Consider the following 56,627-nt stretch of genomic DNA (forward strand, 5'->3'; position numbering starts at 1 on the left):
GATGACGGGCCAGTACCTCTCGGGCGCACGCCGCATCGACTACCCGGACGAGCGCATCGAGCCCGGCGAGCGGCGTCTGCGCATCGTCGAAGCCTACGGCAACAACCTCAAGCACGTGACGCTCGACCTGCCGGTGGGCCTGCTCACCTGCGTGACGGGCGTTTCGGGCTCGGGCAAGTCCACGCTCATCAACGACACGCTGTATCACGCCGTGTCGCAGCATCTGTATGGATCGTCGGCGGAACCGGCTCCGTTCGAGGCGATCGAGGGCATGGAGCACTTCGACAAGGTCATCAACGTCGACCAGTCGCCGATCGGCCGCACGCCGCGCTCGAATCCGGCCACCTACACGGGTCTCTTCACGCCCATCCGCGAGCTGTTCGCGGGCGTGCCGGCGGCCAAGGAGCGCGGCTACGAGTCGGGCCGCTTCTCGTTCAACGTGAAGGGCGGGCGCTGCGAAAGCTGCCAGGGCGACGGCGTGCTCAAGGTGGAAATGCACTTCCTGCCCGATGTGTACGTGCCCTGCGACGTCTGCCACGGCAAGCGCTACAACCGCGAGACGCTGGAGATTCAATACAAGGGCCGGAACATCAGCGAAGTGCTCGACATGACGGTGGAATCCGCCTACGAGTTCTTCAAGGCGGTGCCGGTGGTGGCGCGCAAGCTCAAGACGCTGCTCGACGTGGGCCTGGGCTATATCCGCCTCGGCCAGTCGGCAACGACCTTGTCGGGCGGCGAGGCGCAGCGCGTGAAGCTCTCGCTCGAACTTTCCAAGCGAGACACGGGCCGCACGCTGTATATACTCGACGAGCCGACCACGGGCCTGCACTTCCACGACATCGCACTTTTGCTGGAAGTGATTCACCGGCTACGCGATCAGGGCAACACGGTGGTCATCATCGAGCATAATCTCGATGTCATCAAAACCGCCGACTGGATCGTGGACATGGGACCGGAAGGCGGCGCGGGCGGTGGGCAGATCGTGGCCCAGGGGACGCCCGAACAGGTGGCAAAGTCGAAGGCCAGCTTCACGGGCCGCTATCTCGCGCCGCTGCTCAAGCGCCAGATTGCCGCACTCGACACGGCTTCGGGAAAGTAAGCAGTAGAAATAGCTGCGGCAACAACGGGTTGGGGACGCTTGCGTCCCCGTGGTTTGGGGACGGAATACACCGAAAATGGTCAAGCGCAACGAAGCGACCGAAGATAAACAGGTGCGCGATCTGCGGCCAAGGCCGGTCAGGCTCACGAGCGACATGAGCCTGCCGAAGCTTTCGGCAGTGGAGATCGGCAGCTATATGGCCGCGCTCGCCGGTATGTGGGCGGTGCTGCACCTGAACCTGCTCGGCGCGCTGCTCGCAGGCATGCTCGTCTTCCAGCTGGTCCACACCATCTCGCCGCTCATCGAGCGGCGCATGTCGAGCAGCCGCGCGCGCTGGCTTTCGGTGGTGCTGGTCTCCATCGTGATCGTGGGCGTGCTCACGGGCCTCACGGTGGGCGTGATCGAGCAGTTCGAGAACGACGTGCCGAGCGTGCAGAAGGTCATGGCGCAGATGATGACCTTCGTCGACCAGGCGCGCAGTCGCATTCCTGAATCCATCGCCGCCTATCTGCCGGTGGATGTCGCCCAGATGAAGCTCAAGGCGCTCGCGCTCATGCACGAGCACGCCACCCAGCTTGGCCAGGGCGGCAAGAACGCCGCGCGCATTTTCGGGCATATCGTGATCGGCATGATCATCGGCGCGATCATCGCCATCGGCGCGCAGAAGAACGCCACGCGGCTACCGCTTTCCACGGCGTTCGTCGCGCGCGTCTCGCGTTTCGCCGACGCATTCCGCCGCATCGTGTTCGCCCAGGTGAAGATCTCGGCCATCAACACGGTGTTCACCGGCCTCTTCCTGCTGCTCGTGCTGCCGCTCTTTCACGCGCCGCTGCCGCTCGCGAAGATGCTGGTCGTGGTGACTTTCGTGGTGGGCCTGCTGCCCGTGATCGGCAACCTGATCTCGAACACGCTGATCGTCGCCATCGCGCTCACCGTGAGCCTGCCGGCCGCCGTCACAGCGCTCGCGTTCCTCATCGTCATCCACAAGCTCGAATACTTCCTGAACGCGCGCATCGTGGGCGGCCAGATCGAGGCGCGCACATGGGAGCTGCTCGTCGCGATGCTCGTGATGGAAGCCGCGTTCGGCATTCAGGGCGTGATCGCCGCGCCCATTTTCTACGCCTATATGAAGCGCGAGCTGATTTATCTGCGGCTCGTCTGAGCCGCCTTCCGCCTGCGCCCGGCTCGGGCGGGCGGCCTCAATTGCCGCCCCGCTCGCCCGTTGCGCCCGCCATGCCGTCCTGTCCCACCGCATAAATCGCCACCTGCACGCGGCTCGTGAGATTGAGCTTGCGCAGGATGTTGCGCACGTGGATCTTCACCGTGCTCTCGGCAAGGTCGAGCGTGCGCGCGATCTCCTTGTTGCTCGCGCCGCGCCCCAGCTCGCGCACGATGTCGCGCTCGCGCGCCGTGAGCGTCTCGGCGCTCGCGCGCACTCCACCAGCCGTGCCGGACGTGCCAGCCGCACCGGCTCCGCCCGGCGGCTGCGCGGGCTTGCGCATCTGCTCGACGAGCTTGGCCGTCATGTGCTCGGTGATGACGGGCTGGCCGCTCGCGGCCTTGCGGATCGCAGCCACCAGCGCGTCCGCGTCGATGCTCTTGAGCAGGAAGCCGCGCGCGCCCGCGCGCATGGCGGCGGTGAGTTCGTCGGCGTCCTCGGAAACGGTGAGCATCACGACCGCCGTGTCGGGCAGGTCCTCCACCAGCAGTTGCAGCGTTTCGAGGCCCGAGAGGCCCGGCATGTTCAGGTCGAGCAGGATGACGTCGGGCACATGCTGCTTCGCGCGCTTGACGCCCTCTACGCCGTCCGAGGCCTCGCCCACCACTTCGAGGTCGGGCTGGCGCTGCAAGAGCGCGCTCACGCCCGAGCGAAAGAGCGTGTGATCGTCGATGAGCAGAATGCGGATGGTCATGGGGATGGTTGGGTGTGGCGACGTTTTCTTATTCCGTTGTCGCTCAGGTTTCTGATTCTGATCGTGATGCCGGTGTCATGGTGCGCCGTGCCTGCTTCACGCGGCCAGGCGGCTCGCGGCGGGCAGCACGAGCGCCACGCGCGCCCCATTGCCGGGCGAGCTGTCGAGCGTGAGCGCGGCGCTCAGGCGGCGTGCGCGCTCGTGCATGATATGGAACCCCACATGCGACTCGCCGCGCGAAGCGATCTCGGCGGGATCGTAGCCCACGCCGTCGTCCGCCACGCTCAGGCTGAAGTCGCGCCCGTTCACGACGCTCACGTGCACATGCAGCGCCTCCGCATGCTTGCGCGTGTTCGAAAGCGCCTCCTGTAACACGAACAGCACCTGGAGCTGTTGATCGGGCGGCAGCGGCGGCCCGCCTTCGTCGCGATAGTCGAGTGTCAGCTCGGCGTCCGACTGGCGTCTGAAACGCGCCACCGTGTCCTCCACGGCGAGGCGCAGCTTGCCTGGCGCCAGCTTCGTGCGGAAGTTCAGCAGCAGCTCGCGCACGTCGTCGTAGCTCTCCTCCACGCCGCCCGCGAGCAGCGGCACGATCTCGCGAATCTCGTCGAGGTCGCCCCGGCCCGCCGCGCCGTCGAGCAGGTGCACCTGCATCTTCAGGAAGCTCAGTCCCTGCGCGATGCTGTCGTGCAGCCCCTGCGCGACCAGGTTGCGCTCCTCGGAGACGGCAAGCTGGCGCCCGAGCGCCACGAGCCGACGGTTCATCAGCGCGACGCCGAGATGGCGGCCGAGCGTTTGCAGCAACTGGATGCCGGATGCCGAGATCTCGCGCTCCTCGCGAAAATGGAGCGAAAACGTGCCGAGCGTCTCGTTCTGCGCGACGATGGCCGAAACCGCCACGCTCACGAAGCCCGCCTTCAGGCAGCGCTGCGCGAAGGCGGCGTTCGCCTCGCTCGCGCCGCCCGGCGCGAGCAGTCCGAACACGACCGGCGCCTCGGCCGAAGCGCCGCCGCACACGCAGTCCTGCGCCGGCATGCATTGCTCGGCGAGCGTGAGCGCTTCGGGCATGCCTTCGGACACGAGCAGATGCAGATTGCCGTCGTCGGGCGAGACGACGCGCACCGTGCCGCCCTCGGCGTCGAACTCGCGCATCACGCGCGTAAGGAAGTCGTGGCACACGCTTTCCGCCGGCCCCGGCGTGTTGAGGAACGCCGCCATTTCGTAGAGCGTGGCGAGTTCGCGGTTCTGCGCCGCGAGCTGTGCGGTCTTGGCGTCCACGCGCGCGGCCAGGTCCTGGTACAGCGCCTGCAATTCCGCGACCATGCGGTTGAAGCCCTGGGCGAGATGCCCGAACTCGTCCTCGGCGTCGACCGGCAAGCGTGTATGGAACTCCCGTGCCTCGACGCGTGCGAGCCCGTCCTGCAAGCGCTGCACGGGCGCGACGAACCACTGGTAGAGCAGATACACGATCGCCACCGTGCCCACGCACGAAAGCGCCGCCAGCGCGACCTGCGAGATGCGCAGCCACGCCGTCTTGCGCGCGTTCTCGCGCTCGATCAGGCTCACGAGGCCGTTCGCCTCGTCGACGAAACCGGACAGCAGCCCGATATAGGTGGAAGGCTCGCCCGCGCCGGCCGCGAGGTCGTGCAGCGCCGCGGGCTTGAGCGCGTCGCTCCAGGCCGAGGCGACACGCTCGAACTGCGCGTGGATATTCGCGTCGGCGGGCAGAAAGAGCGGCCGCGCCGGGTCGCCGTCGCGCAGTTCGCGCAGCGTTTCGTCGAGCTGGCGCATCTGGGCGTCGACCTGCGCGGGCTTGCCGGTGCGGGCCTCCCAGAGCGCGATCGCCACGGCGTTGGCGCGCATGCGCAGGCTACCCGCGTCGTTGATCGCGGCCCCCGCGCCTTCCAGTTGCCACGAGAGCCAGAGCGTGCCGCTGATCATCGCGAGCACGAGCGCGAGCGCGACCGTGGACAGCACCACGATGCGCGTGGAGAGCCGGTGCGGGAACGGCGCGGCGGCGCTTTCAGCGGAATCTGAGGTGGAACCGGTGGTGGAACCGATGGTGGAACCAGCGGTGGAATCGGGAGAGGATGTCATGGCCGGTAGCGGGAATCGGCGGCGCCGAAACGGCGGGGCGTACGCCGATCATTATCTGACGGTGAATGGCAGATGGCGCGAGATGTCGCGGGATCGATTACCGACTGCGACACTATGCGTCAGTGCGCTCGCCTGTTCAGGCGATTTCCATCGCACAGCCCTCATCATGCGCGCGTCGCGAAAAAAGGCGGGGAGTTCGAGCGCGGCTCGCTCCCCGCGAACGACGACCAATCCCCACGGTCGTCAGAGGCACCGTCGTTCCCGGCCGCAAGGACCGGGAAAACCACGCGTCAGCGGCTGCGCACGAGTTGCCACGCGCGCGAAAGATAGGTGATCGAGGCAAACCCGCTCCACACGTGCACGAGCCGCGTGAACGGGAAAATCACGAAGAGCGTCATGCCCATGAAGAGGTGCAGGCGGAAGATGAGCGGTGCACTCGCCACGTAGCTCGCGGCGTCGCCCTGGAACGTGACGATGTGCTGCGCCCAGGTCATGAGCCGCACCATCATCGCGCCGTCCATATGGCTTGCCGACTCGCCGATCGTCGTGAGCCCGAGCAGCAGCGTGACGAGCAGCCAGAGCAGCAGCACCTTGTCGCCCACGCGCGTCACGGCCGAGACGCGCGCGTTCGAAAGCCGCCGGTGCAGCAGGATCGCAAGGCCGACCAGGCACATCGATCCCATCACGCCGCCCGCCACCATCGCAACCAGTTGCTTGACCGCGTGCGGCACGCCGAGCCAGTCCCACACCGCCACGGGCGTGAGCAGTCCGAACAGATGGCCGAAGAAGAGGCCGAGAATGCCGACGTGAAAAAGGATGTTGCCAAGCCGCAGATGGCCGCGATAAAGCATCTGCGAGCTGTCCGCCTTCCACGTGTACTGCTCGCGCTCGAAGCGCGCGAGGCTGCCGAACAGGAAAATGGCGGCGGCAATGTAGGGATAGATGCCGAACAAAAACGGGTTGAACGTGTTCATGGCGATTCCTTTACGCAGGCGCTAGCAGCGGCGTGCGCCGTTCGCGGGTGGAAATGAACGACCTGCGGGGCGGTGCTCGCGGCGAACGAGCGCACGAGCGGCTCGACGCCGTCCGCGCCGGTGCCGAAGCGTTCGAGCGCCTCGTCCATGTCGCGCACGGGCGCGCCCACGAGCGGCAGCGGCTCGACTTCGCTCAGTTCGCACAGCACCGGGAAAATGCCCGCGTACGGGCTCTCATCCTTTTCGAGCTGATTGCCGAGCGCGGCGAGCACGTGGATCGCCTCGCCGAGCAGCGCGCTCGCGTCGTCCTCGTCGATCAGACCGAGCACTTCGAGAAAGAGCGGCACGTAGTCGGGCAACTCGTTGGTCGCCATGTCGAGGCCGTGGCTGCGATATTCGTCGAGCAGATCGACCATCGCCTGGCCGCGCGCGCGGCTTTCGCCGTGCACGTGCTCGAACAGATGCAGCGAGTGGCGCGGATTGCGGTCGAACGTGGCCACGTAGTTTTCCTGCGACTCGATGAGCGAGCGCTCGCGCAGCGCGGCGACGAGCGGCGCGAGTTCGCGCGTGGCGAACGCGCCGTGCGGGGAAGCCGCGAGCGTGGCCTCGATGTCGTCGAGCGCGTCGAGCAAGGGCTGCTCGGGGTAATCGAGCAGCGCGGAGAGAACCGGATAAATCGACATGATGGAGATCCTCCCGCTCACGCTTGTGATGGCGTCTTGCGACGCGACTTCGGCATGTCCGCGTAGGCCACGCTGCCTTCGGTCTTCGCACCGAACAGCGAACCTTCCGACACGCCGCCCGAGCAGCCGTTGCCGAACGAGAAGCCGCAACTGCCTTTCTCGTTGAACGAGTCCTCGACCATCTCCTTGTGCGACGACGGCACGACGAAGCGGTCCTCGTAGTTCGCGATCGCCATGGTGCGGTACATGTCTTCCACCTGCTCCGGCGTGAGGCCCGCGCGCTCGAGCAAGGCATGGTCGTTCACGCCGTCCACGGTCTGCGTGCGCTTGTAGGCGCGCATGGTCAGCATGCGGTTGAGCGCGGACACCACGGGCGTCTCGTCGCCTGCGGTGAGCAGGTTGGCGAGATAGCGCATGGGAATGCGCAGGCTCGCGACATCGGGAATCACGCCGTCCATGCCGATATGACCCGCATCGGCCGCCGACTGGATCGGCGAGAGCGGCGGCACGTACCAGACCATCGGCAGCGTGCGGTACTCGGGATGCAGCGGGAACGCGATCTTCCAGTCCACCGCCATGCGGTACACGGGCGAGCGCACGGCCGCGTCGAGCCAGCTTTGCGGCACGCCCTGGCGGCGCGCCTCGGTCTGGATCGCGGGATCGTGCGGATCGAGGAACACGTCGAGCTGCGACTGATACAGGTCCTGCGTCGATTCCACCGATGCCGCCGCGCCGATGCGGTCCGCGTCGTAGAGCATCACGCCCAGATAACGGATGCGGCCCACGCAGGTTTCCGAGCACACGGTAGGCTGCCCCGCCTCGATGCGCGGATAGCAGAAGATGCACTTCTCGGCCTTGCCGCTCTTCCAGTTGAAGTACATCTTCTTGTACGGGCAACCGGAGATGCACATGCGCCAGCCGCGGCACTTGTCCTGGTCGACGAGCACGATGCCATCGTCTTCGCGCTTGTACACCGAGCCCGATGGGCACGACGCCACGCACGCGGGGTTCAGGCAGTGCTCGCACAAACGCGGCAGATACATCATGAAGGTGTTCTCGAAGCTTGAGTACATCTCCTTCTGCACGTTCTCGAACAGCTTGTCGCGGCTGCGCGATTCAAACTCGCCGCCCAGGTCGTCTTCCCAGTTAGGACCCCAATGGATCTTGTCCATCTTCTTGCCGGTGATGACCGACACGGGGCGCGCGGTGGGCGGCGTCTGCGAAAGACGCGCGTTCTGTAAATGCTCGTAGTCGTAGGTGAACGGCTCGTAGTAGTCGTCGATGCCGGGCAGGTTCGGGTTGGCGAACAGGTTGGCCAGCACCTTGAGCTTCGGGCCCTGGCGCGGCGCGATCTTGCCGTTCGGGTTGCGCACCCAGCCGCCGTTCCACTTGTCCTGGTTCTCCCATTCCTTCGGATAGCCGATGCCGGGCTTCGTTTCGACGTTGTTGAACCACGCGTACTCGACGCCATCGCGCGACGTCCACACGTTCTTGCACGTAACGGAACACGTATGGCAGCCAATGCACTTGTCGAGGTTCAGGACCATCGCCACCTGGGCGCGGATTTTCATGATGCTGCTCCTTCCTTCATGGGGCCTTCGAGCCACTCGACCTTCTTCATCTTGCGCACGATCACGTACTCGTCGCGATTGCTGCCGACCGTGCCGTAGTAGTTGAAGCCATACGACAGTTGCGCATAGCCGCCGATCATGTGCGTGGGCTTGAGCACTGTGCGCGTGACCGAGTTGTGAATGCCGCCGCGCATGCCGCTCGTTTCCGCGCCCGGCACGTTGATGATCTTTTCCTGCGCGTGATACATGAGGCACATGCCGCGCGGCACGCGCTGGCTCACCACCACACGCGCGGTGAGCGTGCCGTTCACGTTGAACACTTCCACCCAGTCGTTATCGACGAGACCCGCTTCCTTCGCCTCGGCTTCCGACACCCACACGTGAGGGCCGCCGCGCGAGAGCGTGAGCATGCGCAGGTTGTCCGTATAGGTGGAGTGGATGCCCCACTTCTGGTGCGGCGTGATCCAGTTCAGCACGAGTTCGTGCTCGCCGTTGGGCTTCGCACCGAGCATCGGCGCAACGGTTTTCGTGTCGATCGCGGGCTTGTAGTTGCAGAAGCCTTCGCCGAAGTCGAGCATCCAGCGGTGATCCTGATAGAACTGCTGACGGCCCGTGAGTGTGCGCCAGGGAATCAGCTCGTGCACGTTCGTGTAGCCCGCGTTGTAGCTCACCTCTTCCGATTCGAGCCCCGACCATGTGGGCGCGGAAATGATCTTGCGTGGCTGCGCCTGCACGTCGCGAAACCGGATCTTGTCGTGCTCGCGGCCTTCGGCCAGATGCGTGTGGTCGCGGCCCGTGATCTTCGAGAGCGCGTCCCATGCCTTCACCGCCACGTGGCCGTTGGTTTCGGGCGCGAAGGTGAGGATCATCTCGGCGGCGTCGATGGCCGTCTCCAGACGCGGGCGGCCCGCCGCCGCGCCCTCGCCCTCGCCCTCGCCATGTTTGATGCCCGTGAGCTGCGCAAGCTCGCCCACCTCGTGCACCGTGTTCCAGTTGATGCCCTTGCCGCCGTTGCCGAGCTTCTCCAGCAGTGGCCCGACCGAGGTGAACTTGTTGTAGATCTCGCGATAGTCGCGCTCCACGACCGTCATCGCGGGCGCGGTCTTGCCCGGTACGAGATCGCATTCGCCAAGGCGCCAGTCCTTCGGCTCGAACGCCTGGCCCAGTTCGCCCGGCGTGTCGTGCATGAGCGGCGTGCACACGAGGTCCGTGCGCTTGCCCAGGTGCGCGCCGCCGATCTCCGAGAACTTCTTCGCGATGGTCTTGTAGATCTCCCAGTCGGTCTTGCTCTCCCAGAGCGGCTGCACCGCTTCCGAAAGCGGATGGATGAACGGGTGCATGTCCGACGTGTTGAGGTCGTCCTTCTCGTACCACGTGGCCGTGGGCAGCACGATGTCGCCGTACAGGCAGGTCGTACTCATGCGGAAGTCGAGCACCGTGAGCAGGTCGAGCTTGCCTTCGGCCGCCTCGCGCACCTTCACTTCGGCGGGCTTGATCGCGTCGGCTTCGTCGCCGAACAGCGCGTTCTGCGTGCCGAGCAGATACTTGAGGAAGTATTCGTGGCCCTTGCCCGAGCTGCCCAGAATGTTCGAGCGCCACACGAACATGTTGCGCGGGAAGTTCGCGGGATTGTCGGGGTCGTCGCAGGCGAAATCGAGCTTGCCGGACTTGAGCTGCTCGACGGCGTACTGCACCGGTGGCACGCCCGCGCGCTGCGCGGCGTCCACCACGTCGAGCGGGTTCGCGCCCAGTTGCGGCGCCGAAGGCAGCCAGCCGAGGCGCTCGGACTTCGCGTTGAGGTCGAGCATCGAGAGGCCCTTGTAGCGCGCGCGGTCGGCGCCCGGGCCCAGGATCTCGTCGACGCCCACCTTCTCGTGACGCCACTGGCTCGTGTGGTTGTAGAAGAACGACGTGCCGTTCATCTGGCGCGGCGGGCGCGACCAGTCGAGCGCGAACGCGAGCGGCGCCCAGCCGAACTGCGGACGCAGCTTTTCCTGGCCCACGTAATGCGCCCAGCCGCCGCCGCTCTGGCCGATACATCCGCACATCATCAGCAGGTTGATGATGCCGCGGTAGATCATGTCGTTGTGATACCAGTGATTGAGCGCCGCGCCCACGATCACCATGCTCTTGCCGCGCGTGCGGTCAGCGTTGTCGGCGAACTCGCGCGCCACCTGGATCACGAGCTTGCGCGGCACCGTGGTGTGCTTTTCCTGCCATGCCGGCGTGCAGGGCACATCGTCGTCATACGAGGACGCGACGTTCGGGCCGCCCAGTCCCTGATCGACGCCGTAGTTGGCCATCTGCAAGTCGTAGACGGTCGCCACCAGCGCGCGCGTGCCGTCGGCGAGCGTCACGCGCTTCGCGGGCACGCGGCGCGCGAGCAGCGCGCCCTGTTCGCCGCCGAAGTACGGGAAGCCCACTTCGACCACTTCGTCATGCTGATCGACGAGCGACAACCGCGGATCGATCTCGCGACCGCTGCCGCCGTCCTTCATTTCGAGGTTCCAGCGGCCCACCTTCTTGCCGCCGTCGTGCTCGCCCTCGCCCCAGCGAAAACCGATCGAGCCGTTGGGCGCGACGATGTCGCCCGTGGCCGAGTCGATGGCGAGCGTCTTCCATTGCGGGTTGTTCGCTTCGTCGAGATTCGCGGCCAGTTGCGAGGCACGCAGGAACTGGTCCGGCACGAGCGCGCCGTCGCGCTCGGCGAGGGTGACGAGCATCGGCATGTCGGTGTACTGCTTCACGTAGTCGCGGAAGTACGCCGACTTACCGCTGGCGTGGAATTCCTTGAGCACGACGTGGCCCATCGCGAGCGCGAGCGCCGCGTCGGTGCCCTGCTTCGGCGCGAGCCAGATGTCGCCGAACTTCACCATCTCGCCGAAGTCGGACGACACCGCCACCGTTTTCGTGCCCTTGTAGCGGACCTCGGTGTAGAAGTGGGCGTCGGGCGTGCGCGTTTGCGGCACGTTGGAGCCCCACACCATGAGATACGTGGAGTTGTACCAGTCGGCCGATTCGGGCACGTCGGTCTGCTCGCCCCACGTTTGCGGCGAGGCCGGCGGCAAGTCGCAATACCAGTCGTAGAACGACAGGCACGCCCCGCCGATCAGGCTCAGGTAACGCGCGCCCGCCGCGTACGAGACCATCGACATGGCCGGAATGGGCGAGAAGCCCACCACGCGGTCCGGGCCATACTTGCCGATGGTGTAGGCGTTGGCCGCCGCGATCATCTCGGTGGCCGTGTCCCAGTCGGCGCGCACGAAGCCGCCCTGACCGCGAGCGCGCTTGTAGCGCGCTGCCTTCTTCGGGTCCCCGACGATCGAGGCCCATGCCTTGACCGGGTCGAGCGTCTTGCGCGCCTCGCGCCACATTTCGATCAGGCGGCCGCGGATCATCGGATACTTCACGCGCTGTGCCGAATACACATACCAGCTATACGACGCGCCACGCGGGCAGCCGCGCGGTTCGTGATTGGGCAGGTCCGCACGCGTGCGCGGGTAGTCGGTTTGCTGCGTTTCCCACGTGATCAGGCCGTTCTTCACGTAGACCTTCCACGAGCACGAGCCCGTGCAGTTCACGCCATGGGTGGAGCGCACGATCTTGTCGTGCTGCCAGCGGCTGCGATAGCCGTCTTCCCACTTGCGGTCCTCGTTCACCACCGCGCCGTGACCGTTCGAGAAGGTCGATTTCACGCGCGACATGAACTTCAACCGGTCCAGAAAATAACTCATCAGGTTCTCCGGGACTGCTGCTGGATTCGATCGATCGCGCCCGTCGCCGCTTGCGTGTTCGTCACGCGTGGCGCCTGGCGCTCGTGTCGTTCCGAGTATGGCGAGCAGGCGCTGGCCTGCCCATTCACCGAGGGGAGTGTTCGCGCAGCGCAAAGGGATGAGTCCCGACGCGCCGCGCTACTCCCTAAGGACTAGTTCGCTCCACGCTCGCGCGTCAGCAAGGCATCGACGCGTCGCGGCGCGCGTAGAAGAACCACGTGACCAGCGCGCACACCACATAGAAGCCGATGAAGCACAGGAGCGCTGAAACCGGCGAGCCAGTCATATCGAGCGAGGTGCCGAAGCTCTTGGGGATGAAGAAGCCGCCGTACGCGCCCATCGCCCCCGCGAAGCCGAGCACGGCAGCCGATTCCTTGCCCGCTTCGGCAAGCGCGCCGTGCTGCGCCTGCGCGCCCGCGCCTTGCGCGGCGCGCTGATGCTGCGTGAGAAAGATCACGGGGATCATGCGAAAGGTCGAGCCGTTGCCGATGCCGGTGAGCGCGAACAGCACCACGAACATCGCGAGGAAGCCCGCGAAGCTGCCCTGCGCGCCACCGAACGTGCCGCCCGGCAGGAACACGATCACGCCCATCACCGCCACGATCATCGCCACGAAGGTCCAGAGCGTGACGCGCGCGCCGCCGAGCTTGTCCGAGATCCAGCCGCCAACGGGACGCGTGAGCGCACCGGCAAGCGGCCCGAGGAAGGCCCATGCGGTCGGGTTGATCGCGGGGAACTCGGCCTTCGTGAGCAGCGCGAGACCCGCGGAAAAGCCGATGAACGAGCCGAACGTGCCGACATAGAGGAAGCACATGATCCAGTTGTGCGCGCGGCGGAAAATCACGGCCTGTTCGCTGAACGAGGCCTTCGCGTCGGCAATGTCGTTCATGCCGAACCACGCGGCGAACGACGAAACGATGATGAGCGGCACCCACACGAAGCCCGCGTTCTGCAACCAGATGCTGTGCTCGACGCCGTTCTTCACGTATGTCTGGCCGTCGCCGAGCAGGCCCGCGAACACGGCAGTCGAGATCACGATGGGCGTGACGAACTGCACGACCGAAACACCGAGATTGCCGATGCCCGCATTGAGGCCCGTGGCGAACCCCTTGCGCGCCTTCGGGAAGAAGAAGCTGATGTTCGCCATCGACGAGCTGAAGTTCGCGCCGCCCAGGCCGCACAGCAGCGCGAGCACGAGCAGCGTGGAATACGACGTGGACGGATCGCGCAGCGCGAAGCCCATGCCGATGGCCGGGATCAGGAGGCTCGCCGTGGAGATCGCCGTGAAGCGGCGGCCGCCGAAAATCGGCACGAGAAACGAGTAGAAAATGCGCAGCGTGGCGCCGGAGAGCGCGGGCAGCGCCGTGAGCCAGAACAACTCGTTCTTCGTGAAGTGAAAGCCGCCCTTGTCGAGGTTGACCACCGTGACGCTCCACAGCGACCACACCACGAACGCCAGCATCAGCGCCGGAATCGAAATCCACAGGTTGCGGGTGGCGATCTGCTCGCCGGAAGCCTGCCAGAACTTCGCGTTCTCAGGCTCCCATTGGGTCAGGAGATATTTGGACATGATTGTGCTCGTACAGTTGGCGCCGCACATGCGGCGCGAGTTTGATCATTCGGAGTACGTTGTTTCTTTCAGCTCCGGCGCCACGCCGTGCCGGGTCTTGCTCGTGAGTTTCGCGAGCGCTTCGGGACGAAACGAGACGTGCATGAACAGCAGGCTCACCACCGTCGCGCCGAACATCAGCATGAAGCAGGTGGTGCGCACGCCCGTCAGGTCCACGAGGAAGCCGAACAGGATCGGCAGGATGAAGCCCGCGAGACCGCCCGCCAGCCCCACCACGCCGGAGACCGCGCCGATGTTGTCGGTGTAGTCGTCGCCGATGAACTTGAAGACGGAAGCCTTGCCCACCGCCATCGCAATGCCGACGATGAACATCAGCACCGTGTAGAACACCGGCCCCGTGCTGATATGCAGGCCGAGCGGGCCGTGCGCGCCGTGGATCGTGAAGTCGGTCGGCGGGTAGCTCAGCAGGAAGAAGCAGGCGAGCGCGACCCACATCACGGCCCACGTCGTGCGATACGCGCCGTAGCGGTCGGAGAGCCAGCCGCCGAGCGCGCGCAGCACGCCGCCGGGCAGCGAGAAGCACGCGGCGAGAAACGCGGCCTGCTCGATGCCGAAGCCGTACTGGTTCACGTAGTACTGCGGCATCCACAGCGAAAGGCCGACATAGCCGCCGAACACCACCGAGTAGTACTGCGCATAGCGCATCACGCGCGGGTCGGCGAGCACGCGCATCTGGGCCGCCACGCTCGTCGAGCCCGACACGCGGTGCGCGGGGTTGCTCGCGGAGAACACCCAGAACAGCAGCGCGGTGACGAGCATCGCGACCGCGTAGACCTTCGGCACGATGGTCCACGTGCCGGCCGCCACGATCAGCACCGGCGCCACGAACTTGTTGAGCGCGGCGCCCGAGTTGCCCGCGCCGAAAACGCCCATGGCGAAGCCCTGGCGCGACTTCGGGAACCAGCGCGCCACATAGGGCGTGCCCACCGAGAACGAGGCGCCTGCAAAGCCCACGAACAGGCCGAGCACGAGGAATTGCCACAGTTGCGTCGCGTATGAGACGAGCCAGATCGGCACGATCGTCGCGAGCATGGTGATGAAGAACACGATGCGCCCGCCGTAGCGGTCGGTCCAGATGCCGAGCGGCACGCGCGCAAGCGAACCGGTGAGCACCGGCATCGCGGCGATCAGGCCGAATTCCGTATCGGTGAGATGAAGCTGCTTCTTGAGGGGAATGCCGAGGATCGCGAACATCATCCAGACGGCAAAGCAGATCGTGAATGCAAATGTGCTCGAGGTGAGCACGCGCCACGCGCGGCTATCCGGCACGGGCTCCGCCTGTGGGGATGGGGCGGCTTTCATGGGGTTTCCTCTCGCTCGTCTTGTTGACGTGACAAGCGTAGGAAACGGGCAGGCTAAGGACTATTCTCCGCAGGGAGTGCGCGACGATGCGCCGCTAGGCCTTAAGGAGTAGTACGGGGGAACGAGGCGGTGCGCAAGGGAAAAACGCGGGTGCGCGAATGCGCAGGAGAGCAACAAGAATATTTCGAAAAGCCGTAGCGTGTCACACAACACGCTACGGCACGGTGTCGCACCTGATCAACGATAGATCAGCGCAAGACCAAAGCGAAATCAGCGGAACACCACCGTCTTGTGCCCGTTGAGCACGATGCGATGCTCCACATGCCACTTCACCGCGCGCGCGAGCGTCACGCACTCCACGTCGCGGCCGATGGCGGTGAGCTGGTCGGGCGTCATGTTGTGATCCACGCGCTCCACTTCCTGCTCGATGATCGGGCCTTCGTCGAGATCCGACGTCACGTAGTGCGCCGTTGCGCCAATCAGCTTCACGCCGCGGTCGAACGCCTGGTAGTACGGCTTCGCGCCCTTGAAGCTCGGCAGGAACGAGTGATGGATGTTGATCGCGCGGCCTTCGAGCGCGTCGCACAGTTGCGTCGAGAGGATCTGCATGTAGCGCGCGAGCACCACGAGGTCAGCGCCTTCGCGGTTCACCACTTCGAGCACGCGCGCTTCCTGCGCGGCTTTGTCGGCCGCCGTGCCGCCGAGCAGCGGGAAGTGATGGAACGGAACGTTGTAGCTCGCGGCGAGCTGATAGAAGTCTTTGTGGTTCGAGATGATCGCCGGAATCTCGATGGGCAACTGGCCGGTGCGATAGCGGAACAGCAGGTCGTTCAGGCAATGGCCGATCTTCGAGACCATGATGACGACGCGCGGCTTCACGTTCGCATCGTGCAGTTCCCAGCGCATGCCGAACTCCTGCGCGAGCGGCGCGAACGCGCTGCGCAAGCCTTCGAGACCCGGATCGCCGCCCACTTGCTGGAAGTGCACGCGCATGAAGAACTCGCCCGTGTGGCTGTCGCCGAACTGGGCCGAATCGAGAATGTTGCTGCCGCGCTCGAACAGAAAACCCGACACGGCATGCACGATGCCCGGCCGGTCGGCGCACGACAGTTTGAGGATGAAGCTGTGATCGGTCGACATGACCTTGGTAACTCCCGTCAATACTTTGGTGTTTCTAAAAGGGCTTTGGTTTGGGCTTTAAAAAACCGGCGCCCTTTCACAGCGTCGGCGGTTCGAAGATCGCGGCAATGCCCTCGCACGCGTCTTCGTCAATCCATTGGCGGCGCAGCAGGCAGTCGAGCGTCGCGAGGCTCGCGTCCACCGTCATGGCGCCTTCCTCGATCCAGCGCGCGGTTTCGTCGATGCGCGCGAGGCGATGCTCGCCGACTTCGCCGTCCTGGTTGTGAGGCACGAAATCGGCTGGCAGCGCGAGATCGTAGACGAAAATCTGCTCGGCCTGGGTGCCTTCCGGCAGCGACTGAAGCACGTGCACCGTGCGGCCCGCGCGCGCCTCGCGCGCCAGATCGGCGGCAATGCCCGCCTCTTCCCAGCACTCCTTCACGAGCGTGGCCTCGATGCCGAAGCCCCAGCCGATGCCGCCCGCCACGACGTTATCCAGCATGCCGGGGTCGGTGGCCTTGGTGTCGCTGCGCCGCGCGATCCACAACTGCGGCGCGCGTTCCGCATATTCTACGACGCCGTTCAGATGCACCGCGTACGTCATCGTGCCGAAGAAGCGCGACGCCGCGCGCTCGATATAGGCCAGCGGCGTCGCGTCGAATGCGTTGCGGATCGCGTAGGTTTCGTTGCGCCAGCCCGGAATGCGGCCTTCCGCGGCGAGCGCGCCGATCACCGAGCCGAGCGCCGCGCTGCGCGCCGTGACGTTGTCGAAGTGCGGCGCGAGCGTGACGCGCGCGTTGTCCGCGTCACCGTCGATCTCGAACACATCGGGCCAGCGCGCGAGCAGCGCGACGTCGTTTTCGCGGATCCAGCCCACGCGCTCGTCGCCGATATGAAACGGCAGATGCGCGCCGACGTCGAAGCGCCGCGCGTCGGTAATGCAAGGCAAGGTCATCGGTCAGGACTCCGTAGGTCAGTCGCGCAGGGCGATGCGAATGCCGATGGCAATGAAGGTGAAACCGGCGAGACGATCGAGCCACACGCCCGCACGCGGGCGGCGCTTGAGCCAGCCGCCGATCGTGCCCGCGCACAGCCCGAAGATCGAGAACACCACGACCGTCTGCGCCATGAACACGAGGCCGAGTTCGAGCATTTGCAGCGTGACGCTGTGCGCGCCATGCGCATCCACGAACTGCGGCAGGAACACCACGAAGAAAAGCGTCACCTTCGGATTCATGATGTTGCCGAGCACGCTCTGGCGAAAAATCGCGGAAAGCGCCTGGCGCGGCCGCTCGCCCGCTGCCGCGAGACCCTGGCTCCTCAGCGCCTTCACGCCGATCCACACGAGGTACGCCGCGCCCGCGAGCTTGAGGATCTGGAACGCGAGCGGCGAGGAGCGCAGCACGGCGGCCACGCCGAGTGCGGCGAGCGTGATGTGGAACGTCACGCCCGCGGCAAAGCCGAGCGCGGCGACGAGGCCGGCCGCGCGGCCCTGCGAGATGCCGCGCGCGAGCACCTGGAGGTTGTCAGGGCCGGGCGCGAACGTGATGGCGATGGAGGTGGCGAGAAAGAGCGCGAAATTCGGCATGAGATCGACTCGTGGCGGTGTGCGTTCGGAATTCAGCGGTGATCAGTGACCGCCGAAAGCGGTCACGGTGAAAAGCGGCAGCCCTGCATCGGTGAGCAGCTTCGAGCCGCCCAGGTCCGGCAGATCGATGATCGCCGCGCCCTCCACCACGCTCGCGCCGAGGCGCTCCAGCAGCAGCTTGCCGGCCATCATGGTGCCGCCGGTGGCGATCAGGTCGTCCACGATCACGACACGGTCGCCCTTGCCGCAGGCGTCTTCGTGAATCTCGACGGTCGCTTCGCCGTATTCGAGCTTGTAGGTCTCGGAAACCGTCTTGTACGGCAGCTTGCCGATCTTGCGGATCGGAATGAAGCCCACGTTCAGTTCATAGGCAACGATCGGCCCGATGATGAAGCCGCGCGCATCCAGCCCCGCCACGTAGTCGAGCTTCGCGTCCACGTAGCGCTCGACGAACAGGTCGATCAGCACGCGCAGGCCCTTCGGGTCGCCGATGAGCGGGGTGATGTCGCGGAACTGCACTCCCGGCTGAGGCCAGTCGGGCACCGTGCGGATCAGGCTTTTCACGAACTGGGCGGCTTCGGCGCTCGGGCTCGCGGGTGCGTTGGACATGATTTCTCCGGGTCGTGACAAGAATAAAGAACAGTAGAACGCATAAACGGGGCGGGACCCCGCAAGCGGATTTTCAAGGTGCGCTCGCCCGCACGCCTCAGGCCGCCGCCGCGCCCGCGCCGGCGGCGCCGGGCTTGCGGTGCCGCGAGAGCCGTTCCTCGGCCTGTGCGAGCTGCTCCGGCAAGCCGCGCAGCACGACAATGTCGGCCTCGCGCAGCTTGGTCGACGGGTCCGGCTCCACGCCGCGAATGCCGTGGCGGCGGATCGCCGTGACCTCCACGCCGAGGTCGTAAAGACCCAGTTCCGCGAGCGTGCGGCCCACGGCGTCGGCGCGCTCGTCAACCGGTACGGATTGTAGCCGCACCTGCTCGTGACCGTCCTCGCCTGCATCGTCGGTGCCGTGGAAGTAGCCGCGCAAAAGGCTGTAGCGCTCGTCGCGCAGTTCCTCCACGCGCCGCACCACGCGGCGCATCGGCACGCCCATCACCACCAGCATGTGCGAGGCGAGCATCAGGCTGCCTTCCACGATCTCCGGAATCACCTCGGTCGCGCCCGCGGCGAGCAGGCGTTCGAGATCGGAGTCGTCCACGGTGCGCACGATCACGGGCAGCGTGGGCTCCAGTTCGTGAATGTGGTGGAGCACGCGAAACGCCGACTGCGTGTTGGCGTACGTGATCGCCACGGCCGCCGCGCGGTGGATGCCCGCCGCCACGAGCGACTCGCGCCGCGCGGCGTCGCCGAACACCACCGACTCGCCCGCCGCCGCCGCCGCCGCCACGCGGTCGGGGTCGAGGTCGAGCGCGACATACGAGAGGCCTTCGTATTCGAGCATGCGCGCGAGGTTCTGCCCCGCCCGGCCGTAGCCGCACACGATCACGTGGCCGCTTTGCTTGATGCTCTGCGTGGCGATGCGCGTCATCATCAGCGACTGCTGCATCCATTCCGTCGAGGAAAGGCGCAGCACGATGCGATCGGCGTTCTGGATCAGGAACGGCGCGGCCAGCATGGAAAGCAGCATGGCGGCGAGGATCGCCTGGAGCAATGTGGGATCGACGAGGTGCTTGTCGAGAATGAGGTTCAACAGCACGAAGCCGAATTCGCCGGCCTGCGCAAGGCCGAGACCCGTGCGCATGGCCACGCCCGGCGACGCGCCAAAGAGGCGCGTGAGCGCCGTGATGAGCACGGCCTTGAGCACGACCGGGCCGACCACGAACGCCCCGACCATGACCGGGTGCTGCCAGATCACGTGCGGATTGAGCAGCATGCCCGTGGTCACGAAGAAGAGGCCGAGCAGCACGTCGCGAAACGGCTTGATGTCCTCCTCCACCTGGTGCCGGTACGGCGTTTCGGCGATCAGCATGCCCGCGATGAACGCGCCGAGCGCGAGCGACAGGCCGAACTTGTCGGTGATGAACGCCGCGCCCAGCGTGACGAGCAGCACGTTGAGCACGAACAGTTCCTGCGAGCGCCGGCGCGCGACCACGTTGAACCAGCGCGTCATGAACTTCTGGCCGACGAAGAGCAGGATGCCGAGCGCGAGCACGATCTTCACGGCGGCCGTGCCGAGCGATTCGAGCAGCGACCTCGACGAGCCGCCGAACGCGGCGATCACGATGAGCAGCGGCACCACGGCCAGATCCTGGAACAGCAGCACGCCGAGAATGTTGCGGCCGTGCTCCGACTCGATTTCGAGCCGCTCCGAGAGCATCTTGCTCACGATGGCCGTGGACGACATGGCGAGCGCGCCGCCCAGCGCCACGCACGCCTGCCACGTGATATGCACCCACGGCTCCAGCACGAGCCCGAGCAGCAGCGCCACCAGAATCGTGCCCAGCACCTGCGAGAGCCCGAGGCCGAACACGGCGTGGCGCATCGCGCGCAGCTTGGACAGCGAGAATTCGAGCCCGATCGAGAACATCAGGAACACGACGCCGAACTCGGCCAGGTTCTGCGCGCCGTGCGTATCCGGCACGATGCCGAGCGCGCGCGGGCCCACCAGAATGCCGACCGTGAGGTAGCCGAGCATGGGCGGCAGATTCAGATAACGAAACAGCACGACGCCAACCACCGAGGCGAGCAGCAGGAACAGCGTCATTTCCAGCGGGGAAATCATCGTGTGAAACGTCCTCGTTCGTCAGCGTGACCGGCGATGCAATTATTCACCCGCGCCGATCCTGTCCCAGTCCGGGTCAATGATCGATGCAAAGGCGGCTTGATGGGAAGTGCCAGGGAGAATCTACGGGGAACCACGGGGAGCTACAGGAAACTGCGAGGCCGCGCCTCGCTGTCCGTGCACGAGGTTTTCGCGCAGGGGGCGTCGGCGCGGCGCACAGACGCCTTTGTTATACTCCGCGAATGATAGCGAAAATCAATGGCGATCGGGCGCTGAAGCTCGCTCGCGACGTGCTCGACATCGAAGCCGACGCCGTGCGCGGACTTCGCGACCGGCTCGACGACAACTTCGTCGGCGCAGTCGATCTCATCCTCAGTTGCCGTGGACGCGTGGTCGTTTCCGGCATCGGCAAATCGGGCCACATTGCCCGCAAGCTCGCGGCTACGCTCGCCTCCACCGGCACGCCCGCCTTCTTCGTGCATCCGGCCGAAGCGAGCCACGGCGACCTCGGCATGGTCACCGCCGACGACGTCTTCATCGGCCTGTCGAACTCCGGCGAGTCGGAAGAGCTCGTCGCCATCCTGCCGCTCGTCAAGCGCATTGGCGCGAAGCTCATCGGCATCACGGGCAATCGCCCGCAATCGACGCTCGGCCAGCTCTCCGACGTGCATCTGGACGCAGGCGTCGAAAAGGAAGCCTGCCCGCTGAACCTCGCGCCCACCGCGAGCACCACGGCGGCGCTCGCGCTTTCGGACGCGCTCGCGGTCGCCGTGCTCGACGCGCGCGGCTTCGGCGCGGACGACTTCGCGCGCTCGCATCCGGGCGGCGCGCTCGGCCGGCGTCTGCTCACCTACGTGCGCGACGTGATGCGCACGGGCGACGAGATCCCGAAGGTGCGCGACGACGTCACCGTGCGCGACGCCCTCTTCCAGCTCACGGCCAAGCGCATGGGCATGACGGCGATCGTCAGCGCGGAGAACCGCGTGCAAGGCATTTTCACCGACGGCGACCTGCGCCGCGTGCTCGAGCGCGCGGGCGATTTCCGCGACCTGCCGATCACGCAGGTCATGACGAAGGGCCCGCGCACCATCGGTCCGGACCAGCTCGCTGTCGAAGCCGTGGAACTCATGGAGCGCCATCGCATCAATCAGATGCTGGTCGTCGATACCGAGGGCATGCTGATCGGCGCGCTCAACATGCACGACCTGTTCTCCAAGAAGGTGATCTGATGGCTACCCCACTCGACGCAACCGCGCGCGCGGCGCGCGTGCGGCTCATGATTTTCGACATCGACGGTGTGCTCACCGACGGCGGGCTGCTGTTCACCGGCGCGGGCGACACGATGAAGGCGTTCAACTCGCTCGACGGCCACGGCGCCAAGCTCCTGCGCGAAGCGGGCATCGACACGGCCATCATCACCGGCCGCCGCTCGGAAATCGTCGCCGTGCGCGCGAAGGAGCTGAAGATCACGCACCTGTGGCAAGGCGTGGAGGACAAGCGCGTGGCGTTCGCCGAGCTGCTCTCGCAAACGGGCATCGCGCCCGAGGCGTGCGGCTACATGGGCGACGACTGGCCCGACCTCGGCGTGATGCTCCAGTGCGGCTTCGCCGCCGCGCCCTCGAACGCCCACCCGGACGTGCTCTCGCGCGCCCACTGGGTGTCCGACAAGGTGGGCGGCCACGGCGCCGTGCGCGAAGTCACCGACCTGATCCTGCGGGCGCAGAACCATTACGACGCCCTGCTCGCCGCGGCCTGTGCGCCACTTGCCGGGATGCCGCGATGAACCAGAAGTTCCGCCTCACTTCGCTCGTGCCGCTCTTTTGCGTGGCCGCGCTCGCCGGCTTCACGTGGTGGCTGCTACAGGCCGTCCAGCCGCGCGAGAAAGAGGCGGCGCCGCGTCCGCTCACGCACTCGCCCGATTATTTCGCCGATAACTTCTCGGTGTCCGAGCTCGACCAGTCCGGCGCCACGCAGTACCGGCTCACGGCCACGCACATGGTTCACTATGAGGACGACGAGAACAGCGACCTCACGAACCCGGCCGTGCGCGCGTTCCAGCCCGGCAAGCCGATCGTGACGGCCACAGGCTTGCGCGGCACGGTCAACGCCGACGCCTCGATCGTCAATCTGTACGACAACGCGCGCATCGTGCGCTCGGCTGGTGCAGGCGACCCGGAAATGCAAGCCGATTCCGAACATTTCAAAGTGCTCGTGAACGACGATGTGATCCTGACTGAAAAGCCGGTTAAACTTCGACGCGGCCAGTCGGTCATGACGGCCACCAGCGGCATGAACTACAACAACGTTACCCGGGTCATCCAGCTCTTCGGCAACGTCCGAGGCGCGATCGCCCCGGCTGACTCCGGCGGCTCGTCCTGAACGCCGGGCCGTCCACGCAAGGCATGATTGCATGAACGATTCGCTTCCCCGTCCTCTGAACGGCCGTTCGCTCAACGCGCGCCGCGCCCTTTTCGCGGCGCTGCCGGCGCTCGCCGCCGCGCTGCTGCTCGGCGGCCTCGCGCCCGCGGCCCACGCCGAGCGCGCCGACAAGGACAAGCCGCTCAATATCGAAGCGGACAACATGACCTATGACGACCTGAAGCAGCAGACCGTCTTCACCGGCCACGTGGTCGCCACCAAGGGCACGATCCTCATCAAGGCCGACAAGCTCGTCGTCACGCAGGACCCGCAGGGCTACCAGTACGCGACCGGCACCGTTGCGCCGGGCACGCCCGACGACAAGCTCGCCTATTTCCGCCAGAAGCGCGAAGGACTCGACGAATTCGTCGACGGCACGGCCGAGCGCATCGACTACGACGGCAAGCAGGACCTCACCACGCTCACGACCCGCGCCACGGTGCGCCGCCTCCAGGGCACCTCGACGGTGATGGATCAGGTCCACGGCAGCGTGGTCACGTACGACGGCCAGAACGACTTCTACACGGCGCGCTCGGGCAAGGATGTCGCCGGCCCCGGCAACCCCGGCGGCCGCGTGCGCGCGATGCTTGCGCCGCGCAACACCGGCGCAGCGGGACTCACCGGCGCGCCGGCCACGCTCGCTCCGTCCTCTACGCTGAAGGGAGCGCCGCAACAGTGAACACCATCACCGCACCCCAAAGCCACGGCCGCCAGCTCGCCGGCAAGACAAGCTCGCTCGTCGTGCGCAACCTGAAGAAGCGCTATGGCTCGCGCACGGTCGTCAAGGACGTTTCGCTCGACGTGAAAAGCGGCGAAGTGGTCGGTCTGCTCGGCCCCAACGGCGCCGGCAAGACCACCTCGTTCTACATGATCGTGGGGCTCGTCCCGCTCGACGCCGGCGAGATCGACCTCGACGGCCAGTCCATCAGCCTCTTGCCCATTCACAAGCGCGCGGCGCTCGGCCTGTCGTATCTGCCGCAGGAAGCCTCGGTATTCCGCAAGCTCACCGTCGAGGAGAACATCCGCGCGGTGCTCGAGCTTCAGGTGGACGGCAACGGCAAACGTCTGTCGAAAGACGTCATCACCTCGCGCGCCGAGGCGCTGCTCGACGAGTTGCAGATCTCGCATTTGCGCGAAAACCCCGCGCTTTCGCTGTCCGGCGGCGAGCGCCGTCGTGTCGAAATCGCGCGCGCGCTGGCCACCGACCCGAGCTTCATCCTGCTCGACGAGCCGTTCGCGGGCGTCGACCCGATCGCCGTGCTGGAAATCCAGAAGATCGTGAAGTTCCTCAAGCAACGCAACATCGGCGTGCTGATCACGGACCACAACGTGCGCGAGACGCTCGGCATTTGCGACCACGCGTACATCATCAGCGACGGCACCGTGCTCGCGGCCGGTGCACCCGGCGACATCATCGAAAACGAAAGCGTGCGCCGCGTCTATCTCGGCGAGCACTTCCGCATGTAAGTCCCTGGGGCGTGCGTCGCGCGCCCGCCCATCGTTCACGGCTGTCCCCGCGGCGCTCACGGAACGTGAGCGAGCCGCAGCGCGCATGCTCACGCTTGCTCGCATTTTTCCCGCGTTTTCCGGCTTTTTCCTGGGTTTTTCCTGTGTAATCCCGCTGTATCGACCTTGTCCATGACGGGTGCACGGCAATCCTGTTTGCGCACCAAATTCGGGGCGCGTCGCGACACGGCACACGCTCGTATTCGCGAATGTCCCGTGGTTTCGTCCGCGTGGCAAACTCTTTACAATGGTTCGCACACCGCCATGAAAGCCAGCCTCCAACTCCGCCTCTCGCAGCATCTTGCGCTCACGCCACAACTGCAACAGTCCATCCGGCTGCTTCAGCTGTCGACGCTCGAACTGCAACAGGAGGTCGCCACGGCGATCGCGCAGAACCCGTTGCTCGAGAACGAGGACGACTGGATCGCGAGCCCGCTGCGCGTGGCCGCCGACGGCTCGCTCATCGCGCAACCGCCCGCCTCCGCGGGCGCCGAACCGATGCAGGGCGGAAGCACGTCCACTACCTCGGCCAACGGCAGCAGCGAGAACGGCGAAAGCGAGCCGCGCGGCGTGGACGAATACGACGGCCTGGGCGGCGACGCGAACGGCGACGCGAGCCAGTGGAACCTCGACGACTATGGCCGCTCGGGCAACGCCTCCGACGACGACGACCTGCCGCCGCTCCAGATCCACGAATCGACCACCACGCTGCGCGACCACCTGATGGCGCAGTTGCGCGAGACGAACGCGAGCCTGCGCGATCGCGCACTGATCACGTTCCTCATCGAATCGCTCGACGAAGACGGCTACCTCAGCGCGACCTGTGAGGAAATTCTTGCCGATATTCCTGAGGAACTCGAAGTCGACGGCGACGAGCTCAACGCGGCGCTCGCGCTCTTGCACAGCTTCGACCCCGCGGGCGTCGGCGCGCGCTCGGCTTCCGAGTGCCTCAAGCTGCAACTGCTGCGCGTCAATTCGTCGCCAACGCGCACGCTCGCGCTCGAGATCGTGTCGAACCATCTGGAACTGCTCGCCGCGCGCGACTTCACGCGGTTGCGCAAGCAACTGAAGACGGGCGACGACGAGCTGCGCGACGCGCATACGCTGATCCGCTCGCTGGAACCGTTCCCGGGTGCGTCATACGGCAAGGCCGAAGCCGATTACGTGGTGCCGGACATCATCGTGAAGCGAAGCGGCCAGAACTGGCACGCGGAGCTGAACCCGGAAGTGGTGCCGAAGCTGCGCATCAACCATCTGTACGCGAATATTTTGCGCAACAACCGGGGCGACCCGGGCAGCGGATCGCTGCGCCAGCAGTTGCAGGAAGCGCGCTGGCTCATCAAGAACATCCAGCAGCGCTTCGAGACGATCCTGCGCGTGGCGCAGGCTATCGTCGAGCGTCAGAAGAACTTTTTCGTGCACGGCGAAATCGCCATGCGCCCCTTGGTTTTGAGGGAGATTGCTGATACGCTGGGCCTACACGAATCAACTGTCTCGCGTGTGACAACCGGCAAATACATGCTGACTCCGTTCGGGACACTTGAATTTAAGTACTTCTTCGGATCGCATGTATCGACGGACACGGGGGGCGCTGCATCGTCCACCGCCATCCGCGCCCTCATCAAGCAACTCATAGGAGCCGAGAACCCCAAATCTCCTCTTTCGGACAGCCGCATAGCCGAACTGCTGGCGGAACAGGGCTTCGTCGTCGCGCGACGCACCGTCGCGAAGTATCGTGAAGCGCTGAAGATTCCGGCGGTCAATCTGCGCAAGTCTCTTTAGCTTGTTCCGGCTTTTACGGAGCAAGCGTTTTCCGGCCGCTACGCCCGTTGGTGGACATGGCCGGCCGAGCTAGCCCGTCGTCGCAGGCCTTTCGGGGAGCCGCGCGCAGGCAGAGAGTCGACCGGCATTGCCGCACTTCACGCGTCACGCGGCCATTAGCCTGGAGAAGCACTATGAATCTGAAGATCAGTGGACACCATCTCGAAGTAACGCCAGCGTTGCGAGAATACGTGATCACCAAACTGGACAGGGTGCTAAGACATTTCGATCAGGTAATCGATGGCAATGTGGTCCTCTCGGTCGACAACCATAAGGAAAAGGATAAGAGACAGAAGGTTGAAGTGAACCTTCATCTGAAAGGCAAGGATATTTTTGTGGAGAGCGCGAACGGCGACATGTATGCCGCCATCGACCTCGTGGTCGACAAACTGGACCGCCAGGTCGTGCGTCACAAGGACCGCGTGCAGGGGCATCAGCATGATGCGATCAAGCATCAGCCCGCGCCCGTGATCGAGGTCCCGCCGCAATGAGCCTCGTGGCGATCCACGCCATGAAGCAGGGCTGGAGTCGATAGTTCATCCTCCGCCCGTGAAGCAAGCCGCCCGAACCGGGCGGCTTTTTCATGAGTGTGCGCAACTTTGGATGGTGTCGACTGCGGCTGGGCGCGGCGGCGGTGCAACCGGGGAACACGGGTTGCGCTTATGCATGGCGCATCGCACCATCGGCACGGACGCTTGTTCTATAATGGTCCAGTCGTTTTTGGGATCCCACGCACCATCGGGCCCCACGGTCCCGGCACCGGGCTTCGTCGCCTGATCCAATGCGCCCCGCGAAGCGGGGAGTGGCTGGGGTGAGGAGCATTCAGGCCACGTTTTCGCCTGCCAACATGAATCGTTTAGCCAAAATACTTCCCATCGAGAACGTCGTCGTCGGCCTGTCCGTTACCAGCAAGAAACGCGTGTTCGAGCAGGCTGGCCTGATCTTCGAAAACCAGAACGGCATCGCCCGCAGCACGGTTACGGACAATCTTTTCGCCCGCGAGCGCCTCGGCTCCACGGGCCTCGGCGAAGGCGTCGCCATTCCTCACGGCCGCATCAAGGGCCTGAAGCAGCCGCTGGCCGCCTTCGTGCGCCTCGCCGAGCCGATCGCCTTCGAAGCGCCGGACGGCCAGCCCGTCTCGCTGCTCATCTTCCTGCTCGTGCCCGAACAGGCCACGCAGCAGCACCTTGAAATCCTCTCCGAAATCGCGCAACTGTTGTCGGATCGCGAAACGCGCGAGCGGCTGCACACGGAAGAGGACCGCGAAACGTTGCATCGCCTGCTCACCCAGTGGCAACCTTGATGTAATGCGCGGCGTCGTGCCCGGCCGCTTGCGCGCGTTCGCGCCGGCACGGGCGCAGGCGCGCGTTCGCACCATCGGGCAGGCAAATTTCGCGCAGGTCATGCAGGTTACGAAGGTTATTTAGCCAGCAGTTAAGCCGGCAGTTAAGCGAGCCCTCTCGCGGAGTCAGCGACTCATGGACACTTCCAGCATCAACGCCCAAAGCATCTTCGACGACAACGCCACCACGCTGAAACTCAGCTGGCTGACGGGGCACGAAGGCTGGGAACGCGGCTTTTCGACGGAAACGGTGGCCACGGCCACGGCGAGCGCGGACCTCGTCGGCCACTTGAACCTCATCCACCCGAACCGCATCCAGGTGCTCGGCGACGCCGAGATCCACTACTACCAGCGACAGACCGACGAAGACCGCTCGCGCCACATGGCCGAGCTGATCGCGCTCGAACCGCCCTTCCTCGTGGTCGCAGACGGCATGACCGCGCCGCCCGAACTGGTGCTGCGTTGCACGCGTTCGTCCACGCCGCTCTTCACCACGCCGATGTCGGCGGCCACCGTCATCGACAGCCTGCGCCTCTACATGTCGCGCATCCTCGCGCCGCGCGCGACGCTGCACGGCGTGTTCCTCGACATTCTCGGCATGGGCGTCTTGCTCACGGGCGACTCGGGCCTCGGCAAGAGCGAACTGGGGCTGGAACTGATCAGCCGCGGCCACGGCCTCGTGGCCGACGACGCGGTGGACTTCGTGCGCCTCGGGCCCGATTTCGTCGAAGGCCGCTGCCCGCCGCTCTTGCAGAATCTGCTCGAAGTGCGGGGCCTGGGTCTGCTCGACATCAAGACGATCTTCGGTGAAACGGCCGTGCGCCGGAAGATGAAGCTCAAGCTCATCGTGCAACTGGTGCGCCGCCCGGACGGCGAGTTCCAGCGCCTGCCGCTGGAGAGCCAGACCGTGGACGTGCTCGGCCTGCCGATCAGCAAAGTCACGATCCAGGTGGCCGCGGGCCGCAACCTCGCCGTGCTGGTCGAGGCCGCCGTGCGCAACACGATCCTGCAACTGCGCGGCATCGACACGCTGCGCGACTTCATGGACCGCCAGCGCCTCGCCATGCAGGACCCCGACAGCCAGTTTCCCGGCAAGCTGATCTGACGCCGCCGCGCGCGCAAGCAGTACGCTAAGCACGACGGGCGCGCCCTGCGCGCCTGCGACGCAAGCCGCGCGGCCCGGAGAGCCGGTACAGGCGCGCGGATCGGATGCTATGATGACCCAATCGGGTTCATCGACTTTCCCATGCGTATCATCCTGATCACCGGCATCTCAGGCTCCGGCAAGTCAGTGGCGCTCAATGCGCTCGAAGACGTCGGCTACTTCTGCGTCGACAATCTGCCGCCGCGCTTTCTGCCGCAACTCGCGCAATATCTCAGCGACGATGGCTACGAGCGCCTGGCGGTCGCGATCGACGCGCGCTCGAGTTCTTCGTTCGACGACATGCCGGAGATGATTCGCGACCTCGCGAAACGCCATGACGTGCGCGTGCTGTTTCTCAACGCGAGCACGCAGGCGCTCATCCAGCGCTTCTCGGAAACGCGACGACGCCATCCGCTCTCGGGCTCGGCCGCGCATGACGCCAACGTGGGCATGCTCAAGTCGCTGGAAGAGGCCATCGAGCACGAACGCGAGCTGGTCTCGAACCTGGCCGAATTCGGTCACCAGGTCGATACGAGCAACCTGAGCTCGAACGCGCTGCGCCAGTGGGTGAAGGTGTTCGTGGAGGGCGAGCGCGGCTCGCTCATGCTCACGTTCGAATCGTTTGGCTTCAAGCGCGGCGTGCCGCTCGACGCGGACCTCGTGTTCGACGTACGCACGCTGCCGAATCCGCACTACGACGCCCGCCTGCGGCCGCTCACCGGGCTCGATCAGCCCGTGATCGACTTCCTCAATGCACAGCCGGCCGTCCACGAAATGATCGACGATGTCTATGGGTTCGTCGCGAAATGGCTGCCGCATTTTCGCGCGGACAACCGCAGCTATCTGACCGTCGCCATCGGCTGCACCGGCGGCCAGCACCGCTCCGTGTACATCGCCCAGACGCTCGCCACGCGCTTTGCCAGCGGGTCGAACGTTATCGTGCGTCACCGCGACGCGCCTCTCGATGTCGGAGAATCGTCGCGGCTGATCGCCTAACCGGCCGCGCATCGCGCGGTCCTTAACGGAAAGCGTTGCGCCATGTCCTCGTCTACTGCCGTGCTTGCCGATTTGCCGCTGTTCCCGCTGCATACGGTATTGTTCCCTGGCGGCCTGCTGCCGCTCAAGATTTTCGAAGCGCGATACCTGGACATGGCGAGCGAGTGCCTGCGCGAGCACACGCCGTTCGGCGTGTGCCTGCTCAAGAGCGGCGCCGAAGTCGCGCAGCACTACGAGCCCGCGGTGCCCGAGCCGGTTGGCTGCCTCGCCGTCATCGACCAGTGCGACGCCGAGACCATCGGCATGCTGCACATCCAGACGCACGGCACGCAGCGCTTTCAACTGCTCTCGCATCGCGTGGAAGCCGACGGCCTGCTCGTGGGCATGGCCGAATTGATTCCCGAAGACATTCCGCTTGAAGGCAGCGGGCAACTCGCGAAGTTCGGCGCGTGCGCCGAGGTGCTGGAGCGGATCATCGCGACAATTCGCGAGCGCGACCCCGCAAGCCTGCCGTTCGCGGAGCCGTTCCGCTTCGACGATCCCTCATGGGTATCGAACCGTCTCGCCGAAGTGCTGCCCATTGCGCTGCGCGCGCGTCAAAAGCTGATGGAGTTGAACGACGCCGGTGCGCGCATCGACGTCGTGCATCACTACATGCAGCAGCATCAGTTGCTTTGATGCGCTAACGGCGGCTGGATCGCGCGGTCAACCTTGCGCCTCGAGGGAGCCAATATATCCAGAATGCATACTCAAGGATCCACCCAAGGTTTGGCAAGAGCAAGCGTGATGAGGTATCGCGTCTCGTCAGGGTGCTTGTCATCCTGGAAACAGGCCATCCCCAACATGATCTGGAAACGCTGACCGGCACTCCAATAGCTTACATTGGACTCACAAGCCGCCAGGTTTGCACGCCATTGCAGCGTATCGGCAATCGGTGGATCGTCCCTTACATGGATGGGTTCCCAGCCGGCTTTGACCCACTGCGCTTGCAAATCCAGTACAACCTTGAGCGCATCGTCCAGGGGTAGCGGCTCGATTTGCGGTGACATCCGCACGCTATCTACCCTCCCCTTTATGTAGCTCACTGTAAAGAAGCGGGCTAGCGGCGTGATGAACCCATATTGAGGATCGGCGAAGCGCAGGCGCGCATCTGACTTGGGGATGGTGTACCAGATTTCGTTTGGAATAGCCGGATCAATCCTTGCGCTGGAGCGCTGACGCATGGTCTCCCAAGGCTCACCGATAACCAGGGCGATTTCCGGATTCTTCGGATAGGTCCGCTCCCACCACCGCAGGACAGCCAGTAACAGCACCGCTAATGCGAACAGGCCTAGCCCAATGCGCACCCCGCCCTTCGATACCGGCCATTTCATCGCACACCTTGCCCCGCTGCAATATCCTGAAGGGATTGCTCAACAAGCCTGCGATTGGCGTTATGAAGCATCTCGTCAAACCGCGCCGCAGCCTTGAGAACGAAGGGCATGCGCTGCTCGACTTGGGAGAGGTCAGCCAGGGCGCTATTGCTGAAGCCAACGGTACGTCCATCGTCGACGCGGCCACACTGGCTGGCGAGCGTCAATTCGATGACCTCAGCCACGCCGGATGGGAAGCCGGTGACATAAGAGGCTTGGTCCGCACGCAACAACGTGATCAGTTGAGGATCGCTGTACATTGCGGGTTGCAGGATATTGATCTGCTCATGCTGAGCCAGAAATTTGACGCTTTCCGCAATTTGGCCGGAATCAATGGATTCGAAGGCCTGGAGAATCTGACGATAGTCCAGACCAAATTTCAATTTTTTTCCGATTGGCCAGAACACCGGAGGTTTATCGGCTATTTTCTGGCGCGCGGGCAAACAAATCTTAAGCTCCTTGAGCCCACGCTTCTTGTAGAAGGCATGTAACGGAAACACGTCCAGGAACAGTGTCGTATTGCCCAAGGCCAGCATATCGTACATATGCTGGTACTGTTGCTGCGCCAGCGATAGCGGCTCGCCATCGCGGCGCACATCAATACTTGGCACTGGATTGTTGCGGCGGGCCTGTTGGTAGTCGCGCTGCGCAGTTTCATCGACTTCGCTGACAGTGAGTAGACCGGAAATGCGCCAGCCTGGCTGCGAACTGCGTGCCATGCGCTGGGCAGCATCATGCTCAGCTTGAATCTTCTTGATCGAGTCCGCAGCGTGCAGCAGGCCGCACCCAACCTGCTTTGAGGCGAAGGCCGCAAGACCTGCCCACTGAAAGCGGGGATCGTTCAGCCAAAGTCTGGCATAAGCGGCGTTGATAGCACGGTTGCGGAGCCGGGGATCAGGAAGCAATGTGCCACCGGGCGCCACGATGTCTTCCGCTTCTTTTTGGTATGAACGCCAGATGCACTCACAGGTGAGAACCGGCACTTCCGTGATCTTGACCTTCTGCCCGTTATCTTCGGTGAAGTAGCTCTTGCACTCTGAGAGAGGCTTTGTGTTCTTGTGCAACTCCAGGTCGTCGCAAGCGTGATCCTTGAAGCACCGTGTCATCGTCTCCTCCCGAAAGAGGACCACCCTAGCAAGTCTGACTTGAGGGACATTGACGATGGACAGGAAACGCGCTTTGCCCTGTGCAAGTACTACAACGCAAACGTCCGAACGCTACGCGTGAGGTCACGCATCCCCATCTCGACCGACGAGGACGCTTCGCAACTTGCGCGTGGTGTCACGGGAACGGAAGGAGGATGCCCAGTCAGTTGGCTAAAGCCAGAAGCGCGATGCGCACCTTCTGGGTGAGCTAAACCGCCTGCATCCACCGTTGAATCACCTGGTCAAATCAGCGGCCCACGCATCGCATCGAGCAGCTTGCGCACCGGCGCGGGCACGCCATACGCGTCGATATTGCCGAGCGACACCCATGCGGTCTGTCCATCGTTCACGTCGAGCGGCGCAGCGTCGCGTCGCAGTTCGATCACGCGCGGCTCGATATCGAGCTTGAAGTGCGTGAACGTATGCGTGAGCGGCGCGAGCGCGGAACTCGACGCCGCACACTCCGGCGTCACACCGAAGTCGCGCGCGCGCTCGGCGAGCGCGGGTTCGTCGGCGGCCTCAGGCAAGCTCCACAGTCCGCCCCAGATGCCCGACGGCGGGCGCTTCTCCAGCATCACGGCGTCGCCGTCGAGCAGCAGGAGCATCCATGTGCGTCGCGTGGGCACGGCCTTCTTCGGACGCGCGGCTGGCAGTTCGCGCTGACGACCCGTGGTGTTCGCCACGCAGTCGGCGGCAAACGGGCAACGCGCGCAGTCGGGCTTGCCCCGGCCGCACAGCGTCGCGCCGAGGTCCATCAAGCCCTGCGTGTACGCGCTCACGTCCGCATCGCTTGCGTCGGGGCCAGGCACGAGCGACTCGGCAAGCGCCCACATCGCGTTCTCCACGCGCTTTTCGCCGGGAAAGCCTTCCACGCCGAACACGCGCGCGAGCACGCGCTTCACGTTGCCGTCGAGAATCGTCTCGCGCGCGCCGAATGCGAACGACGCGATCGCGGCCGCGGTCGAGCGGCCGATGCCGGGCAACTCCGCGAGCGCTTCGACTGTCGAGGGAAACTGGCCGCCGTGCGCGTCGGCCACCACCTGCGCGCAGCGATGCAGATTGCGCGCGCGCGAGTAATAGCCGAGGCCGGCCCACAGCGCCATCACGTCGTCGTCGGGCGCGGCGGCGAGCGCCTCGACCGTCGGGAAGCGTTCGAGAAAGCGGGCGTAGTAAGGAATCACGGTCGCGACCTGGGTCTGCTGCAACATGATTTCCGACAGCCAGATGCGGTACGGATCACGCGTGTTCTGCCACGGCAGGTCGTGGCGGCCGTGCTCGCGCTGCCATGCGATCAGGCGCGGCGCGAAGCCGCCGAGCAGTTCCTGCGGATAGGCGCCTGCCGGAAGCGGCGTGGATTGGGACGAAGTTCGGTACATAAGGAAGCTTGCGGGTCAGCGCTGGCAGCGCGGACAGAAATAAGTGGAGCGCTGGCCCTGCACGATCTGTTTGATCGGCGTGCCGCACACGCGGCAGGGTTGGCCCGCGCGGTCATAAACAAAGTATTCGAGCTGAAAATAGCCACTTTCGCCGTTGCTGCCCACGAAGTCGCGCAGCGTGCTGCCGCCCTTCTCGATAGCCGAGGCGAGCACGGCGCGCACGGCGTCCGCGAGCAGTGCGTAGCGCGCGAGCGAAACGCGGCCCGCCGGAGTCGTGGGCCGGATGCCCGCGCGAAAGAGGCTTTCGGACGCGTAGATATTGCCAACGCCCACCACGATATCGCCCGCGAGCAACGCCTGCTTGACCGCCACCTTGCGCCCGCGCGTCTCGCGAAAGAGCAGCGCGCCATCGAACGCAGGCGTGAACGGCTCGATGCCGAGCCCCGCGAGCAGCGGATGGCCTAGCACGTCGCCCGCCTCGCGCGGATGCCAGAGCACGGCGCCAAAGCGGCGCGGGTCGCGAAAGCGCAGCGTGAAGTCGTCGAAGAACCAGTCCACATGATCGTGCTTTTCGGCGGCGGGCGGCTTCGGCAGATTGCGCAGCACGCGCAGCGTGCCGGTCATGCCGAGATGCACGATGAACCAGCCCTCGTCCACCTCGAACAGCAGATATTTGCCGCGCCGCCCGACGGAGCGGATCGTGCGGCCGCGCAGCGTGCGCGCGAGCGTGGCCGGCACGGGCCAGCGCAATGAGGGGTTGCGCACCTCCACGCGCTCAACGCGGCGGCCTGCGACCCACGGTTCGATCCCTCTTCGGGTAACCTCAACTTCTGGCAACTCTGGCATGTCTGGCGGCCTGACACGGTCGGTAATTCGGGTTGGTCTGCAACTTGCGTAAAGGTGTGTGCGCGTTGTGCGCGTATTGTAGCCAGCGCGTTACAATCGACCGAAACATTCGACGGAATTCCATGGAACTGTCTTTCGTTAAGCTGTTCGCGCAGCGTCCCACGACGCCCCGCCTGCCCGCCACCTTCGCGCGCCGCCTGATCGGCGCCGTGGTTCTCGCGGCCTGGGCGCTGACCACGTCGAGCGCGTACGCGCAGGATCCGGCCCCCGACACGGACGACACTTCCGTCACCATGCCGGACGCTTTCGGTCCCGCCTCGCCCGACGAGAAGAAGGATTTGCCGATCGTCCCGCTGTCGAGCCAGATCGTCTTCCAGGTGCTCGCCGCGGAAATCGCGCTGCAACGCGACCAGCCCGCGCCCGCCTTCCAGACGTATCTCGCGCTCGCGCGCGACACGCATGACCCGCGCATGGCGCAGCGTGCAACGGAAATCGCGCTCGCCGCGCAAAGCCCGACCGACGCGCTCACGGCCGTACAGCTCTGGCAGCAGTACGCGCCCGACTCCGAGCGCGCGGCGCAGCTCGACGCCTCGCTGCTCGTGCTCGCCGGCAAGCCCGACGACGCGCAGCCGCTGCTCGCGCGCGAGATGACGAAAGTCCCGGCCGACAGCCGCGGCCAGGCGATCCTCTCGCTGCAACTGCTGCTTTCGCGCGGCCCGAACCGCGTGGGCGGCCTGAATGTCCTCAAGACGCTGCTCAAGGACGACCTGAACCGTCCCGAGGCGCAACTCGCGATCGGCCGCCAGCAACTGCTCGCCGACGACGTGCCCGGCGCGCGCAAGTCGTTCGAGCAGGCGCTCACGCTCAAGCCCGACTACCTGCCCGCCGCGCTCATGCTCGCGCAGATGGGGCCGGAGGAGCGCGCGGAAGGCATCGCTTCGATCGAGAAGTACGTCCAGCAGAATCCGAAGTCGCGCGAAGGCAGGCTTGCGCTCGCGCAAACCTATCTTGCCGCCGACCGCCTCGACGACGCGCAAAAGCAGTTCGAGACCCTGCACAAGGACAACGCGAACGACTTGATGCCGCTCATGGCACTTGCGCTCATCAACGTGCAGCAAAAGAAGTTCGATGCCGCTCAGAAGTACCTGACGCAATACGCGCAGGTTGCCGAGAAGAATCCGGCCGCCGATCCCGGCCAGGCCTACATTTACCTCGCGCAACTGTCGGTCGAGCAGAAGGACGACGCGGGTGCGCAAAAGTGGCTCGACAAGATCCAGCCCAACAGCCAGCAGTACGTGCCGGCGCAGATCACGCGCGCGCAGATCCTCGACAAGGAAGGCAAGACCGACGAAGCGCGCCGCCAGCTCGCGAGCATCCAGGCCGACGATCCGCGCGACCAGGCGCTGATCGCGCGCACCGATGCCGCGATCCTGTTCGACGCGAAGCGCTATCCGGAGGCCGAAGCGCGCCTTGCAAAGGCGACCGCCGACTTCCCGGACGACCCCGACCTCACCTATGACTACGCCATGGCTGCGGAAAAGACCGGCCATTACGACGTCATGGAAGCGCAGTTGCGCAAGCTCATCAAGACGCAACCCGACAATCCGCAGGCCTACAACGCGCTCGGCTATTCGCTCGCCGACCGCAACCAGCGCCTCCAGGAAGCTGACAAGCTCGTCGAGAAAGCTTCGGCGCTCGCACCGGACGACGCGTTCATCATGGACAGCGTGGGCTGGGTGAAGTACCGCCTGGGTGACAACGCCGACGCAATCAAGGTTTTGCGCAAGGCCTACACCATGCAGCCGAACGCCGAAATCGGCGCGCATCTCGGCGAAGTGCTCTGGAAGAACGGCGACCAGGACGGCGCGCGGCAGGCCTGGCGCGAGGCCCGCAAGCTTGAACCCGACAACGACACGCTCCTGAAGACGCTCAAGCGCTTCCAGGTGAACGATCTCTGATGGCAGATTTTTTCAATACCGTTTCTCCCAAGGCCCTCCCTGCTGCGCGCGTCGCCCGGTTTGCGCGCCGCGCGTCGCTCGGCGCGGCGGCAGCCGCGCTCCTCGTGCTGGCGGGCTGCGCCACGCAGCAAGCGCCGCGCCAGCCGTCCACCTCGAACGCCACGACCTCGCTCAGCACGCAGACGAACCGCGCCTGGCATGGGCGCTTCGCCGTGCAATATGTCGACCAGAATGGCCAGCAGCGCAACGCGTACGGCAACTTCGACTGGCGCGAGACCGACTCGACGGTCACGCTGCAACTGCTCAACCCGCTCGGCCAAACGCTCGCGCTCGTGACCTCCGCACCGGCTCAGGCCACGCTCGAACTGCCCAACCGCCCCCCGCTCACGGCCGACAACGTGAGCACGCTCATGCAGCAGGCGCTCGGCTTCGCGCTGCCCGTCGAGGGGTTGCGCTACTGGCTGCAACCGTCGGTCGCGCCCACGTCGCACGCGCGCACCACGCCCGACCCGCAAGATCCGCAGCGCCTTGCCCAGATCCAGCAAGACGGCTGGACCATCGATTACGTTGCGTACGCCGACGCACCGGCCACGGGCGTGAAGCGCGTTAATCTCACGCGCGAAGAACCGCCGCTTCAGATCAAGCTCGTGCTCGACCAGTAAGCGGACCGGCACGCTCCAACATCAGCGTGATCTGGCCGGCGCGCGCCGGTCAGTTCCAGGCATCATTCCAGGCATCATGATCGAAACCCAGGACTCGCTGCGCGACTGCCTCGCGCCCGCGAAACTCAATCTCTTCCTGCACATCACGGGCCGCCGCCCCAATGGCTACCACGATTTGCAGACCGTGTTCCAGTTGCTCGACTGGGGCGACACGCTGCATTTCACGCGCCGCCGTGACGGCCGCATCACACGCACCGTCGAAGTGGAAGGCGTGCCCGCCGAACACGATCTCACCGTGCGCGCCGCGACGTTGCTCAAGGCGCACACCGGCACGACCGAAGGCGTCGAGATCGACATCGAAAAGCGTCTGCCGATGGGCGCGGGTCTTGGCGGCGGCAGTTCCGACGCGGCCACCACGCTGCTCGCGCTCAACCGTCTGTGGAAGCTCAACGTGCCGCGCGAAGAACTCCAGGCGCTCGCACTCAAACTGGGTGCTGACGTACCCTTCTTCGTGTTCGGAAAAAATGCGTTCGCGGAGGGTGTTGGAGAGGCATTGGAGGCTGTACAATTGCCCCCGCGTCATTTTTTGGTGGTGACGCCGCGGGTTCATGTTCCTACTGCTGAAATTTTTTCAGAAAAGTCGTTGACAAGGGACACAAAGACCTGCACAATAGCAGTCTTTCTTGCACAGCAAGCAACGCAGAACGGATGGCCAGACAGCTTCGGTCATAACGATATGCAAGCGGTTGTCGCAGGAAAATACGCGGAAGTAGCGCAGGTGCTTCGATGGTTTGAGCGTGTCTCGAACAGCATCACACCAGCGCGGATGACCGGATCGGGTGCCAGCGTTTTTGCAGCATTCGCCAGTCGGTCCGAAGCAGAATCGGCACGAGCCAGACTGCTTGCGGAACAACCGGACTGGAGAAGCGCGGTAGCCTCGAGTCTGAATACGCATCCACTCTTCGCTTTCGCGGCATAGTTTTGCATGGCTGATCGGCCCTACCCGGTCAGGCAAGCTCAAAGTTGAGTGTAGGGGAGTCGCCAAGTTGGTTAAGGCACCGGATTTTGATTCCGGCATGCGAGGGTTCGAGTCCTTCCTCCCCTGCCAAAATTTCAGGCAGTTCGCTCTGTGGGTTACCCGGAGCCATTCGCCTAAGTAGTTCCTCTCGTCCCCCCCAAGTCCGCAGCAGGTGCATGATGAGCAGCCATGACGGCCTGATGGTTTTTACTGGCAACGCCAATCCCGCGCTTGCCCAGGAAGTCGTCAAGATCCTCGGTATTCCCCTCGGCAAGGCTATGGTTAGCCGCTTCTCCGACGGTGAAATCCAGGTCGAAATCCAGGAAAACGTGCGTGGCAAGGACGTCTTCGTCCTTCAGTCGACGTGCGCTCCGACCAACGACAACCTGATGGAACTGATGATCATGGTCGATGCGCTCAAGCGCGCATCCGCAGGCCGGATCACCGCAGCCATCCCCTACTTCGGCTATGCCCGTCAAGACCGCCGCCCCCGTTCGGCGCGCGTCGCCATCTCGGCGAAGGTCGTGGCGAACATGCTGGAAATCGCCGGTGTCGAGCGGATCATCACGATGGATCTGCACGCTGACCAGATTCAGGGCTTCTTCGATATTCCCGTCGACAACATCTACGCTACGCCCGTGCTGCTCGGCGATCTGCGCAAGCAGAACTACGAGAACCTGCTGGTCGTTTCGCCTGACGTCGGCGGCGTGGTGCGCGCCCGTGCGCTCGCCAAGCAGCTTGGTTGCGATCTCGCGATCATCGACAAGCGTCGTCCGAAGGCGAACGTCGCCGAAGTGATGAACATCATCGGTGAAGTCGAAGGCCGCACCTGCGTGATCATGGACGACATGGTCGACACCGCCGGCACGCTCTGCAAGGCAGCGCAAGTGCTGAAGGAACGCGGCGCCAAACAGGTGTTCGCTTACGCCACGCACCCGGTTCTCTCGGGTGGCGCAGGCGAGCGTATCGCCGCCTCGGCGCTCGACGAGCTGGTTGTCACCGACACGATTCCGCTCGGTACCGAAGCGCGTTCGTGCCCGAAGATCCGCTCGCTCACGAGCGCCGGTCTGCTGGCCGAAACGTTCTCGCGTATCCGTCGCGGCGACTCGGTGATGTCGCTGTTCGCGGAAAGCTAAAAAGAATTGACGCGCAAAGCGCGGTGTTCGCGAGAATGCCGCGCTTTTGCACGTAATCGGCGCGAGCGGACGAAGGTTCGCGCTGCATCGCTGGGGGCCCGAAGGCAGGCGTTCTGCTGAAAAGGCCCCGTTTTACTGCCTGGTCGCGGGTAGTGCAATGGAGAATCAAATGAAAGTCATCGCTTTCGAGCGTAACCTGCAAGGTACGGGTGCGAGCCGCCGCCTGCGCATCGCTGGCAAGACCCCTGGCATCGTTTACGGTGTCGGTTCGGAGCCGCAACTGGTCGAACTCGACCACAATGCGCTGTGGCACGCCCTGAAGAAGGAAGCCTTCCACTCGTCGATCCTCGACCTCGAAGTGGCCGGCAAGTCGCAACAAGTTCTGCTGCGCGACGTGCAATATCACCCGTTCCGTCAGCTCGTGCTGCACGTGGACTTCCAGCGCGTGGATCCGAACAAGAAGATCCACACGAAGGTGCCCCTGCACTTCATGAACCAGGAAACCAACCCGGCTGTGAAGACGGGTGGCGCGATCATCTCGCACGTTCTGGCTGAAATCGAAGTCCAGTGCCTGCCGGCCCAACTGCCTGAATTCCTCGAAGTCGACCTCGCCAAGATCGAAGCCGGCCAGTCGCTCCACGCCAAGGACATCACGCTGCCCGCCGGCGTGACGCTCGTCTCGCACGTGGAAGCTGAAAACCCGGTCGTCGCGTCGGCACCCGTGCCGGCTGGCGCCCAGGCGGCTGCTGAAGGCGAAGAAGCGGCTGCGGAGTAATCGCAGCGGCCTCAACGAGCCGATCCTCTCGATCCGTTTCCCTGAAACGGACGACGTGACCCGCCGCGGTTCGCCCCGGCGGGTTTTTTTTCGCACTCTTTTCTACTCTTCCGTACACTTGCGGGTCGACTCAACGATTTACGCAGGCGGAACACCACAATGATCAGGTTGATCGTCGGGCTCGGCAATCCGGGCGCCGAATACACGGCGACGCGCCACAACGCGGGCTTCTGGTTCGTGGACCAGCTCGCGCGCGAAGCCGGCACGACGCTGCGCGACGAGCGGCGCTTTCACGGCCACTATGCGAAGGCGCGCCTCTACGGCGAGGAAGTGCATCTGCTCGAACCGCAGACCTATATGAACCGCTCGGGCCAGTCGGTCGTCGCGCTCGCGAACTTCTTCAAGATCCTGCCCGACGAGATCCTCGTCGCGCACGATGAGCTCGACCTGCCGCCCGGCACCGTCAAGCTCAAGCTCGGCGGCGGCAGCGGCGGCCACAACGGACTGAAGGACATTTCCGCGCATCTGTCGACGCAGCAATACTGGCGTTTGCGCATCGGCATTGGCCATCCGCGCGACCTGATCCCCGAAGGCGCGCGCGCGGGCGCGAAACCCGACGTCGCGAACTTCGTGCTCAAGCCGCCGCGCCGCGAGGAGCAGGACGTGATCGACGCCTCGATCGAGCGCGCGCTCGCCGTCATGCCGACGTTCGTGAAGGGCGAGGCGGAACGCGCGGTCATGCAGTTGCATCGAAACAGCTGAAACGAGGAGAGCGTCTTGAGTCGTTACTGGAGTGATATCGTCAAGCAGCTTGTGCCTTACGTGCCGGGCGAACAGCCCGCGCTCGCGAAGCCGGTCAAGCTCAACACCAACGAGAACCCGTATGCGCCCTCCCCGCGCGTGCTCGAGGCGATCCGCCACGAGCTCGGCGAGACGGGCGAGTCGCTGCGCCGCTACCCGGACCCGGTCGCGAAGCGCCTGCGCGCAGCCGTGGCCGCGCATCATGGCATTCGCGCCGAGCAGGTGTTTGTCGGCAACGGCTCGGACGAGGTGCTCGCCCACGCGTTCCAGGCGCTGCTCAAGCACGACAAGCCGATTCTCTTTCCCGACATCACCTACAGCTTTTATCCGACCTACGCGCGGCTGTACGAAGTCGAGTACCGCACGGTGCCGCTTACCGAGCCGTTCGCGATTCGCATCGACGATTATCTTCAGCCCAATGGCGGCGTGATCTTCCCGAATCCGAACGCGCCGACGGGGCACGCGCTGCCGCTCGCGGAAATCGAGCGGCTCGTCGCGGCGAACACGGAATCGGTGGTGGTGATCGACGAGGCCTACGTGGACTTCGGCGCCGAATCGGCGATCGCGCTGATCGACCGCTATCCGAACCTGCTCGTCGTGCACACCACCTCGAAGTCGCGCTCGCTCGCGGGCATGCGCGTGGGCTTCGCGTTCGGCCACGTCGATCTCATCGAAGCGCTCAACCGCGTGAAGGACAGCTTCAACTCCTACCCGCTCGACCGACTCGCCCAGGCCGCCGCGACGGCCGCCTATGAGGACGCCGATTGGCTGAAGACCACGAGCGCACGCGTGATGGCAAGCCGCGAGCGCCTCACGGCCGCGCTTACCGCGCTTGGCTTCGACGTGGTGCCCTCGGCGGCGAACTTCGTGTTCGCGAAGCATCCCGCGCACGATGCGGCGGCAATTGCGGCCAAGTTGCGCGAAAAGGAAATCTTCGTCCGCCATTTCGACGCGCCGCGCGTGAATCAGCATTTGCGGATCTCGATCGGCACCGATGCCGAATGCGATACGCTCATCGAGGCGTTGAAGCGCATCGTCGCGTAAGAAGACAGCAAGATGAAATAAAAAACGCGCCTGTTGGCGCGTTTTTTATTTCCGGGGATGAAGATGCGTCAGGCTTTGTCTTTCACCGCCACCAGCGCGTGGTACTTCTGCATCAATTGCTCGGGCGATTCCACATGCTCCGGATTCTTGGGAATGCACTCTACCGGGCACACCTGAATGCACTGCGGCTCATCGAAATGGCCAACACACTCGGTGCACTTGCCCGGGTCGATCACGTAGATTTCCGGGCCCATCGAAATGGCGTCGTTCGGGCACTCGGGCTCGCAGACGTCGCAATTGATGCACTCGTCGGTAATCATCAGGGCCATGCTTTTCTCACTTCCTGCCAGCGCGGGGGCCAGCGTACACGTTGCTTAGCCCTATAGTTTACGCTGCTTTGGCCGCGCGTTCACGCCTTCGATCCCGTACCACCGAGCGACGCCACCTTGTCCTGCAAGCGCTTTTCCACGGACGGGAACACGAACTTGCTGACATCGCCGCCCAACTGGGCGATTTCGCGCACGATCGTGCCCGAGATGAACTGGTATTGGTCCGATGGCGTCATGAACATCGTCTCGACGTCAGGCAGCAGGTAGCGGTTCATGCCCGCCATCTGGAACTCGTACTCGAAGTCCGACACCGCGCGCAGGCCGCGCACGATCACGCGCGCATTGTTGCTGCGCACGAAGTCCTTCAGGAGCCCCTTGAAGCTCATGACCTGGACGTTCGGATAGTGGCCGAGCACTTCGTGGGCAATCTCTAGCCGCTCATCGAGCGAGAAGAAAGGCTTCTTGTTGCGGCTGTCCGCAACGCCGACCACCAGCGTGTCGAAAATGCTCGACGCGCGCCGCACGAGATCTTCGTGTCCGCGCGTGAGCGGGTCGAAGGTACCGGGGTACACGGCGACTACCATGAGACTTCTCCTCTCAACAGAAATGGGGCGCAATGCAGTGCCGTGGCGATGCATGCGCACTTGCGTGCGTGACGGTGAGACCGTCCGCCGCTTCTTATCGAACGCGCATTATTCCTCATTTTCGCGTTGCAGCAAATGATAGTGAACCGCACCCGCCTTGCCCTCGCGCACCACGGCCCAGCCCGCCAGCGCGGGCTGCGCGGCCGGATCGATCGCCACGCCCGCCTCGACGTAAAGCCAGCCGCCCCGCGCGACAAGCGGGGCGGCCAGTTCGAGCGAGCGCTCGAGGAGCGCGGTGTCGCCAAACGGCGGGTCGAGGAACACGACGTCGAACGAGCCCGGCGCGAGGTTGGCCGCGAGGCGCAGCGCGTCGGCTTCGGCAATCTCGATCATGCGCGCGCCAAGGCGCGTCTGGTTCGCGCGCAGTTGCGCGGCGGCGCGCGCACTGCGCTCCACCATCACGACGCGCGCGGCGCCGCGCGAGGCCGCCTCGAAGCCCAGACCGCCGCTCCCGGCGAACAGGTCGAGGCAACGCAGGCCGTCGAGGCGCTGGCCGAGCCAGTTGAAAACCGTCTCGCGCACGCGGTCAGGCGTCGGGCGCAGGCCGTCGAGATCGAGCACCGGCAGCGGCGTGCGCTTCCAGTCGCCGCCGATGATGCGGATCGTGTGCGCACCGCCGCCGCTGCCGCCGCGCGCGCGCGAATCGGCCTGATGGGAACGGGCGCCAGGCCCACGCGAGGAAGAGGAACGAGTCATGCGTTTGGTCTGCGGCTGCGTTTGGCCGCGGGCAGTCTGCCTGCGGCACTTTGACTAGGGATGGATGTGCGCGGTGCGCATCGCGCCCTGCAATGCGCGCACGTTACCACACGGGCGCGCGCGTGCCGCGCGGGCGCCGCAACGACGGGACGTAACGCGCCTGATAAAATGCCGTGTTTTCCGCGCGTTACCCCTTTCCAAGCCGTCGCCGACCGCCCTCCGGTCCGACCCGAAACGCGCCTGACCCACGCCATATCATGTTCAGTTTCTTCAAACGATTCCGCGGCTCGAAGGACGCCGAGAGCGAGCAGGCCGAAGCCGAAGCCGCGCCGGCGCCCGAGGCGCAAGACGAGGCAACCGCTGCGCCCGCGAGCGAACCGCTTGCGCCGCCGCCGCATGCCATCACCGCCGTCACCGTCGCCAGCGAGGCCGAAGACGAACCCGAAGCGATCGAGATCGTCCCGCCGCCCGCGCCCGAACCCGCTGCGAAGCAGTCGTGGCTCACGCGCCTGAAGTCGGGGCTCTCGAAGACGAGTTCGAACATCCAGAGCATCTTCGTCAACGCGAAGATCGACGACGATCTGTATGAGGAACTCGAAACCGCGCTCCTGATGTCGGATGCGGGCGTCGACGCCACCGAATTCCTGCTCGAGCAGTTGCGCCAGAAGGTGCGCGCAGACCGCCTGACCGACGCCCAGCAGGTGAAGGACGCCCTGCGCGACCTGCTCATCGGCCTGCTCAAGCCGCTCGAGAAGTCGCTCATGCTCGGCCGCGCGCAACCGCTCGTGATGATGATCGCGGGCGTGAACGGCGCGGGCAAGACCACGAGCATCGGCAAGCTCGCCAAGCACCTGCAAAGCTTCGACCAGAGCGTGCTGCTCGCCGCCGGCGACACGTTCCGCGCCGCCGCCCGCGAGCAGCTCGCCATCTGGGGCCAGCGCAACAACGTGACCGTCGTGCAGCAGGAAAGCGGCGACCCGGCCGCTGTGATCTTCGACGCCGTGAGCGCCGCGCGCGCGCGCCGCATCAACGTGGTGATGGCCGACACCGCCGGCCGCCTGCCCACGCAGTTGCACCTCATGGACGAGCTGAAGAAGGTCAAGCGCGTGATTGGCAAGGCGTTCGACGGCGCACCGCACGAAGTGCTGCTCGTGATCGACGCCAACACGGGCCAGAACGCGCTTGCCCAGGTCAAGGCCTTCGACGACGCACTGGGCCTCACCGGTCTCATCGTCACGAAGCTCGACGGCACGGCCAAGGGTGGCATTCTTGCCGCGATCGCGCGCCAGCGCCCGGTACCGGTGTACTTCATCGGCGTGGGCGAGAAGGTCGAAGACTTGCAGCCGTTCGTAGCCGAAGAATTCGCCGACGCGCTGCTTGGCGGCTAAACCCGGCTTTTAAACGCACAATAGATACACGAAGGGCGTCGTTCTCGCGAACGACGCCCTTTTTTCATTCGCGATTGCGAATCAGGCGCTTATTCCGAATCCGGCTGCGCGCCCGGCTCGGCGCGCGCGAACGCATCGAGCGTGAGCGCGTAGTCGTTGATGCGCTGGATGGTCGGATAATGCGTCGTGTCGATCTTGAAGCGGTTCGCGTTGTAGATCTGCGGCACGAGGCAAAGGTCGGCGATCGTCGGCGTGTCGCCGTAGCAGAGCTTGCCGGTGCGCGGATCGCCGGCGAGGCGCGCTTCCAGCGTCGCAAAGCCCGACTCGATCCAGTGGCGGTACCACGCGTCTTTCGTCGCGTCGTCCGCGCCAACGGTGTGCTTGAGGTACTTGAGCACCCGCAGGTTGTTCACCGGATGAATCTCGCACGCCACCTGCAACGCGAGCGAACGCACGTGTGCGCGATCGAGCGGTGACTTCGGCAGCAGCGGCGGCTCGGGATGCGTCTCCTCCAGATACTCGATGATCGCGAGCGACTGCTGGATGGCGTGCTGGTCGTCGTCGACGAGCGTCGGCACGATCGCGTCAGGATTGACCTGACGGTAGGCGGGCTTGAGCTGTTCGCCGCCTTCGCGCACGAGGTGAACCGGCACATAGTCGTACGACAGGTTCTTGACGTTCAGCGCAATACGCACGCGATACGACGCCGAACTGCGGAAATAGCTGTAAAGCTTCATGCTCCTCTCTTGCTCCTCTTGTTTCTTGACTGGGCTCGCGCCGCTCAGACGACCCGCACGGCGAACTCGCCAATCCCGGCCACGCCGCCCGTCATCAGGTCGCCCTTCACCACCGCGCCCACGCCCTCGGGCGTGCCCGTGAAGATGAGGTCGCCCGCTTTCAGCTCGAAAAGCGTGGAAAGGAATGCGATCGTGTCGGCAACGGGCCAAATCATCTGCGAAATATCCGAGCGCTGCTTGTCCTCGCCGTTGACCGCGAGCCAGATTTCGCCTTGCGCCAGCTGGCCGATCTGCGAAACCGGATGAATCGGGCCGATGGGCGCCGAATGGTCGAAGCCCTTGGCCGTGTCCCACGGACGGCCGAGCTTCTTCGCTTCGCCTTGCAGGTCGCGGCGGGTCATGTCGAGACCGAGCGCGTAGCCATACACATGGTCGAGCGCGCTCGCGACGGGAATGTCCTTGCCGCCCTTGCCGATGGCCGCGACGAGTTCCATCTCGAAGTGCACGTTCTGCGACTGCGCCGGATACGGGAACTCGCCGGTCGAGCCGGGGGCAACGTAGAGCACGGCGTCGGCAGGCTTGGCGAAGAAGAACGGCGGCTCGCGGTTCGGATCGTGGCCCATCTCGCGCGCATGGGCTTCGTAGTTGCGGCCAACGCAGTAGATGCGGCGCACCGGAAAGCGCGCGTCACTGCCGGCAACCGGCACCGAGGCGAGCGGCGCCGGTTCGAATACGTAGGTCATGGAGTTCTCCGTCTTTGTGTGGGCGCGTGCGCGAGGCACGCAGGCGTAGCGGGATGGGCACGGCTTGCGCCGTCCGGTTGGTCAATCGCGAGTGTAACGCGCGGCGGCGGGCGTGCGCGGCTTGCACTTCGCGCGCGCGGCCTCGCCGGCCGGACGTGGGCGCCGGTATGCCCGGCGAGGGGCGGCGCGCTCGTGCGATACTTCGCGCATCCCCCATTTCAATACGATGGCGGCCTTTGCCGCACGCCGTCGAACGAACCGCGCCAGCCCATGACCACCGCCGATTCCACTGACATCTTCCCGTGCGCCCGCTTCATCAAGGAGATCGGCCGCGGCCCTCACGGCGCGCGCTCGCTCTCGTCGGAAGACACGCACGCGCTCTACGCCGCGATGCTCGACGGCCGCGTGCCCGAACTCGAACTGGGCGCGGTGCTGCTCGCTTACCGCCTCAAAGGTGAAACCGCGGACGAACTCGCCGCCATGCTCGGCGCCGCGCACGCCTCGTTCGCGCCGCTCGCGGCGCCGCAAGGCGATTACCGCGCCGTGTCGATCCCGAGCTACAACGGTGCACGCAAGCAGCCCAATCTCGTGCCGCTGCTCGCCCTGCTGCTCGCACGCGAAGGCGTGCCGACGCTCGTGCACGGCGTCACCACCGATCCGGGCCGCGTGACGAGCGCCGAGATCTTCGCGGCGCTCAACCAGCCCGAAGCCGGGGATCATGCCGGGGTCGAGTCGCAACTGGCTACGCGCCGCGTGGCGTTCGCCTCGATCGAAACGCTCGCGCCGAAGGTGGCGCGCCTGCTCTCGCTGCGCCGTCGCATGGGCGTGCGCAACTCCACGCATACGCTCGTGAAGCTGCTGCAACCGTTCGCGCAGCCGGGCCTGCGTCTCGTGAACTACACGCATCCGCCGTATCGCGAAAGCCTGAGCGCGCTCTTCGCGGCGCACCCGGACGCGGCCATTGGCGGCGCGCTGCTCGCGCGCGGCACCGAAGGCGAAGCCGTCGCGGACACGCGGCGTCAGGTGCAGGTCGACTGGCTGCACGACGGCATCTGCGAAACGCTGGTCGAACCGGAGCGCTCGTCGCCCGGCGCACCCGAAGTCGATCTCCCCGAGGGCCGCGACGCGCCCACTACGGCCGCCTGGATCGAGGCCGTGTTGCGCGGCGAAGCGCCGGTGCCGGAGGCGATCACGCGCCAGATCGAGACGATCAAGCGCATCGCCAAGCGCTAAAAAGCGAACCCCAAAAGACCTCGCCCGATCCGCTGAAAGCCTTGCGGCACGGGCGACCCGCGCGTTCGCTCCCACCTTTGTCCGCCAACGCATCGACGCGCTTCATCAGCCATCTTCGGGCATCTTCACGCGGCCAATCTGCAAATTCGTTGTTGACACACGCATTCGCCCTGATTTACATTGGACGAATGCGTTCCTACCCGAACACCCTCCGAATTACCTTCGGCCGACTATCGGCCCTATCGCTACGCCTAGCCTAAAGCTGGTGTAGCGCCGCAACGACCCCCTCTCCGGTCACCGCGGTCCTCCCAAAGCAGTTCTCGCAGTACCCCAAATCCGCTGTATCTCTACAACCTGTCGTCTGCATTCGTCCGCTTACCGTTCGGACGAGTCGCGAGGTCAAAATGCACGTTGCATGGGCATCGTTCACGTCCAGTTTCGCCGCGCCGGCTACCGCCGTCACCGTGGCCGTCTTCTTCGCGTCCGAGGTTGCCGCCCGTACGCGTGAAGTTTCGCGCATCGTGCTCCGTCGTCAGCCCGCCAGCCGCCCGCTGCCGACCGCCATCGCAAACGACATCATGAAGAACGAGGCTCGTCATGTTGCGTAATCCCGCCGAGAAGTACCGCCCCTTTCCCGCCATCCGCTTGAACGGCCGCAAATGGCCGACGCGTACCGTCGAACGCGCGCCGATCTGGATGAGCACCGACCTGCGCGACGGCAACCAGTCGCTCATCGAACCCATGAGCATCGAGCAGAAGACCGAGTTCTTCGAGATGCTCGTGGCGATCGGCTTCAAGGAAATCGAAGTCGGCTTTCCGTCCGCTTCGCAGACCGACTTCGATTTCGTGCGCAAGCTGATCGACGAAAAGCGCATTCCGGAAGACGTGACGATCGAAGTGCTCGTGCAGTCGCGCGAAGAGTTGATTGCGCGCACCTTCGAGGCGCTCCAGGGCGTGCCGCGCGCGATCGTCCACCTTTACAACGCGATCTGCCCGTCGTTCCGCAAGATCGTGTTCGGGCAGTCGAAGGATGAGGTCAAGGCGCTCGCGGTCGAAGGCACGCGCATCATCCGTGAACATGCCGATAAAAATCCGCAAACGCACTGGATTTACCAGTATTCCCCCGAAACCTTCAGCATGACCGAGCTGACCTTCGCGCGCGAAGTCTGCGATGCGGTGGCCCAGACGTGGCGCCCGACGCGCGATCACAAGATGATCGTGAATCTCCCGGCGACCGTCGAAGCGGCAATGCCGAACGTCTACGCCGACCAGATCGAGTGGATGGACCGCAATCTCGCCTACCGCGACAGCATCGTCCTCTCGGTGCACCCGCACAATGACCGCGGCACGGCGGTCGCCGCCGCCGAAATGGCGCTGCTCGCGGGCGCGGACCGTATCGAAGGCTGCCTGTTCGGCAATGGCGAGCGCACCGGCAACGTGGACCTCGTCACGCTCGCGATGAACCTCTACACCCAGGGCATCGATCCGGGCCTCGACTTCTCCGACATCGACGCCGTGCGCCGCGTGGTCGAGCGCTGCAACCAGTTGCCCGTGCATCCGCGTCATCCGTATGCGGGCGACCTCGTGTTCACGGCGTTCTCGGGCTCGCACCAGGACGCGATCCGCAAGGGCTTCGCACAGCAGCAGCCCGACGCGATCTGGGAAGTGCCCTACCTTCCGATCGATCCCGCCGATCTCGGCCGCAGCTATGACGCCGTGATCCGCGTGAACAGCCAGTCGGGCAAGGGCGGCGCGACATATCTGCTCGAGCGCGGCATGGGCTTCACGCCGCCGCGCCGTGTGCAGATTGAGTTCAGCCACGCCGTGCAGACGGTGGCCGATACGTCGGGCGAGGAAATCACGGGCGATTCGATTTGCGCGCTTTTCGCACGTGAGTACTTCGAAACACAAGGACCGGCGGCGCATATCGGCGCAGGCCGCGTGCGCTGGGAAGGCCGCGACGTGGCGGTGCCGGCGGCGGCGAGCGTGGACGAAGCCCACGCCGGGGCCGTTGCCGCGGCGATTGCCCAGGTGGCCGGTGAAAGCATTGAAATCACGTCGTTCGAGACCGCGCGCACGGCACAGGGCGGCACCGTCGTGTTCGTCGGGACGCGCGTGGGCGGCCAGTCGCTGCGCCACGGCGTGGGCGTGGCCGACGACGCAGCCCATGCAAGCATCGCCGCTATCGTGAGCGCGGTGAATCGCGCGGCCTGGCCACAGGTGGATCGCCGCGCGGCGGCCTGAGGCGGCCGGAGACAGTTTGCAGTTCAGCAGGACAGATGCAGCGCCGTTGAGCGCTGGCGGCAAAACGGGCCGCCGGCGTGCGCCTGAAACGCCTAACCGGCGCTTCAGCGAGTGGACTGACCGGTCATCACTCGATCGCGCAACGTGTCGCTTGCCACGCGAGCAGACGCCAGTGACCACCCTCCTGCGTCTGGATCGCCGTGTAGGCAATCGGAAAGAGCAGCGCGCCGTTGTTCGCTTCCATCTCGATCAGCACGCGCCCGGAGATCACGCAAGCTTCGTTGCCCACGGGCAGCACGTCCTGCGACTGGATCTCGATTTGCCGGTAGCGTCGGCGGCCCGCCGTGATCGCGTCGATGAACTGTTGCTTGGTCTCGCGTTTGCCGTTCGTATGGATGAACGTCGCGTTATCGGCGAGCAACTGGTCCAGCGACGTGCCGTCGCCGTCCACCATCGCGCGAAAGCGCTCGCGCTCCAGACCGCGAATCGCATCGATTACTTTTGCCGCCATCGCTCGAGCCCCTTGCGCGCCGGTCCGCGCGCTCCACGCAGACCCACGCCGAAGATTTTCTGCATGCGCCTGGCTGAAATTTATACCAGGATTTGACGCGTGGATACTTGCGATCAAAAGTGACATCCCCATATGTGAGGCGTACGCCACCCGCCGAACCGGCCCACCCTTGCCGGCCGCGCTCCATTGTCGCAGCGCAGCACTTTCGGCTTTGTCCGATGTCTATTAGTCAGATTCCGTGGCAAAGTCCGGGCGCAACGCCGCCCACCAAGGTCGTTGATTCCAACCCTTATTTCTCCGCGCGCTCGCGCCGGACTGCTGTCCCGATCTAGAGTGTTCCTTCGGCCCGCCCCATGTGCGGACCCGCGCCGGGCCGCAAGCCCCGTCCCGCTTGCCCGCCGCGATTTTGGTGTAATCTATCGATACAACCATTTCGATAGGAATCAAGGAACCTTGAAGCCCCTACAGACTCCAAGTATTAGCACTCGGTGATTCAGAGTGCTAACATCCACCGTGGAGTCGCAGTCTGACTTTTGCAAGATTCCTAAGGAGTTCGCTACGTGAGCAACGCAATGACCATGACCCTTCCGAATACGCTGAGCCCGTCGTCGGCCAAGGCCGGGGGTTCACTGGCGCTCGCGAACGCTTCCCTGCTGCCCGGTCAGTTGGGCAACATCGACGCCTACATCCAGGCCGTGAACCGGATCCCGATGTTGACGCCGCAAGAAGAGCGCCAGTTCGCGACTGAGTTTCGCGAGCAAAACAACCTCGAGGGCGCGCGCCGTCTGGTGCTGTCGCACCTGCGCCTCGTGGTGTCGATCGCGCGCAATTACCTCGGCTACGGCTTGCCGCATGCCGATCTGATCCAGGAAGGCAATATCGGCCTGATGAAGGCTGTGAAGCGCTTCGACCCCGAGCAGAACGTGCGCCTCGTGTCGTACGCGATGCACTGGATCAAGGCTGAAATTCACGAGTACATCCTGCGCAACTGGCGCATGGTGAAGGTCGCCACGACCAAGGCGCAGCGCAAGTTGTTCTTCAACCTGCGCAGCCACAAGCAGGGCCTGCAATCGTTCACGCCGGAAGAAATCGACGGCCTCGCGCAGGAACTGAACGTGAAGCGCGAAGAAGTCGTGGAGATGGAAACGCGTCTCTCGGGCGCCGACATCGCGCTCGAAGGCCAAACGGAAGACGGCGAGGAGTCGTACGCTCCGATCGCCTGGCTCGCCGACTCGCATAGCGAGCCGAGCGCGGTGCTGGCCGCCCGTTCGCGCGACCGCCTTCAGTCCGACGGCATCGCGAGCGCGCTGGAAGCGCTCGACGCACGCAGCCGCCGCATCATCGAGGCGCGCTGGCTGAACGTCGCCGACGACGGCTCGGGCGGTTCGACCCTGCACGAGCTGGCCGACGAGTTCGGCGTGTCGGCCGAGCGCATTCGCCAGATCGAGGCGAGCGCCATGAAGAAGATGCGCACCGCGCTTGCCGACTACGCGTAAGCGTCAGCCCGGAAACCGTACCGAAAGCCCCGTTCCCGCGAACGGGGCTTTTTCTTTTGCACGCTCCTGCACACTGCTTACGCCCCTGCGCACCCTCGCGCCCGTCAGCCCGCTGCACACCTTCGCACCGGCCGCGCTGATTCCACCCTAAGATGATTTCGAGGTGATGAGCCCCAGGCCGCGCGGCGGTCTGGCCTGACAACGCGCTCAAGGGCAACCGTCGTCATGATCTCTGCATCCGGTCAACGCCCCCGCGCGGCGCTCCCGCTGCGCGCGCGGATCGTCCAGTGGACGCGCGGCCCCACGTTCGCGCGCGACATCGTCCTCGTCCTCGCCATCAAGCTCGTGCTGCTGCTGGCGCTCAAATACGCGTTCTTCAATCACCCGCAGGCCGAAGACATGCGCATGGCGCCTGCCGCCGTGGCGCAGGCCATTCTCTCCGTGCCGATGCCGCCCACGGCCGCGCCGCCGGCGTCGCCATCGCAACAAGGAACGCAACGAGGAAACGCGCAAGGAGAGCGCCATGCCCACGATTGAAACAGTGGATCTTTCGCGGCTTCAGTTCGCCATCACCGCGCTTTACCACTTCCTGTTCGTGCCGCTCACGCTCGGCCTGTCGTGGCTGCTCGTCATCATGGAGTCCGTCTACGTGATGACCGGCAAGGTGATCTACAAGGACATGACGCTGTTCTGGGGCAAGCTCTTCGCCATCAACTTCGCGATGGGCGTCACCACCGGCCTCACCATGGAGTTCCAGTTCGGCACCAACTGGTCCTACTACTCGCACTACGTGGGCGACATCTTCGGCGTGCCGCTCGCCGTGGAAGGGCTCGCGGCCTTCTTCCTCGAATCGACCTTCGTCGGCCTGTTCTTCTTCGGCTGGAATCGCCTGTCGAAAGGCGCGCACCTGTTCACCACGTTTCTCGTCGCGCTCGGCTCGAACCTCTCGGCGCTGTGGATTCTCATCGCCAACGGCTGGATGCAGAACCCCGTGGGCGCGGCGTTCAACTACGAGACCATGCGCATGGAGCTCACCAGCCTGTTCGAGGTGATCTTCAATCCTGTCGCGCAGGTGAAGTTCGTGCACACGGTTTCGGCCGGCTACGTGACGGCCTCGATGTTCGTGCTCGGCATCTCGTCGTGGTACCTGCTGCGCCGCCGCGACGTGGAGTTCGCGCTGCGCTCGTTCGCCATCGCCGCCGGCTTTGGCCTCGCGTCCACCCTATGCGTGCTGATCCTCGGCGACGAATCGGGCTACACCGACGGCGAAGTGCAGCAGGTCAAGCTCGCCGCCATCGAGGCCGAATGGGACACCGCGCCCGCGCCCGCGCCCTTCACGCTGTTCGGCCTGCCCAACCAGAAAGAGGAACGCACCGACTACGCGATCCGCATTCCCTGGCTCATGGGCATCATCGCCACACGCTCGATCGACACGCCCGTCATCGGCCTGAAGGACCTGATGGGCCGCGCCGAAGTGCGCATCCGCAACGGCATGCTGGCCTACGCCGCGCTGCAAAAGATGAAAGAAGGCACCGACGACACCCAGACGCGCGACGTGTTCGAAGCGCACAAGGCCGACCTCGGCTACGGGCTGCTCTTGAAGCGGTTCACGCCGAACGTGGTCGACGCGACTTCCGCGCAGGTCAGGGCCGCGTCGCGAACGGCGATCCCGCCGGTTGCGCCCGTGTTCTGGTCGTTTCGCGTGATGGTGGGCCTCGGCCTTCTCTTTCTCGTGACCTTCGTGCTCGCCTTCGGGTTCTGCGCGCAGCGCTCGCTGCTCAAGGACAACCGCCGCTGGTTCCTGCGCTGGGCCCTGGTGGCGATTCCGCTGCCCTGGCTCGCCGCCGAGTTCGGCTGGGTCGTCGCGGAACTGGGCCGCCAGCCGTGGACCATCGCCGAAGTGCTGCCCACGCGCCTTTCGGCGTCGAGCCTTGCGCCCGGCGACGTGATCCTGAGCATCGCGGGCTTCGTGATCTTCTACACGCTGCTCTTCATCATCGAGATCACGCTGATGTTCAAGTACGCGCGCCTCGGCCCTTCGTCGCTGCACACGGGACGCTACTTCCACGAGCAGGCTCCGGCCGCGGCGGTGACACGCGGCGGCAGCGTCGCTTGAGCGCCATAGAGGACACACGCCATGGACTATGCAACTCTCAAGCTGATCTGGTGGGCGCTGATCGGCGTGCTGCTGATCGGCTTCGCGCTCACGGATGGTTTCGACATGGGCGCGGCGGTGCTGCTGCCCTTCATCGGCAAGACCGACGAGGAACGCCGAATCGTCATCAACACGGTTGGCGCGACGTGGGAAGGCAACCAGGTCTGGTTCATCACGGCGGGCGGGGCCATGTTCGCCGCCTGGCCGCTCGCCTACGCGGCCTCGTTCTCCGGCTTCTACTTCGCGATGCTGCTCGTGCTCTTCTCGCTGTTCTTCCGGCCCGTGGGCTTCGACTACCGGGGCAAGCGCGTGGACGTGAGATGGCGCCAGGGCTGGGACTGCGGCCTCTTCATCGGCGGCTTCGTGCCCGCGCTCGTGTTCGGCGTGGCGTTCGGCAACCTGCTGCAAGGCGTGCCGTTCGTCTACGACACGGATCTGCGCGTGACGTATCACGGCAGCTTCTTCGGACTCCTCAATCCCTTCGCACTGATCTGCGGACTCGTGAGCCTTTGCATGCTCACCGCGCACGGCGCGGCGTTCGTGAAGATGAAGTCCGACGGCGTCGTCGCCATGCGCGCCGCGAAGGCAATCCGGATCTTCTCGGGCCTGACCGTTGTCCTGTTCGTCGTGGCGGGCGCGCTCGTGGCGACGCTCATCAGCGGCTATACGATCACGTCGCCCGCGCCATTCGACGGCGTGGCCAATCCGCTGCTGAAGACCGTCGAAGCGGGACCGGGCCTCTGGCTTTCGAACTACGGGCTCTATCCGTTGACGGCGCTTGCGCCGATCGCAGGCCTGCTTGGCGGCGCGCTTGCATGCGCGCTCGCGGGCTCGCGCTTCGAGCGGCTCACGTTCGTGTGCACATCGCTCCAGATCGTCGGCGTGATCCTGACGGCGGGCTTCTCGATGTTCCCGTTCATCATGCCCTCGTCGCTCGACCCGCGTTCGAGCCTCACGGTCTGGGACGCGACTTCGAGCCAGACCACACTCGAAATCATGCTCGTGGCCGTCATCATCTTCCTGCCGATCGTGCTCGGCTACACCGCCTGGGTCTATCGCGTGATGCGCGGCAAAATCACCGCCAGCACGATCAAGGAGAATGAGCACACGCTTTATTGAGGCGTACGACGCGTTTTTAGCGGCCCCAAAAGCAAAAACGCCGTGGCGATACACCACGGCGTTTTTTCATTCGCGTGCGCGAATCGTTCAGGCAGTCTGGAGCGCCAGTTCGCGCGCGTAACGCGCCGCCGCTTCGCCCACCACGATGTGCAGCGTATCCGTCGAGACCCAGGCCACGTCGAGCGCGCCCAGCTTCGCACGCTCAACCGCCGCCGGGTCGCGCACGATCACGCGCAGGCGCGTGGCCGCCACCGCGTCGAGCGAGACGATGTTCGCCGCGCCGCCGAACACCGCCAGCCAGCGCGACGGATTCGGATCGAGCGGGCCCTGCGCCGAAGGCGCACTCGTGATTGCAGGCGCACTCGCAGTCGCTTGCGTTGCCTGAGCCGCGGGCTGCGCCGCCAGTGCCTTCGCCGCGCCCGCACCACCCCGCGCGATTTCGCTGCGGATTTCATCGGCGATGATGTCCGCTTCCGGTCCGATGATGACCTGCACGCTTTCACCGCCGCGCTTGAGCACGCCGCGCGCGCCGATCGCCTTCAATGCCGGTTCCGAGACATGCGCGGGATCGGCCACCGAGAGACGCAGGCGCGTCGTGCAGGCATCGACCACCTTCAGGTTGGCCGCGCCGCCAAGCGCGTCGATATAGCGAGCCGCTCGCGTGAGCGACGTGGCCGCAGCGGCGACACCCGACATCGACGAAGCAATGGCCGTGTCGCCCGCCGACGCTTCACGGCCCGGCGTGGGCAGGTTGAAGCGGCGGATGAAAAAGCGGAACAGCGCGTAGTACACGACCGCATAGGCCACGCCCAGCGGGATCGCATACCAGCCATGCGTGGAGAGCCCATAGTTCAGCACATAGTCGATCGCGCCCGCCGAGAACGTGAAGCCGAGCTTGATGCCGAGCAGCGAGCAGATTGCGAGCGACAGCCCCGTGAGCACCGCGTGGATCGCGTAGAGCACGGGCGCAAGGAACATGAACGTGAATTCGATCGGCTCGGTCACGCCCGTGAGGAACGAGGTGAGCGCCATCGACATCAGCAGGCCCGCCACCATCGCGCGCTTTTCCTTCGGCGCCTCGTGCAGCATGGCGAGACACGCGGCCGGCAGACCGAACATCATCACCGGGAAAAAGCCCGCCATGAAGCTGCCCGCCGTGGGGTCGCCCGCGAAGAAGCGGTGCAGGTCGCCCGTCACCGCCGCGCCGCCGGCCGCCGGCGTGAACGAGCCGAACACGAACCACACGAGCGAGTTGAGGATGTGATGCAGCCCGGTGACGAGCAGCAAGCGGTTGAGCAAGCCGTACACGAACGTGCCGATCGCGCCCGCCGTGGTGAGCCAGTGACCGGCCGTGTCGATCACGCCCTGCACCGGTCCCCACACATAGCCGAACACGATGCCCAGCACGAGGCACGCGAGCCCGGTGACAATGGGCACGAATCGTTTGCCGCCGAAGAACGC

General features: G+C 65.1%; 52 protein-coding genes and 1 tRNA gene (2 of these 53 running past the window's edge). 29 read left to right on the plus strand and 24 right to left on the minus strand.

Annotated features, from left to right (window positions below; genetic code table 11):
- Positions 1-1,099, plus strand: partial view of an excinuclease ABC subunit UvrA gene (uvrA, locus tag C7401_RS14210; RefSeq protein WP_112172015.1) — the 3' portion only. Its footprint begins 1,793 nt before the window's first position; 1,099 of the gene's 2,892 nt are visible here — the last part of the coding sequence; its start codon lies off the left edge, out of view; the stop codon is at positions 1,097-1,099.
- A 76-nt stretch (positions 1,100-1,175) separates the two neighbouring features.
- Complete coding sequence (locus C7401_RS14215; protein WP_112172016.1) at positions 1,176-2,261, plus strand: AI-2E family transporter; 1,086 nt, start codon at positions 1,176-1,178, stop codon at positions 2,259-2,261.
- A 37-nt stretch (positions 2,262-2,298) separates the two neighbouring features.
- On the opposite strand, the gene C7401_RS14220 is transcribed toward C7401_RS14215, so the two are convergent.
- From C7401_RS14220 to C7401_RS14280, 13 genes are all read right to left on the minus strand, one after another.
- Positions 2,299-3,012 carry a response regulator gene (locus C7401_RS14220; RefSeq protein ID WP_112172017.1) on the minus strand — a complete coding sequence of 238 codons (714 nt, stop codon included), beginning with the start codon at positions 3,010-3,012 and terminating at the stop codon, positions 2,299-2,301.
- Between the two features lie 96 nt (positions 3,013-3,108).
- A complete protein-coding gene (locus C7401_RS14225) occupies positions 3,109-5,109 on the minus strand; it encodes a type IV pili methyl-accepting chemotaxis transducer N-terminal domain-containing protein (protein ID WP_112172018.1) in 2,001 nt (666 codons plus the stop codon).
- 290 nt (positions 5,110-5,399) lie between these two features.
- Complete coding sequence (gene narI, locus C7401_RS14230) at positions 5,400-6,083, minus strand: respiratory nitrate reductase subunit gamma (protein WP_112172019.1); 684 nt, start codon at positions 6,081-6,083, stop codon at positions 5,400-5,402.
- Positions 6,080-6,766, minus strand: a complete 687-nt coding sequence (gene narJ / locus C7401_RS14235) for a nitrate reductase molybdenum cofactor assembly chaperone (protein ID WP_112172020.1) — start codon at positions 6,764-6,766, stop codon at positions 6,080-6,082. Before narJ ends, narI begins: the two co-directional genes overlap by 4 nt.
- A 17-nt stretch (positions 6,767-6,783) precedes the next feature.
- Positions 6,784-8,337 carry a nitrate reductase subunit beta gene (gene narH / locus C7401_RS14240; protein ID WP_112172021.1) on the minus strand — a complete coding sequence of 518 codons (1,554 nt, stop codon included), beginning with the start codon at positions 8,335-8,337 and terminating at the stop codon, positions 6,784-6,786.
- Positions 8,334-12,071 (minus strand): nitrate reductase subunit alpha, encoded by a 3,738-nt coding sequence (locus tag C7401_RS14245; RefSeq protein WP_112172022.1) that lies wholly within the window; start codon positions 12,069-12,071, stop codon positions 8,334-8,336. Before C7401_RS14245 ends, narH begins: the two co-directional genes overlap by 4 nt.
- Before the next feature lie 214 nt (positions 12,072-12,285).
- Positions 12,286-13,680, minus strand: coding sequence for a NarK family nitrate/nitrite MFS transporter (locus C7401_RS14250; protein ID WP_112172023.1), 1,395 nt, complete (start codon positions 13,678-13,680; stop codon positions 12,286-12,288).
- A 45-nt stretch (positions 13,681-13,725) separates the two neighbouring features.
- Entirely contained in the window at positions 13,726-15,042 is a 1,317-nt protein-coding gene (locus C7401_RS14255; protein ID WP_112172024.1) for an MFS transporter, read from the minus strand.
- A 270-nt stretch (positions 15,043-15,312) separates the two neighbouring features.
- The gene (gene purU, locus C7401_RS14260; protein WP_112172025.1) at positions 15,313-16,182 is read right to left on the minus strand and encodes a formyltetrahydrofolate deformylase; all 870 of its coding nucleotides are present in this window, start codon (positions 16,180-16,182) and stop codon (positions 15,313-15,315) included.
- 76 nt (positions 16,183-16,258) lie between these two features.
- The gene (locus C7401_RS14265) at positions 16,259-17,116 is read right to left on the minus strand and encodes an NUDIX hydrolase (RefSeq protein ID WP_112172026.1); all 858 of its coding nucleotides are present in this window, start codon (positions 17,114-17,116) and stop codon (positions 16,259-16,261) included.
- Between the two features lie 18 nt (positions 17,117-17,134).
- Positions 17,135-17,749 carry a LysE family translocator gene (locus tag C7401_RS14270; protein ID WP_112172027.1) on the minus strand — a complete coding sequence of 205 codons (615 nt, stop codon included), beginning with the start codon at positions 17,747-17,749 and terminating at the stop codon, positions 17,135-17,137.
- Between the two features lie 42 nt (positions 17,750-17,791).
- A complete protein-coding gene (locus tag C7401_RS14275; RefSeq protein ID WP_112172028.1) occupies positions 17,792-18,358 on the minus strand; it encodes an adenine phosphoribosyltransferase in 567 nt (188 codons plus the stop codon).
- A gap of 97 nt (positions 18,359-18,455) precedes the next feature.
- Complete coding sequence (locus C7401_RS14280; protein WP_112172029.1) at positions 18,456-20,471, minus strand: monovalent cation:proton antiporter family protein; 2,016 nt, start codon at positions 20,469-20,471, stop codon at positions 18,456-18,458.
- Between the two features lie 242 nt (positions 20,472-20,713).
- Here C7401_RS14280 and kdsD point away from each other — a divergent pair, with 242 nt between their 5' ends.
- The 11 genes from kdsD to C7401_RS14335 all read left to right on the plus strand — a co-directional run bounded on the left by kdsD (position 20,714) and on the right by C7401_RS14335 (position 30,376).
- Positions 20,714-21,700 carry an arabinose 5-phosphate isomerase KdsD gene (kdsD, locus tag C7401_RS14285; RefSeq protein ID WP_112172030.1) on the plus strand — a complete coding sequence of 329 codons (987 nt, stop codon included), beginning with the start codon at positions 20,714-20,716 and terminating at the stop codon, positions 21,698-21,700.
- Positions 21,700-22,254 carry a KdsC family phosphatase gene (locus C7401_RS14290; protein WP_112172031.1) on the plus strand — a complete coding sequence of 185 codons (555 nt, stop codon included), beginning with the start codon at positions 21,700-21,702 and terminating at the stop codon, positions 22,252-22,254. Before kdsD ends, C7401_RS14290 begins: the two co-directional genes overlap by 1 nt.
- Positions 22,251-22,850, plus strand: a complete 600-nt coding sequence (gene lptC / locus C7401_RS14295) for an LPS export ABC transporter periplasmic protein LptC (protein ID WP_112172032.1) — start codon at positions 22,251-22,253, stop codon at positions 22,848-22,850. The genes C7401_RS14290 and lptC overlap by 4 nt, the downstream gene beginning before the upstream one ends.
- A gap of 31 nt (positions 22,851-22,881) precedes the next feature.
- Positions 22,882-23,568, plus strand: a complete 687-nt coding sequence (gene lptA / locus C7401_RS14300) for a lipopolysaccharide transport periplasmic protein LptA (RefSeq protein WP_112172033.1) — start codon at positions 22,882-22,884, stop codon at positions 23,566-23,568.
- A gap of 5 nt (positions 23,569-23,573) precedes the next feature.
- Positions 23,574-24,356 (plus strand): LPS export ABC transporter ATP-binding protein, encoded by a 783-nt coding sequence (gene lptB / locus C7401_RS14305; RefSeq protein ID WP_112172127.1) that lies wholly within the window; start codon positions 23,574-23,576, stop codon positions 24,354-24,356.
- 303 nt (positions 24,357-24,659) lie between these two features.
- Entirely contained in the window at positions 24,660-26,177 is a 1,518-nt protein-coding gene (locus C7401_RS14310; RefSeq protein WP_112172034.1) for an RNA polymerase factor sigma-54, read from the plus strand.
- Between the two features lie 173 nt (positions 26,178-26,350).
- Positions 26,351-26,707, plus strand: coding sequence for a ribosome hibernation-promoting factor, HPF/YfiA family (gene hpf, locus C7401_RS14315; RefSeq protein ID WP_112172035.1), 357 nt, complete (start codon positions 26,351-26,353; stop codon positions 26,705-26,707).
- Positions 26,708-26,997: 290 nt separating this feature from the next.
- On the plus strand, positions 26,998-27,519 hold the full coding sequence (gene ptsN / locus C7401_RS14320; protein ID WP_181565583.1) for a PTS IIA-like nitrogen regulatory protein PtsN: 522 nt from the start codon (positions 26,998-27,000) through the stop codon (positions 27,517-27,519).
- Between the two features lie 175 nt (positions 27,520-27,694).
- Positions 27,695-28,663, plus strand: coding sequence for an HPr(Ser) kinase/phosphatase (hprK, locus tag C7401_RS14325; protein WP_028201859.1), 969 nt, complete (start codon positions 27,695-27,697; stop codon positions 28,661-28,663).
- Positions 28,664-28,804: 141 nt separating this feature from the next.
- Positions 28,805-29,698 (plus strand): RNase adapter RapZ, encoded by an 894-nt coding sequence (rapZ, locus tag C7401_RS14330; RefSeq protein WP_112172036.1) that lies wholly within the window; start codon positions 28,805-28,807, stop codon positions 29,696-29,698.
- A gap of 42 nt (positions 29,699-29,740) precedes the next feature.
- Positions 29,741-30,376, plus strand: a complete 636-nt coding sequence (locus C7401_RS14335) for an LON peptidase substrate-binding domain-containing protein (RefSeq protein ID WP_112172037.1) — start codon at positions 29,741-29,743, stop codon at positions 30,374-30,376.
- 71 nt (positions 30,377-30,447) lie between these two features.
- On the opposite strand, the gene C7401_RS14340 is transcribed toward C7401_RS14335, so the two are convergent.
- The 4 genes from C7401_RS14340 to mutM all read right to left on the minus strand — a co-directional run bounded on the left by C7401_RS14340 (position 30,448) and on the right by mutM (position 34,477).
- Positions 30,448-31,071 (minus strand): hypothetical protein, encoded by a 624-nt coding sequence (locus C7401_RS14340; RefSeq protein WP_112172038.1) that lies wholly within the window; start codon positions 31,069-31,071, stop codon positions 30,448-30,450.
- Complete coding sequence (locus C7401_RS14345) at positions 31,068-32,216, minus strand: DUF2515 family protein (RefSeq protein WP_112172039.1); 1,149 nt, start codon at positions 32,214-32,216, stop codon at positions 31,068-31,070. The genes C7401_RS14340 and C7401_RS14345 overlap by 4 nt, the downstream gene beginning before the upstream one ends.
- Positions 32,217-32,497: 281 nt before the next feature.
- Positions 32,498-33,631 (minus strand): A/G-specific adenine glycosylase, encoded by a 1,134-nt coding sequence (gene mutY, locus C7401_RS14350; RefSeq protein ID WP_112172040.1) that lies wholly within the window; start codon positions 33,629-33,631, stop codon positions 32,498-32,500.
- 15 nt (positions 33,632-33,646) lie between these two features.
- Complete coding sequence (gene mutM / locus C7401_RS14355; RefSeq protein WP_112172041.1) at positions 33,647-34,477, minus strand: bifunctional DNA-formamidopyrimidine glycosylase/DNA-(apurinic or apyrimidinic site) lyase; 831 nt, start codon at positions 34,475-34,477, stop codon at positions 33,647-33,649.
- A gap of 122 nt (positions 34,478-34,599) precedes the next feature.
- Here mutM and C7401_RS14360 point away from each other — a divergent pair, with 122 nt between their 5' ends.
- The 8 genes from C7401_RS14360 (at position 34,600) to hisC (ending at position 41,871) form a co-directional block, all read left to right on the plus strand.
- Positions 34,600-36,435: a tetratricopeptide repeat protein gene (locus tag C7401_RS14360; protein WP_112172042.1), complete on the plus strand. Its 1,836-nt coding sequence runs from the start codon at positions 34,600-34,602 to the stop codon at positions 36,433-36,435.
- On the plus strand, positions 36,435-37,097 hold the full coding sequence (gene lolB / locus C7401_RS14365; protein WP_112172043.1) for a lipoprotein insertase outer membrane protein LolB: 663 nt from the start codon (positions 36,435-36,437) through the stop codon (positions 37,095-37,097). Before C7401_RS14360 ends, lolB begins: the two co-directional genes overlap by 1 nt.
- Positions 37,098-37,173: 76 nt before the next feature.
- Positions 37,174-38,076, plus strand: coding sequence for a 4-(cytidine 5'-diphospho)-2-C-methyl-D-erythritol kinase (gene ispE / locus C7401_RS14370; protein WP_112172044.1), 903 nt, complete (start codon positions 37,174-37,176; stop codon positions 38,074-38,076).
- Between the two features lie 52 nt (positions 38,077-38,128).
- Positions 38,129-38,205: transfer RNA gene (locus tag C7401_RS14375), tRNA-Gln, on the plus strand.
- 89 nt (positions 38,206-38,294) lie between these two features.
- Entirely contained in the window at positions 38,295-39,251 is a 957-nt protein-coding gene (locus tag C7401_RS14380) for a ribose-phosphate pyrophosphokinase (RefSeq protein WP_112172128.1), read from the plus strand.
- A gap of 169 nt (positions 39,252-39,420) precedes the next feature.
- Positions 39,421-40,026: a 50S ribosomal protein L25/general stress protein Ctc gene (locus C7401_RS14385; protein WP_112172045.1), complete on the plus strand. Its 606-nt coding sequence runs from the start codon at positions 39,421-39,423 to the stop codon at positions 40,024-40,026.
- Between the two features lie 159 nt (positions 40,027-40,185).
- On the plus strand, positions 40,186-40,788 hold the full coding sequence (gene pth / locus C7401_RS14390; protein ID WP_112172046.1) for an aminoacyl-tRNA hydrolase: 603 nt from the start codon (positions 40,186-40,188) through the stop codon (positions 40,786-40,788).
- 15 nt (positions 40,789-40,803) lie between these two features.
- Entirely contained in the window at positions 40,804-41,871 is a 1,068-nt protein-coding gene (gene hisC, locus C7401_RS14395) for a histidinol-phosphate transaminase (protein WP_112172047.1), read from the plus strand.
- A gap of 68 nt (positions 41,872-41,939) precedes the next feature.
- On the opposite strand, the gene C7401_RS14400 is transcribed toward hisC, so the two are convergent.
- From C7401_RS14400 to rsmD, 3 genes are all read right to left on the minus strand, one after another.
- Complete coding sequence (locus C7401_RS14400; protein ID WP_112172048.1) at positions 41,940-42,200, minus strand: YfhL family 4Fe-4S dicluster ferredoxin; 261 nt, start codon at positions 42,198-42,200, stop codon at positions 41,940-41,942.
- An 80-nt stretch (positions 42,201-42,280) separates the two neighbouring features.
- Complete coding sequence (gene coaD, locus C7401_RS14405; RefSeq protein WP_112172049.1) at positions 42,281-42,784, minus strand: pantetheine-phosphate adenylyltransferase; 504 nt, start codon at positions 42,782-42,784, stop codon at positions 42,281-42,283.
- Positions 42,785-42,892: 108 nt separating this feature from the next.
- Positions 42,893-43,540, minus strand: a complete 648-nt coding sequence (gene rsmD, locus C7401_RS14410) for a 16S rRNA (guanine(966)-N(2))-methyltransferase RsmD (RefSeq protein WP_112172050.1) — start codon at positions 43,538-43,540, stop codon at positions 42,893-42,895.
- Between the two features lie 257 nt (positions 43,541-43,797).
- Here rsmD and ftsY point away from each other — a divergent pair, with 257 nt between their 5' ends.
- Positions 43,798-44,928, plus strand: a complete 1,131-nt coding sequence (gene ftsY, locus C7401_RS14415) for a signal recognition particle-docking protein FtsY (protein ID WP_112172051.1) — start codon at positions 43,798-43,800, stop codon at positions 44,926-44,928.
- 89 nt (positions 44,929-45,017) lie between these two features.
- Here ftsY and maiA read toward each other — a convergent pair whose 3' ends face one another.
- On the minus strand, positions 45,018-45,665 hold the full coding sequence (gene maiA, locus C7401_RS14420; RefSeq protein ID WP_112172052.1) for a maleylacetoacetate isomerase: 648 nt from the start codon (positions 45,663-45,665) through the stop codon (positions 45,018-45,020).
- Between the two features lie 44 nt (positions 45,666-45,709).
- Positions 45,710-46,408 carry a fumarylacetoacetate hydrolase family protein gene (locus C7401_RS14425; RefSeq protein WP_112172053.1) on the minus strand — a complete coding sequence of 233 codons (699 nt, stop codon included), beginning with the start codon at positions 46,406-46,408 and terminating at the stop codon, positions 45,710-45,712.
- 270 nt (positions 46,409-46,678) lie between these two features.
- Between C7401_RS14425 and ybiB the strand changes: the two genes are divergently transcribed.
- The 3 genes from ybiB to leuA all read left to right on the plus strand — a co-directional run bounded on the left by ybiB (position 46,679) and on the right by leuA (position 49,885).
- Positions 46,679-47,641 carry a DNA-binding protein YbiB gene (ybiB, locus tag C7401_RS14430; RefSeq protein ID WP_112172054.1) on the plus strand — a complete coding sequence of 321 codons (963 nt, stop codon included), beginning with the start codon at positions 46,679-46,681 and terminating at the stop codon, positions 47,639-47,641.
- A 404-nt stretch (positions 47,642-48,045) separates the two neighbouring features.
- Positions 48,046-48,249, plus strand: a complete 204-nt coding sequence (locus tag C7401_RS14435) for a hypothetical protein (RefSeq protein ID WP_112172055.1) — start codon at positions 48,046-48,048, stop codon at positions 48,247-48,249.
- Positions 48,239-49,885, plus strand: coding sequence for a 2-isopropylmalate synthase (leuA, locus tag C7401_RS14440; protein WP_112172056.1), 1,647 nt, complete (start codon positions 48,239-48,241; stop codon positions 49,883-49,885). The genes C7401_RS14435 and leuA overlap by 11 nt, the downstream gene beginning before the upstream one ends.
- Before the next feature lie 127 nt (positions 49,886-50,012).
- On the opposite strand, the gene C7401_RS14445 is transcribed toward leuA, so the two are convergent.
- The gene (locus C7401_RS14445; protein ID WP_112172057.1) at positions 50,013-50,396 is read right to left on the minus strand and encodes a nuclear transport factor 2 family protein; all 384 of its coding nucleotides are present in this window, start codon (positions 50,394-50,396) and stop codon (positions 50,013-50,015) included.
- 560 nt (positions 50,397-50,956) lie between these two features.
- Here C7401_RS14445 and rpoH point away from each other — a divergent pair.
- The 4 genes from rpoH (at position 50,957) to cydB (ending at position 55,166) form a co-directional block, all read left to right on the plus strand.
- Positions 50,957-51,892 (plus strand): RNA polymerase sigma factor RpoH, encoded by a 936-nt coding sequence (gene rpoH / locus C7401_RS14450; protein ID WP_112172058.1) that lies wholly within the window; start codon positions 50,957-50,959, stop codon positions 51,890-51,892.
- Between the two features lie 225 nt (positions 51,893-52,117).
- The gene (cydP, locus tag C7401_RS14455; protein WP_224044553.1) at positions 52,118-52,429 is read left to right on the plus strand and encodes a cytochrome oxidase putative small subunit CydP; all 312 of its coding nucleotides are present in this window, start codon (positions 52,118-52,120) and stop codon (positions 52,427-52,429) included.
- Positions 52,416-54,008: a cytochrome ubiquinol oxidase subunit I gene (locus C7401_RS14460; protein WP_112172059.1), complete on the plus strand. Its 1,593-nt coding sequence runs from the start codon at positions 52,416-52,418 to the stop codon at positions 54,006-54,008. The genes cydP and C7401_RS14460 overlap by 14 nt, the downstream gene beginning before the upstream one ends.
- Before the next feature lie 21 nt (positions 54,009-54,029).
- Positions 54,030-55,166: a cytochrome d ubiquinol oxidase subunit II gene (gene cydB, locus C7401_RS14465; RefSeq protein WP_112172060.1), complete on the plus strand. Its 1,137-nt coding sequence runs from the start codon at positions 54,030-54,032 to the stop codon at positions 55,164-55,166.
- An 87-nt stretch (positions 55,167-55,253) separates the two neighbouring features.
- Here the strand turns inward: cydB and nagE are convergent, their stop codons facing one another.
- On the minus strand, positions 55,254-56,627 hold the 3' portion of the coding sequence (gene nagE / locus C7401_RS14470) for an N-acetylglucosamine-specific PTS transporter subunit IIBC (RefSeq protein WP_112172061.1). It continues 378 nt past the right edge of the window; the window shows 1,374 of its 1,752 coding nt (coding positions 379-1,752); its start codon lies off the right edge, out of view; the stop codon is at positions 55,254-55,256.

This window comes from Paraburkholderia unamae (assembly GCF_003268775.1).
GTDB classification, from domain to species: domain Bacteria; phylum Pseudomonadota; class Gammaproteobacteria; order Burkholderiales; family Burkholderiaceae; genus Paraburkholderia; species Paraburkholderia unamae.

What these genes read in the sequence shown, in the direction of transcription:
- mutM (WP_112172041.1), bottom strand. Translation starts at nt 34,477, where the DNA reads ATGCCAGAGTTGCCAGAAGTTGAGGTTACCCGAAGAGGGATCGAACCG.
- ybiB (WP_112172054.1), top strand. Translation starts at nt 46,679, where the DNA reads ATGACCACCGCCGATTCCACTGACATCTTCCCGTGCGCCCGCTTCATC.
- lptC (WP_112172032.1), top strand. Translation starts at nt 22,251, where the DNA reads ATGAACCAGAAGTTCCGCCTCACTTCGCTCGTGCCGCTCTTTTGCGTG.
- C7401_RS14215 (WP_112172016.1), top strand. Translation starts at nt 1,176, where the DNA reads ATGGTCAAGCGCAACGAAGCGACCGAAGATAAACAGGTGCGCGATCTG.
- rapZ (WP_112172036.1), top strand. Translation starts at nt 28,805, where the DNA reads ATGCGTATCATCCTGATCACCGGCATCTCAGGCTCCGGCAAGTCAGTG.
- ftsY (WP_112172051.1), top strand. Translation starts at nt 43,798, where the DNA reads ATGTTCAGTTTCTTCAAACGATTCCGCGGCTCGAAGGACGCCGAGAGC.
- rsmD (WP_112172050.1), bottom strand. Translation starts at nt 43,540, where the DNA reads ATGACTCGTTCCTCTTCCTCGCGTGGGCCTGGCGCCCGTTCCCATCAG.
- C7401_RS14220 (WP_112172017.1), bottom strand. Translation starts at nt 3,012, where the DNA reads ATGACCATCCGCATTCTGCTCATCGACGATCACACGCTCTTTCGCTCG.
- C7401_RS14400 (WP_112172048.1), bottom strand. Translation starts at nt 42,200, where the DNA reads ATGGCCCTGATGATTACCGACGAGTGCATCAATTGCGACGTCTGCGAG.
- narI (WP_112172019.1), bottom strand. Translation starts at nt 6,083, where the DNA reads ATGAACACGTTCAACCCGTTTTTGTTCGGCATCTATCCCTACATTGCC.
- coaD (WP_112172049.1), bottom strand. Translation starts at nt 42,784, where the DNA reads ATGGTAGTCGCCGTGTACCCCGGTACCTTCGACCCGCTCACGCGCGGA.
- cydP (WP_224044553.1), top strand. Translation starts at nt 52,118, where the DNA reads ATGATCTCTGCATCCGGTCAACGCCCCCGCGCGGCGCTCCCGCTGCGC.
- pth (WP_112172046.1), top strand. Translation starts at nt 40,186, where the DNA reads ATGATCAGGTTGATCGTCGGGCTCGGCAATCCGGGCGCCGAATACACG.
- C7401_RS14460 (WP_112172059.1), top strand. Translation starts at nt 52,416, where the DNA reads ATGCCCACGATTGAAACAGTGGATCTTTCGCGGCTTCAGTTCGCCATC.
- C7401_RS14225 (WP_112172018.1), bottom strand. Translation starts at nt 5,109, where the DNA reads ATGACATCCTCTCCCGATTCCACCGCTGGTTCCACCATCGGTTCCACC.
- mutY (WP_112172040.1), bottom strand. Translation starts at nt 33,631, where the DNA reads ATGTACCGAACTTCGTCCCAATCCACGCCGCTTCCGGCAGGCGCCTAT.
- C7401_RS14335 (WP_112172037.1), top strand. Translation starts at nt 29,741, where the DNA reads ATGTCCTCGTCTACTGCCGTGCTTGCCGATTTGCCGCTGTTCCCGCTG.
- C7401_RS14380 (WP_112172128.1), top strand. Translation starts at nt 38,295, where the DNA reads ATGAGCAGCCATGACGGCCTGATGGTTTTTACTGGCAACGCCAATCCC.
- C7401_RS14270 (WP_112172027.1), bottom strand. Translation starts at nt 17,749, where the DNA reads ATGCCGAATTTCGCGCTCTTTCTCGCCACCTCCATCGCCATCACGTTC.
- hpf (WP_112172035.1), top strand. Translation starts at nt 26,351, where the DNA reads ATGAATCTGAAGATCAGTGGACACCATCTCGAAGTAACGCCAGCGTTG.
- lolB (WP_112172043.1), top strand. Translation starts at nt 36,435, where the DNA reads ATGGCAGATTTTTTCAATACCGTTTCTCCCAAGGCCCTCCCTGCTGCG.
- maiA (WP_112172052.1), bottom strand. Translation starts at nt 45,665, where the DNA reads ATGAAGCTTTACAGCTATTTCCGCAGTTCGGCGTCGTATCGCGTGCGT.
- C7401_RS14280 (WP_112172029.1), bottom strand. Translation starts at nt 20,471, where the DNA reads ATGATTTCCCCGCTGGAAATGACGCTGTTCCTGCTGCTCGCCTCGGTG.
- C7401_RS14275 (WP_112172028.1), bottom strand. Translation starts at nt 18,358, where the DNA reads ATGTCCAACGCACCCGCGAGCCCGAGCGCCGAAGCCGCCCAGTTCGTG.
- lptA (WP_112172033.1), top strand. Translation starts at nt 22,882, where the DNA reads ATGAACGATTCGCTTCCCCGTCCTCTGAACGGCCGTTCGCTCAACGCG.
- C7401_RS14255 (WP_112172024.1), bottom strand. Translation starts at nt 15,042, where the DNA reads ATGAAAGCCGCCCCATCCCCACAGGCGGAGCCCGTGCCGGATAGCCGC.
- hprK (WP_028201859.1), top strand. Translation starts at nt 27,695, where the DNA reads ATGGACACTTCCAGCATCAACGCCCAAAGCATCTTCGACGACAACGCC.
- C7401_RS14265 (WP_112172026.1), bottom strand. Translation starts at nt 17,116, where the DNA reads ATGACCTTGCCTTGCATTACCGACGCGCGGCGCTTCGACGTCGGCGCG.
- purU (WP_112172025.1), bottom strand. Translation starts at nt 16,182, where the DNA reads ATGTCGACCGATCACAGCTTCATCCTCAAACTGTCGTGCGCCGACCGG.
- narH (WP_112172021.1), bottom strand. Translation starts at nt 8,337, where the DNA reads ATGAAAATCCGCGCCCAGGTGGCGATGGTCCTGAACCTCGACAAGTGC.
- ispE (WP_112172044.1), top strand. Translation starts at nt 37,174, where the DNA reads ATGATCGAAACCCAGGACTCGCTGCGCGACTGCCTCGCGCCCGCGAAA.
- C7401_RS14290 (WP_112172031.1), top strand. Translation starts at nt 21,700, where the DNA reads ATGGCTACCCCACTCGACGCAACCGCGCGCGCGGCGCGCGTGCGGCTC.
- narJ (WP_112172020.1), bottom strand. Translation starts at nt 6,766, where the DNA reads ATGTCGATTTATCCGGTTCTCTCCGCGCTGCTCGATTACCCCGAGCAG.
- C7401_RS14360 (WP_112172042.1), top strand. Translation starts at nt 34,600, where the DNA reads ATGGAACTGTCTTTCGTTAAGCTGTTCGCGCAGCGTCCCACGACGCCC.
- C7401_RS14425 (WP_112172053.1), bottom strand. Translation starts at nt 46,408, where the DNA reads ATGACCTACGTATTCGAACCGGCGCCGCTCGCCTCGGTGCCGGTTGCC.
- C7401_RS14245 (WP_112172022.1), bottom strand. Translation starts at nt 12,071, where the DNA reads ATGAGTTATTTTCTGGACCGGTTGAAGTTCATGTCGCGCGTGAAATCG.
- kdsD (WP_112172030.1), top strand. Translation starts at nt 20,714, where the DNA reads ATGATAGCGAAAATCAATGGCGATCGGGCGCTGAAGCTCGCTCGCGAC.
- C7401_RS14435 (WP_112172055.1), top strand. Translation starts at nt 48,046, where the DNA reads ATGCACGTTGCATGGGCATCGTTCACGTCCAGTTTCGCCGCGCCGGCT.
- C7401_RS14385 (WP_112172045.1), top strand. Translation starts at nt 39,421, where the DNA reads ATGAAAGTCATCGCTTTCGAGCGTAACCTGCAAGGTACGGGTGCGAGC.
- ptsN (WP_181565583.1), top strand. Translation starts at nt 26,998, where the DNA reads ATGCGCCCCGCGAAGCGGGGAGTGGCTGGGGTGAGGAGCATTCAGGCC.
- C7401_RS14250 (WP_112172023.1), bottom strand. Translation starts at nt 13,680, where the DNA reads ATGTCCAAATATCTCCTGACCCAATGGGAGCCTGAGAACGCGAAGTTC.
- C7401_RS14310 (WP_112172034.1), top strand. Translation starts at nt 24,660, where the DNA reads ATGAAAGCCAGCCTCCAACTCCGCCTCTCGCAGCATCTTGCGCTCACG.
- C7401_RS14445 (WP_112172057.1), bottom strand. Translation starts at nt 50,396, where the DNA reads ATGGCGGCAAAAGTAATCGATGCGATTCGCGGTCTGGAGCGCGAGCGC.
- C7401_RS14340 (WP_112172038.1), bottom strand. Translation starts at nt 31,071, where the DNA reads ATGAAATGGCCGGTATCGAAGGGCGGGGTGCGCATTGGGCTAGGCCTG.
- leuA (WP_112172056.1), top strand. Translation starts at nt 48,239, where the DNA reads ATGTTGCGTAATCCCGCCGAGAAGTACCGCCCCTTTCCCGCCATCCGC.
- C7401_RS14345 (WP_112172039.1), bottom strand. Translation starts at nt 32,216, where the DNA reads ATGACACGGTGCTTCAAGGATCACGCTTGCGACGACCTGGAGTTGCAC.
- cydB (WP_112172060.1), top strand. Translation starts at nt 54,030, where the DNA reads ATGGACTATGCAACTCTCAAGCTGATCTGGTGGGCGCTGATCGGCGTG.